The sequence below is a fragment of the Methylobacillus pratensis genome, assembly GCF_054072455.1.
This window is the reverse complement of the sequence record NZ_JBSUSR010000007.1, coordinates 1-56398: the sequence shown is the minus strand read 5'-3', so window position 1 is coordinate 56398 and position 56398 is coordinate 1. Positions and strand designations below refer to the sequence as shown.

Sequence of the window (56398 nt, the reverse complement as noted above, 5' to 3'; positions counted from 1 at the left end):
GAAAAAGTGCCGTGCAGCGCACTCCACTCAAGCATAGGGCCTCAACCAAGTAAACGCGGCAATGACCAATGCCTGAATACCTGGAATTGCCCCGCATTGAATTGCGTCTCGGATACCCTCTTGAAAAATAAATGGCCATCCCTATTTTCTGAAACAAGCAGATGCCCTTCACGGGGTCTGCCATGTTCAATCGCTTAAATCAGAAAGGATGACATCATGCGTACATTTGATTTTTCGCCACTGTATCGTTCTGCCATTGGTTTTGACCGGTTGGCCCAATTGATCGCTGAGGCCCAGCGTAGCGAGAACGACATCAGCTATCCGCCTTACAACATCGAACTGCTCAGCGACGACCAATACAAAATCGTAATGGCCGTGGCAGGGTTTCACGAATCTGAACTGCATATCGAGACCGAACAGCAGAAGCTCAAGGTCCAAGGCCGCCATGCCAGGGATGCTGAAGCAAAATCGCGCAACTACCTGCACCAGGGAATCGCCGCGCGCGATTTCGAGCATACCTTCCAGCTGGCCGACCATGTCAAGGTGACCAATGCCTCGCTGGACAAAGGCCTGTTGACGATCGAGCTGGTACGGGAGGTGCCCGAAGCGCTCAAGCCCCGCAAGATCGATATCCGGGTAGAGAAAAATCCTAAACTGCTGGAAGAGCGGCAAGCAGCTTGATTCTTTTGGCGAGACCATAAAGCACGGGGCTGGCATTGCTAGCCCTTTTTGTTTGGTGGGTTTTCAATTGGTCTTATGCGGAGCGTAACCTTTGCGGTTTGGCACGTCAGGGCAGGGCAGCCATATTCTGAACTTCCCGTTTTTGCCGCAGCCAAAACACCATGGCTGCTCATATCCGTATCGGCATATCAGGCTGGCGTTATGCGCCATGGCGCAACGTCTTCTACCCAAAAGGGCTGGTGCAAAAGCGCGAGCTTGAATTCGCCTCGCGCGCCTTGCCGACGATAGAACTGAACGGCTCCTTTTATGCATTGCAGCGCCCGAGCAGTTATTTGCATTGGTACGAGCAAACGCCGCCGGGCTTCATCTTCAGCATCAAGGCAACGCGGTTCATCACCCATGTCCTGCGGCTGAGGGATATTGAACGGCCAATGGCGAATTTCTTTGCTTCCGGGTTATTGCTGCTGAAGGAAAAACTGGGACCCATCCTATGGCAGTTCCCGCCCAGCTTCCGGTTCGACGCCATCCTGTTCGAAAGCTTCCTGAAACTGTTGCCGCACGATACCCATGCCGCCGCCAAACTGGCTGAACATCGCGATGCGTCCATGCATGGACGAGAATATATCAAGGCGGAAGAAAAACGCCCCTTGCGTCATGCCGTCGAAATCCGCAATAAAAGTTTTGAAACCCCGGAATTCATTGCGCTGCTGCGCAAATACAAAGTGGCGCTGGTGATAGCCGATACGGCCGGCAAATGGCCTGACAAGGAAGATATCACCGCCGACTTCACCTATTTACGCCTGCACGGCGTGGAAGAACTCTACGCTAGCGGCTATACGGACAAGGCGCTGGATGATTGGGCATTGCGGATTGAAGCCTGGAGCAAAGGTGCACAGCCAAAAGATGCCCGCCTGATTTCAGGACAGGCGCCTCCATCGCGAAAATCCCGCGATGTGTATTGCTATTTTGATAACGATATAAAGGTTAAAGCGCCTTTCGATGCACGTAAGCTCTTGAGACGGCTGGATCTGGAATCCGGCTTGGCTGAGTTGGATTGGTCTCATGCAGATGAGCCAGGGGAGCTGAATCTGACTAAAGCACGCAGCAATAAACTATGAGCTAATCAGGAATTGAACTAAGAGTGATACAAAGAAAAGTCAGTTAGCTATGAGGCATCGTCGGCTTTTACTTAATTAATTGTGGTTCGCCCGAGGAGACAAAGTTGAGCACTGGAGGCAATGTTTTTGTTTGGGGTGTTAAGATCAGTTGTTAATATTAATTCTAGCTGGCGGTAATTGCTTTCCGCTGTCATTTAGTAGAAGTGGTCGATAGGATAGAGGTTGATGGGAGTTTATATTTACTTATAAATTTACCAAAAGCCCACAAAGCTTTGTCTAAATCTCTGCAATTATTGTGCTTAAAGCTATTGTAAAAATCTAAATAATAATTGATGTATGATGAAATTTTATCTGAATCTTTTGTTGGGATTTCACTGATTATGCCTTGTGTAAGATATAGCATGGCGCGGTACACATGCTGATCGAAAATTGGATACTTGTTAGGTTTCCAGCAATGTAGAAAAAAAATTCTCCAAATAGCCCCGCCATGTGGGTATGTGTTAAAAAAATCCGATAGCCCATTATCATCGCTTAGATTTGATAAGTAAGAAAGTCTGTTAACAAAATTTTTATTGACGGATTGAAGTTTTTCCTCTGATAAAGGTAAACCATTTTTCCATGTGTAGAGATCTATAATTCGATCTTTATTGAGGGAAATTCCAATGTTATCTGAATATAAATTATCATTTTTGTAAAAATAAATATTACTCCAAAATTGTATGAATTCATCGTTCGTTGAGAGGATGGTTCTATAAATTGGAAGTTTTTTAGACATTATTTCAAACATATATAAGAATTATTTTTACAAAATTTATAAAACTAACAAATTTTTTCTAGCATTTCAGAAAGTATTGCTTGTCTTTTTAAACGGTCAGAAGACACTTCACCTAAAGATTGGCATACGGTGACCAAGTTATTAAATAGTGATGTTGCTTCGGGACCATGTTGTGCCATTATGCTAATTATTTTCTGTGCCCCTTGAACTGTTTGCTTAGAATTCAGCTGTGCTGGGCTTTTTCCACATACTGTCGCACGCACTAAAGATAACATGTGCCATTTAAATCTTTTCATATTTTGCGGTATTGAGCTGTTGGATACCAGTAAAGAGAATCGATATAAAGTCAAACATGCGGCGTAAAAAACTTCCTCTTTAGTTGATTCAGAAAAGATAGTTTCTGTCAGTTCAGCATACATTGTTTTAGGATACCGAGCTGCGAGTTCAGGGCGATTACAATACATTGCGGCTACGCATTTTGCTGCTAAATGTAAAGGAAAGATTCTGGTTGCTGGTATATCCATACCAACATATTGTCTGTCGCGGCGTTCCAAATATAATCTACCTTCGCTGCCGTCATAAGTATTAAAATATTGTTCAACGCGCTTGATAATCGGTCTTAATGAAAGGAATTGTGTATCCTCAACTTTACTTTGGCTGTTTGTTGCACGAACTAATTCTGAAAATACATCTTCGTGCTGTGTCTCAACAACTTTAATGTTCACCATTACCTCACCAAGTTTATCTCTATTCTCAAATAGAACATTTGATGTTTGGCAACCATTAACGATTTGGAAATTTGTTAAATGTAGCGTATTGCCTTGCAGTTTTACGTCTGGGCTAACTATGGTTATGCCGTTGTTTAATACTGGGAACCTACTGGCCGTATCTGAGGTGATTGTTTCGGCGATAGACTGATTTACTGGGTTATCGTGACCAAGGAATGAGCGAACATTCTCTTCAAATACCTGAGTTCGTAAATTTCCGTCTTCTGTTAATAAAAGATTTGTAACGAGATCACCAGCACGAACTACAGCCAAATATGCCTCGTCTATTCCCGTGATATTAGGTAATGCTGCTGTACTAAAGGTCTGCAGGCTGGCATTGATTCCAGAGTATGTGCCAACCCAGAGTCTAGTTAATTCATCCCGGTCAATAAAACGAATGTCTGTTTCGTGGAATAGACCTAGTTCATTAAGTTGACTGCGAAAGTCATTGAGTGCTGTTTCAAGTGCTTGTGGTGATTGGTATAGGCCAGTTGATATAAATCTTGCTGTTAATGATGGCTTACCTTGGCGTACCTTTGGGACTTCATTTAGTACTTTATCGAAAATTTTTCTAGAATCTTGTAAGACATCATCGGTTGAAATATAAGGAGTTTGAGTAGCAAAACGAAGAATTCCTTCTTTGAATTTTAAAAAATCTCCGAGATCAAAACTTTCAGACCGTTTTGCTTGGATAAATAAAATATCAACATCATGATTTCGGCGAGGTGTATCAAAAATTGAAATAGTTTCTTCTAATGAAGTGACTATCGATTCATCAATGACAATACCAACTCCATCTATACCTTCATCACCTGTGCCTGTTACAACCTCATCTAAATCAAAGCTAGAACTAAATCTATTTGAAATAACACAATAAGTGGCGAACTTTTCAAATTGAGTGGCTTCGTCTTCAGCTTGCAATGCAAAGCTATTCACAAAGCTTTCCAAATGTGATTTAACAATTCTGTGCATATCACCACTCCTAACAAAATCATAGTCCCCGTGCATGTAACACGGGAGGTATAAATACATAAATTGAAATAATAATCTTGAAACTGAAAAAAGTGGTAATTAATTGATGAGTTTGAGTATGGAGGTACTTTTTAAGTGAAGTCTTTTAACTTACTGAATGGGATACTGAGGCGTTGCGTATAGCTGCTACAGCCAAGATGCTCTATCTAGGGTGTAGTAATAATGAGTGTTTAAAGCGAGAGGGAATAAAAAAGTGGACACTCATGACAAGTGCCCACTTCTTTAATTATTTGGCGCGCCCGAAGAGATTCGAACTCCTGACCCCTTGGTTCGTAGCCAAGTACTCTATCCAGCTGAGCTACGGGCGCGTATGTGAGGCGTGCATTATACGCGAAGATGAGATTAATACCAGTATAATTTCATTCTTTGCTACACGCCATTATCGTGTGGCGGAGAGCGAGGGATTCGAACCCTCGATACAGGTTTAAGCCCGTATGCTTCCTTAGCAGGGAAGTGCCTTCGACCACTCGGCCAGCTCTCCGCACGAGGGCGTAACAATACTTGATTACGCCGCAAAAATCAACGCCAAAACGGCGTAATTCTTAAACTTCTTCTAGTCCGAAAGCCTTATGCAGGACGCGTACCGCCAATTCCATGTATTTCTCGTCGATGACGACGGAAATCTTGATCTCGGAGGTGGAGATCATCTGGATGTTGATGCCTTCTTCCGCCAGGGTGCGGAACATCTGGCTGGCGATGCCGACGTGCGAGCGCATGCCGACGCCGACCACGGAGACCTTGGCGGTCTTGTCGTCGCCGATGATCTCGCGTGCGCCGATGTGGCCTTGCACCTTGTCGCGCAGGATGTCCAGGGCCTTCTGCAGGTCGTTCTTGTGCACGGTGAAGGTGAAGTCGGTGGTGCCGTCTGCGGCGACGTTCTGGATGATGATGTCGACGTCGATGTTGGCGTCCGCCACGGGGCCCAGGATCTGGTAGGCGATGCCTGGGCGGTCGGGCACGCCCAGGACGGTGATTTTGGCTTCGTCGCGGTTGAAGGCGATGCCGGAGATGATCGGTTGTTCCATGTTGTTGTCGTCCTCGAATGTAATCAGCGTGCCTTCGCCTTCTTCCTCGAAGCTGGAAAGCACGCGCAGTTTGACCTTGTATTTGCCCGCAAACTCGACCGAGCGGATTTGCAGCACCTTGGAGCCCAGGCTGGCCATTTCCAGCATTTCCTCGAAGGTGACCGATTTGAGGCGGCGCGCTTCGGGCACGACGCGCGGGTCGGTGGTGTAGACGCCGTCCACATCGGTGTAAATCTGGCATTCGTCAGCCTTGAGCGCGGCTGCAAGCGCGACGCCGGTGGTGTCGGAGCCACCGCGGCCCAGCGTGGTGATGTTGCCATGCTCGTCCACGCCCTGGAAGCCGGCCACGACGACGACGTAGCCGTCATCGAGGTCCTTGCGGATGCGTTCTTCGTCGATCTTGAGGATGCGCGCCTTGGTGTGCGCGTTGTCGGTGACGATGCTGACCTGGCTGCCGGTGTAGCTCTTGGCTTTGACGCCGAGCTCCATGAGCGCCATGGAGAGCAGGGCGATGGTGACTTGCTCGCCGGTGGAGACCAGCACGTCCAGCTCGCGCGGGTGGGGGTTGGGCATCACTTCCTTGGCGAGCCCGATCAGGCGGTTGGTCTCGCCTGACATGGCGGAGACCACGACCACGACCTGCTGCCCCAGCGCCTTGTGGCGCGCCACGCGGCGGGCGACGTTGCCGATGCGTTCTGGATTGGCGACCGAGGTGCCGCCGTATTTCTGTACGATAAGTGCCATATCTATGTCGGTATCAAAGGTGCATCAATAAAACACCGGCGCTTGCGGTGCAGGCGCCGGCGGCTGTTAATTCAGTTTTTCTCCCACCCAGCCGGCAACGCTGGCGAGCGCCTGCGGCAACTTGCCGGCATCGGTGCCGCCCGCCATCGCCATATCCGGCTTGCCGCCGCCCTTGCCGCCGACTTGCCCGGCGACGAAGTTGACCAGTTCGCCGGCCTTGACCTTGGCGAGGGTGTCTGCGGTCACGCCCGCGGCGACGCTGACCTTGTCGCCGTTGACGCTGGCGAGCACGATGGCGGCGGTCTTGAGCTTGTCCTTAAGCTTGTCCATGGTTTCGCGCAGGGTGTTGGCGTCAGCGCCTTCCAGCGTGGCGGCCAGCACCTTGACACCGTTGACGTCCACGGCCTGGCTGGCGAGCTCGTCGCCTTGCGAGGAGGCCAGCTTGGATTTGAGGCGGGCGAGTTCCTTCTCCAGCGCTTTGACCTGGTCCAGGGTCTGGCTGATCTTGCCAGCCAGCTCGGCAGCAGGCGCCTTGAAGGAGGCTGCAGCGTCTATAAGCAGTTGCTGCTGCTGTTGGATGTGGTGCAACGCCACATCGCCGGTCGCGGCCTCGATGCGGCGCACGCCAGCGGCGACGCCGGATTCGGAGACGACCTTGAACAGGCCGATGTCGCCGGTGCGGCTCACATGGGTGCCGCCGCAGAGTTCGCGCGAGCTGCCGATGTCGATCACGCGCACTTCGTCACCGTACTTCTCGCCGAACAGCATCATGGCGCCGGTCTTCTGCGCCTCGTCGATCGGCATCACGCGTGCCTGGGTCGGCGCATTGGCAAGGATCTCGGTATTGACGATCTCCTCGATGCGGCGGATTTCCTCGGCGGTGACCGGGGTGTTGTGCGAGAAGTCGAAACGGGTTTTATCAGAATCTACTAGCGAGCCCTTTTGCTGCACATGGCTGCCTAGTACTTCGCGCAATGCCTTGTGCATGAGGTGGGTAGCGGAGTGGTGGCGCATGGTGCGGTGGCGCGAGGCGAGGTCCACGCGCGCGCTGACTTCGTCGCCCACGCGCAGGGTGCCGGTGCTCAATACGCCGTGGTGGCCGAACACGCTGGCCTGGATTTTCAGGGTGTCTTCCACTTGGAAGATGCCTTCCGCGCCCTTCAAGATGCCCTGGTCGCCGACCTGGCCGCCGGATTCGGCATAGAACGGGGTGTTGTCGAGCACGACCACGCCCAGCTCGCCTTCGTTGAGGGCGTCGACTGCGCTACCGTCCTTGTACAGCGCCAATACCTTGCCTTGCGCTTCGAGCGTGTCGTAGCCGTGGAAAGTGGTCGAGGCGCCCGTGTATTCCAGGTTGGCCGCCATCTTGAACTTGCCTGCGGCGCGGGCCTGTTCCTTCTGCCGCGCCATGGCGGCGTCGAATGCGGCGGAATCCACGCTCACCTCGCGCTCGCGACAGACGTCTGCGGTCAAGTCGAGCGGGAAGCCGAAAGTGTCGTGCAGCTTGAAGGCGGTCTCGCCATTGAATACCTTGTTGCCGGTTTTGGCCATTTCCTCGAGCTCGGCTTCGAGGATCGCCATGCCGTGCTCGATGGTCTCGAAGAAGCGGTCTTCTTCTAGGCGCAGGATATCGGTGATGCGCTGCTCGCCGCTCTTGAGTTCGGGATAGGCATCGCCCATCTCGGCCACCAGGTCCGCCACCAGCTTGTAGAAGAACGCGGCGCGCGCGCCTAGCTTGTAGCCGTGGCGGATCGCGCGGCGGATGATGCGGCGCAATACGTAGCCGCGGCCTTCGTTGCCCGGGATGACGCCGTCGGCGATCAGGAAGCTGCAGGCGCGGATATGGTCGGCCAGCACCTTGAGCGACGGGCTGTCGAGGTCTGCGGTGCTGGTAACGCGCGCGGCGGCCTTGATCAGGTGCTGGAACAGGTCGATCTCATAGTTGCTGTGCACGCCTTGCAACACAGCGGCAATCCGCTCCAAGCCCATGCCGGTATCGACGGAGGGCTTGGGCAGCGGGTGCATCACGCCTTGCTCGTCGCGGTTGAACTGCATGAAGACGTTGTTCCAGATTTCGATGAAGCGGTCGCCATCTTCTTCCGCGCTGCCGGGAGGGCCGCCCCAGATGTGCTCGCCGTGGTCGTAGAAAATCTCGGTACAGGGGCCGCAGGGGCCGGTGTCGCCCATCATCCAGAAATTGTCGGAGGCGTAGCGTGCGCCCTTGTTGTCGCCGATGCGGATCACGCGCTCGGCGGGCACGCCGATTTCCTTGGTCCAGATGTCGTAGGCTTCGTCATCCTCGGCATAGACGGTGACGGTGAGCTTGTCCTTGGGCAGCTTGAAGACTTCGGTGAGTAGTTCCCAGGCATAGCTGATGGCGTCGCGCTTGAAGTAGTCGCCGAAGCTGAAATTGCCGAGCATCTCGAAGAAGGTGTGGTGGCGCGCGGTGTAGCCGACATTCTCGAGGTCGTTGTGCTTGCCGCCCGCCCGCACACACTTCTGCGACGAGGTTGCGCGGGTGTAGGGGCGCTTGTCGAAACCGAGGAACACGTCCTTGAACTGGTTCATCCCGGCGTTGGTGAAGAGCAGGGTGGGGTCGCCTGCCGGCACCAGCGAGCTGGAACTGACGATCTGGTGGCCCTTGGAGGCGAAATAGTCCAGGAAGGCCTGGCGAATCTGGTTGCTCTTCATTGATGTGTGTTCTTGCTCAAAACGTTAATGTCAAAAATCCAATTGCGCGGCATGCTGCCCGCCGCATCACTCGATATCTTCCGGGCTGCCGCGCAGCACCTTGCGTATCACTTCAAAACCGAAGCCGCGCCCTTGCAGGAAGCGCGCTTGCTTCGCCCATTCCTCCCGCGATTGCGGCGGCTGGGAAAACTTCTTGCGGTAAACCGCCGTGGCGGCTTCCAGTTCGTCCGGGGCCATCTCGGCCACGGCCTTGCCGATCAGTTCGTCGCTGACACCGTGCTGCCTGAGCTCATGCGCCACGCGCATGCTGCCGTAGCGGCCCTTGCGGGCATGCACGATCTGCTCGGTATAACGTGTATCGGATAGCCAGCCGCGTTTCTTGAAGTCCTCCAGCAGGGCGGGGAGGTCGTCCTCCTCTCCCGCATGTGGACTCAGCTTGTGCAGCAACTCCTGATAGGAATATTCTCGCCGTGCCAGATATGCCAAAGCCCGCTCTCGCAGGCTGGTGGCAGGTTTATTCGTCGTCTTCTTCATCCGGCGCCGTCGTCATCGCGGCATTGGCCAGATTGGAGTGTTCGCGAATCTTGGCGTCGATCTCGTTGGCGATTTCCGGGTGCTCCCGGAGGAATTCGCGCGCATTGTCCTTGCCCTGGCCGATCTTCTCACCCTTGTAGCTGTACCATGCGCCGGCCTTCTCGACCAGCTTGAGGTTGACGCCGAGCTCGATGATTTCGCCTTCGCGCGAGATGCCTTCGCCGTAGAGGATGTCGAACTCCGCCTGCTTGAACGGCGGGGAAACCTTGTTCTTCACCACCTTAACGCGGGTTTCGGAACCGGTGATTTCGTCGCCCTTCTTGATCGCGCCGGTACGGCGGATATCCAGGCGCACGGAAGCGTAGAACTTGAGCGCGTTGCCGCCGGTCGTGGTTTCAGGGTTGCCGAACATCACGCCGATCTTCATGCGGATCTGGTTGATGAAAATGACCAATGTGTTGGTGCGCTTGATGTTGGCGGTGAGCTTGCGCAGCGCTTGGGACATCAGGCGGGCTTGCAGGCCCATGTGCGAGTCGCCCATTTCGCCTTCGATTTCGGCTTTTGGCGTCAGCGCGGCAACGGAGTCGACCACGACGATGTCGACGGAGCCCGAGCGCACCAGCATGTCGGCGATTTCCAGCGCCTGTTCGCCGGTATCGGGCTGGGAGATCAGCAACTCGGAGACATTGACGCCGAGCTTCTGCGCATATTGCGGGTCGAGCGCGTGTTCGGCGTCGATGAAGGCTGCGGTGCCGCCCAGCTTCTGCATTTGCGCGATCACGGACAAGGTCAGCGTGGTTTTGCCGGAGGATTCAGGACCGTAGATTTCGACAATGCGGCCGCGCGGCAAGCCGCCGATGCCCAGGGCGATGTCTAGGCCCAGGGAGCCGGTAGAGACTGCCTGGATGTCAGCGGCGACATCGGTGTCGCCCATGCGCATGATGGAGCCCTTGCCGAATTGTTTCTCGATTTGCGAGAGGGCGGCGGCCAGCGCTTTGCTTCTATTTTCATCCATCAGTGAATACCTTTTCGAGTTGCCTGCTAAAGCCTGCAATTATTTCATAAATCAGTGGCTAAGGTAAGTTGCAACAAGCCTGTTAATGCGGTTTTGACAGACTGCCTGCGCACGGCTTCCCTGTCGCCGGAAAAGTGGTGGGTGCGGGTGACGATGCGGCCGTCGCGGTGGGCCCAGCCGAAGCATACGGTGCCCACCGGTTTTTGCTCGCTTCCGCCGTCCGGCCCGGCGATCCCGGTGATGGATGCGCTGATGTCGGCTGTGCTGTAGGCGAGCGCGCCCAAGGCCATTTCTTTGGCGGTCTCCTCGCTGACCGCGCCGTGTTGTCTCAAGGTTTCGCCGCCCACCCCAAGCATTTCCTGCTTGGCTTCATTGCTGTAGGTGACGAAGCCGCGGTCGAAACCGGCCGAGCTGCCTGGGACCGCCGTCACGCATTGCGCGACCCAGCCGCCGGTGCAGGATTCGGCCAGGGCAAGCCTGAAGCCCTGCTTGATCAGGGTGTCGCCCAGCGTATGCGAAAGGCTTAGAAGCTCTGCATCATCCACCATTGTGTTCCTTTCAGTACGGCAATTGCATAGATCGCAGCCAGCAGGTCGTCCAGCATCACGCCGAAGCCGCCGAGCACTTGGCGGTCCAGAGTGCGGATCGGGAATGGTTTCCAAATGTCGAACAGGCGGAACAACAAGAAGGCGTACAGCCACCACTCCCATGCCTTGGGCGTGAATTCCAGGACCAGCATGAAAGCCACGATCTCGTCCCAGACGATGCTGCCATGGTCGTCGACGCCCAGATTGCGCCCGGTGATGCCGCACAGCGGGATGCCAACCAGGAACAGGAGCGCCAGGATGGGAAGGTGGCTCGCCTCGGGCAGCAGCATCAACAAGCCGAACAAGGGCAGGGCGGCCAATGTGCCGCAGGTGCCAGGGCCTTTGCGCGCCAGGCCGCTGCCAAAACCCAGGGCGAGAAAATGCGCGGGATGGCGCAGCAGGAAATGTCGGTCAGGCAAAATGGTCAAAACCGTGCTCCTTGAGGGTAAGCGGTTTGCCGTCCAGCCCTTGAACGATGAGCCGCTGGGTGTCGGTGATATGACCGATCACGGCCATGTCCAGGCTCAATTGCCGGCCGATGTCGGCAATCTTCTGCCTGTTCTCAGTTGGGGCGGTAAAACATAACTCATAGTCATCTCCGCCGGCCAAAATCATTTTCTGTATTGCTTCTTCTCGAGAGTATGCGCTTACGATTTCTGATGTGGGAATCGCCTTTAGCCAGACCTCGGCCCCCACTTGCGAGTTTTCCAGGATATGCCCGAGGTCTGCCAGCAGCCCGTCGGAAATATCCAGCGCGCTATTTGCCAGCCCTCTCAATGCCAACCCCAATGCAACCCTGGGCTGGGGCTGGTGCAAGGCTTTGCTGCAGGCGGCGAGCTCTGCATCGTTGAGTGGGTAACGGCCCTGGATGGCGGCCAAGGCCAGTGCGGCGTCGCCTAAGGGCCCCGAGACCCAGATGTCGTCACCCGGCCGTGCCTGGCTGCGCAACAGGGCAGCCCCCGGCGGCGCTTCGCCCATGATTTGCACGTTGATGGTCAATGGGCCGCGCGTGGTGTCGCCGCCGACCAAGGCGATGTCGAACTGCCCGGCACAGGCAAAGAAGCCTTCGGCAAACCCGGCGACCCAGCTTTCGTCCGCCTCGGGCAAGGCAAGCGACAATGTCGCCCAGCGCGGCTGCGCACCCATGGCAGCCATGTCGGAGACATTCACTGCCAACGATTTCCATCCGATTAGCCATGGGTCGATATCGGGGTAAAAGTGAGTGTTCGCTACCAGCATGTCGGTCGATATGGCGAGTTCCATGCCGGGAGATACCTTGATCAATGCAGCATCGTCGCCTACGCCCAGCACGGCCGACGGATGGGGACGCTGGAAATAGCGCTGTATCAGGTCGAATTCTGACGCCATGGCTCAGGCCGGCTTTTGGGCCGACTTTGGACGGAAGGCTTGTACGATATCGGGATTGGTTTCGATATAGGGTGCCTCGATCAGGTCCAGGCAGTAGGGCACGGCGGCGAAAATACCGTGCACCACGGTGTTGCCGCTTTCGTCCTTCAATCCCTCCAGCGTCTGGGCAATGGCCTTGGGCTGGCCCGGAAGATTGATGATCAGGCAGCGCTTGCGGATTACCGCGACCTGGCGCGAAAGGATCGCGGTCGGCACGAATTGCAGGCTGATCTGGCGCATTTGCTCGCCAAAGCCGGGCATGACCTTGTCCGCCACCGCCAGTGTGGCTTCCGGCGTGACATCGCGTACGGCAGGGCCGGTGCCGCCCGTGGTCAGCACCAGGTTGCAGCCTTCGAAGTCGACCAGGTCGCACAGGGTGGATTCAATTTCCTCCTGTTCGTCAGGAATCACGCGCAACGCGCTTTCCCAAGGGGTGGTGAGCGCGCGGCCAAGCCATTCCTGCAAGGAGGGGATGCCCTTGTCTTCGTATACGCCGGTGAAGGCACGGTCGCTGATGGAAACCAGCCCGATGCGGATAGTGTCTGTTGCCATGATTATGCTTCTGGGGTTTTAAAAGCTTGTTCAATATCTTTTCATTGGGCAATAAGCCCGGTGAGGATTTGCATGTGGCGTGCGCCTTGCATCGGCCACCTTGCCGGGGCAACGCGCCCATGAAAAGATATTGAACAGGCTCTACATCATAATGATCTCGGCACAATTGCGCGCCGGGAATGAAAAAAACGTGGTTTCATCATACCATTGTCACCAGGAAAAACGAGTGGAGGGGATATGCGCCCATATTTACGACCATATTTGATAGTGCTGTTGCTTGCCATGCTGGCAGCCTGTAGCAAGCCGGTGGTCAAGGAGACCGTGCCGGAAAAGCCGGTGGCGCCTGAGCCTGTGGTGGAGGTGCCGCAAGAGGAAAACCTGTACACCCAGCACTATGTCGCGCGCCAGCTGCACGGCGTCAAGCTCAGCCCGGGCTCGGCCGAACCCACAATCTACAAGGGCGTGAGGGAGACCGACGATTACCAGCGCATGCTGAATGATGGTTACGAGATGCTCGGCTACTCGAGCTTCGAGGCCGGCGACGTACCACCTTCGCGCGCGGTGGCCCATGCCTCCAAGGTGCAGGCGGATGTCGTGGTCGTGTATACGAAACTGATTGCGGCGCCGACGGCCGCCATGAGGATGCAGAAAATCAAGGAGCAGGCGAAGACCCAGGCAAGTGCAGGCGGCAGCGGGGAGTTCTACAGTTATTTTGCAACCTACTGGGCCAAGCTGGCGCCGCCTGCGCTGGGCGTGCACGTGATGCAGCGCAGCAAGGATGATCCCGGGCCTGGCGTGACCGTCCTGGCGGTGATTACCGGCTCTCCCGCGGCACAGGCGGGGGTGGCGGTCGGCGACGTATTGCTCAGCCTGGGGGGAGAAGCGCTTTCTTCCGCCCAGGTGCTGCAGCAAGCGACGCACCGCCATGCCGGGCAGGAGGTGGAGCTGGTATTGCGCCGGGTCAACGCCGAGAAGCGATTGCGCGTGACGCTGGGCGCGGCGTTATAGTAGACAATATCTCAAGCGGAACGCTTTACGATAAGAAAAGCATCTTCAACCAGACCATAAAAACATTGCCGATAGAAATATGCTGATGGAACATATCCTGCGCGATTACGCACGACACAATACCAATGCCGCCCGCTTGCTTGCCGACCTGGTGGCGGAAATCCGCCCGCGCCAGAACAGCGATAGCGGCCATGCGGCCCACGCAGTGCAGGCGCTTTGCCATGTATTGAACAGCGATCCTGGGAAGGCGCAGGTGCTGAGGGATGCCATCGTGAGCCTGCTGGTGGGGCGGAAGCCCATATCGCTGTACGTGGATTCCGGCATCCAGCCGAACAGCGGTTTCTTTACCGAATTGTCGCGGCGCATCGGGCACAAGATACTCCCGGACGCCATCAACCCGGCCTATCTCAAGGACTTGTTCGGGCAGATATTCCCGAAGGGCGGCGACGAGACATGGGTGGCCGCGGTGCCGGATGAGGTCTGGCTGCAGCTCGTGCATGCCTTGCGTTTCCATGAGGTGCCTGCCGACAAGGTGGCGGAATGCCAAAAGAGCCTGCTGGATGCGGCGCAGGTATTGTCCTATCGCCTGGCGGCTTCCGGCCTGGAGCCGGAGCTGATCCGCAACCATCCCGAGATCGAATATCACGATTCGCCCTTCATCACCCAGAGCGTCGAGTTGCAGGCCTTGCTCGCCATGCCCCTGGAACAGCAGCACGATGTCGGGCATATCCTTGTGATGCTGGACCAGTGCCGGGAGGTGATCGCCAAGATCCGGCGCAACAGCTCGCAAACCGGGACCAGCGTACACCTCACCTTTCTGCTGCAGCGCATGAGCCAGCAGGTCCGGCGCCTCGAGAGCCTGCTGGGCATCATCAAGCTGGTGCGCAGCGATGCGGATGCCGGGACGGCGATGGTGCAATTGTTCAAGACGCTGGTTTCCGCGGAGCGGCACAAGAACGATGTGCGGCAGCATTTCCGCGAGAACGTCGAGCTGATGGCCTTGCGCGTCACGGAGAATGCCAGCCGCACCGGCGAGCATTACATCACTGAAACGCGCAGCGAGTATTTCGGCTTGATGCGGTCCGCCATGGGCGCAGGCGTGATCATTGCGCTCATGACCATGCTCAAGATCGTCGCGGCCAAGCACCATTACGCGCCGCTGACCGAGGCGATCCTGTTCAGCCTCAATTACGGCCTGGGTTTCGCGCTGATCCATATCCTGCATTTCACGGTGGCGACCAAGCAGCCGGCAATGACGGCGGCCGCGATTGCCGCGAGCATCGACGCGAGCGACCGCAAGAACAAGAACCTCGACAAGCTGGTCACCATCATCGCGCAGACTTTCCGCAGCCAGACCATTGCCATTCTCGGCAACGTCATGATGGCGGTGCCCGTGGCGATGCTGGTGGGCTGGCTGATCCTGAGCGTGACGGGGCAGCATTTCATCACGCCGGAAAAAGCCCATGCGTTATTGGATGCCAACGACCCGTTCCACAGCGGCGCCGTGTTCTATGCCGCGATTGCCGGGGTGTGCCTGTTCCTGTCAGGCCTGATTGCGGGCTACCACGACAACCTGGCGGTCTATAACAAGATTCCGCAGCGCCTGCGGGCGCTGGGCTGGCTGGAATGGTTGCTGGGCCCGTCGCGCCTGGACCGCGTGGCGCGCTATGTCGAGAATAACCTCGGGGCGCTGGCCGGCAATTTCTATTTCGGCTGCCTGCTGGGCGGGATGTCGGGCCTGGGCGTGCTGCTTGGCCTGCCCATCGATATCCGCCACATTGCGTTTGCGTCGGCGTTTACCGGCTACTCCTTCGTCGCGCTGGATTTCCTGTTTTCCTGGCAGGTGTTGGTGACGGCCATCCTGGGCATCTGGCTGATCGGCACCACCAACCTGGTGGTGAGTTTCAGCTTGGCACTGTATGTGGCAATGAAGTCGCGCAAGGTGACGTTTGCCCAGTGGCGCCTGCTACTGAAGACCCTGGCCAAGCGCTTCATCCAGAACCCGGCCTTGTTCCTGTTGCCTCCCAAGCGCGACACCGGGGTCGAGGTGGAAGATCTTGAGCGTGCTGCGGACGAGCATGCTCATGTTCAAGCCCATGCTGGCGACAAGCCGCCGGCGCATTGAGCCGGGTTAATCCAACGTCTGATAGGGCTTATGCTGGCTGTTCTTGCGCGCAATGGCCTCGTCCGGCAAGGGCACCAGCGATTCCACCTTGAGGTGCAGCGCCGATTTTGCCAGCAAGTGCGCGCTGATCGGCGCAGTGATGAACAGGAACAGGGTGATCAGCACTTCGTGCAGGCTGACGCCGTCGCCCTGCACGCTGAAGAAAATGGACGAAGCGATCAACAGGCTGCCGACGCCTAGCGTCGTGCCCTTGGTCGGCCCGTGCAGCCGCGTGTAGAAGTCACGCAGTCGCGCCAGGCCGAGCGAGCCGATGAAGGTGAGCAATGCGCCGGTGACGATCAGCAGCGAAAGCAGGATTTCCAGCACGATGTTCATTCGATGATGTCCCCCCGCAGCAGGTATTTGCACATGGCGATGGTGCCGATGAAGCCCATGAGGGCGATGAGCAATGCCGCCTCGAAGTACACCATGCTCTTGATGTGGATGCCGAACACCACCAGCAGGGCAATGGTGTTGATATAGAGCGTGTCCAGCGCCAGGATGCGGTCGGGCGCGCTGGGCCCCTTGAGCAGGCGCCAGGCGTTCAGCGCCAGCGCGGCCGAGACCAGCACGAATGCGATGTGGATGGCGATTTCTATCATTCCTCGAAAATCTCCTTCAGTGGCAGTTCGTAACGTGTTTTGATGGTGTGGATGAAGGCGTCGATGTCATCGACGTCTATCGTGTGCACCAGGATGCTTTTGCGGTCGGGCGCAAGCAGTGCCGAGAGCGAGCCCGGAGTGAGGCAGGTGGTGTTCGCCAGGATGCTCATCGCGAAATCGGAATCGAGGTCGATCGGCACGACGATGAACGCCGGCCGCAGTTTCTCGGGCTTGCCCAGGATGCGCATGGCGACGATGAAGTTGGCCTCGATGATGTCGTATAGCAGGATGCCGCTGAATTTCAATAGCGTGAGCGGCTTGTGCACCTTGAGCTTGTCGGGCCAGAACTGCAGGGCAAAGAACGGGATGGCCCAGCCCAGCAACAGGCCCAAGGCGATCTGCCCGGGGTCTATGCTGTTGGTGAGCAGCAGCCAGATGACGCCCAGGATGACGGTCAGCAGCGGGTGGGGCAGGAAGCGTTGCATTACTGTTCTCCCTTTCCGAGGACGGCGTGGATGTAGGACGGCGTATCCAGCAGCTGGCTGGCCGTGTCCAGGCAGTAGCTGTTGATGGGGCCGGCCCAGAAGGTCATGAGCACGCATAGTGACAACAGCGACAGGATGGGGAGCAGCTCGCGCACGCGCAGCGGCTCGGGCTCGCCCTGCTTGATGTAGGTGTTGGTCGAGGTATCGACCGCATGGGCTTCAAAGAAGAACAAGGTGCCGGTGCGCGCCATGGCGATCACGGTCAATAGGCCGTTGGCCAGTATGATCGCCATGATGTAGGGCAATGCGGGGTGTTCCAACGCCGCGCGCAGCAGCATGAACTTGCCGATGAAGCCCGAAAGCGGCGGCAGGCCGGAGGCAATGATGGCCAGGATGAAGAAGGTGGCGCCGAGGAATTTTTGCCTGGTGATCACCAGCCCGGCTTCCAGCCGGTCTTCCATCTGGTCGCGGCGCTGCACGATCAGGTCGGCAAGCAGGAACAGCGCGGCGGCGGCAAACGTGGTGTGCGGCAGGTAGTACAGCCCGGCTGCGATGCCGACTTGGGATTCCAGGCTGAAGCCAGTCAATAGGGTGCCTGCGGAAATCACGACCAGATAGGCGATTTGCTGGCGCAGGCGCTTGCTGCCGAGCAGGCCGAAGCTGCCGATGACGATGGTGGCGAGCGCCATGCCCAGCAGCCAGCCGTCCAGCAGGTTGGCGAGCGGGCCGGCTTCATTGCCGAACACCAGGGTGTAGACGCGAAGGATGCTGTAGGCGCCCACCTTGGTCATGATGGCGAACAGGGCGGCAGCGGGAGCGCTGGTCTGCGAGTAAGCCGAAGGCAGCCAGAGATAGAGCGGCAACAATGCCGCCTTGAGGGCGAACACCACAAACAGGAGCAGGGCCGCAGCCTTGACCAGGCCGACATTGTCCGCGCTGACATGGGTGACTTTGACCGCCATGTCTGCCATGTTGAGCGTGCCGAGAATGCCGTAGAGGACGCCGACGGCAAACAGGAACAGCGAGGAGCCGACCACATTGATGACGACGAAGTGCAGGCCGGAGCGGATGCGCTTGCGGCCGCCCCCGTGCAGCAACAGGCTGTATGAGGCCAGCAGCAGCACCTCGAAGAACACGAACAGGTTGAACAGGTCGGCCGTGAGGAACGCGCCGTTGAGCCCGAACAATTGCAGCTGGAACAGGATATGGAACTGGCGGCCCTGCCTGTCGGTGCCGCGCATGCCGTACACCAGCGCGAACAGCGAGAGCAGGGAGGTGGTGAGTACTAGCAATGCGGCGAGCCTGTCGGCCATGAGGACGATGCCGAACGGGGCTGGCCAGTTGCTCAACGAATAGACCAGGATGCTGCCGTCGCTGACCGTGCATAGCAGCTTGGCGGCGACCGCAATCAACGCGATGCTGCTGATGCCGGAAATGGCGCGCTTGACGTAGATGCGCTGCTCGCGCAGCAACAGCAGGAAAATGCCGGTAAACAGCGGCAATAGCAAGGGAACGATGGCAAGGTGGCTCAACGGACTTCCTTTCCGTCAACGTGGTCGTTCCCCATTTCGGTACGCGCCTTGAGCGCCAGCACGATGATGTAGGCGGTCATCGCGAAGCTGATGACGATGGCGGTCAGCACCAGCGCTTGCGGCAAGGGGTCGGCGTAATTGCTGGCCTGCTCGCTGATGATGGGCGGCTTGCCGATGACCAGCCGCCCCATCATGAACAGGAACAGGTTGACGGCATAGGACAGCAGGGTCAGGCCGAGCACGACGGGAAAGGTGTGGCTGCGCAGGCAGAGATAGACGCCCCCCGCGGTGAGTATGCCGATCAGGATGGAGATCAACGCTTCCATGGCATGTCTTCCTGTTTTTTCGTTGTGGTCTTTTCAGCCTTGTCGATGGCTGCGGCTCGCGCCGGTTTGGGCTCTTTGCCGCCCGTGTTCTTGCCGATGCGGGGCAGGTAGCTGACCTGGTGGATCATGCCCAGGTTGATCAGGATCAGCAGCGAAGTGCCGACCACCACCAGGAACACGCCGATGTCGAACGCCATGGCCGAGGCCAGCTCGAACTCGCCGAGCAACGGCAGGTGCACGTGCTCGAAGGTCGAGGTGAGGAAGGGATAGCCGAAATACCAGCTGGCGACACCGGTGCTTGCCGCGGTCAGCAGGCCGTAGCCGATGAGCGGATGGGTGTTGGCCGGCAGCTTGCTGCGCGTCCATTCCACCCCGTTGGCAAGGTATTGCACGATCAGCGCCGCGGAGGTGATGAGGCCTGCAATGAAGCCGCCGCCGGGCAGGTTGTGCCCACGCAGCAGGATGAATACCGCCACCAGCATGGCAAGCGGCAGCAGGATGCGGCTGAAGGTGGCGAGGATCAAGGGGTGGGTATCGGGATTCCACGGGCGACCTTCGGCATCCTGCTTGGGGCTGAGCAGCTTGAGCTGGTCGAGCATGGCGTAAATGCCCAGGCCGGCCAATGCCAGCACCGTGATCTCGCCCATGGTGTCGAAGCCGCGGAAGTCCACCAGCAATACGTTGACGACATTGGCGCCCCCGCCGCCGCTGACGCTGTTCGCAATGAAGTACTCGGCAATGGTTTCATATTCGCGGGTCAGCACCGCATAGCTCAGCGCGGCTATCCCTAAGCCGGAAAAAACCGCGATCACGATATCACGGGCCTGGCGCAGGCGGTCCTGCTCATCCGGCGTTGCCTGCGGCAGGAAGAACAAGGCCAACAACAGCAGCACGGCCGTGATGAATTCCACGGCGAGCTGGGTCAGCGCCAGATCGGGGGCGGAGAACTTGACGAAGGTCAGCGCCACGCCCAGGCCCACTGCGCTCACCAGGATCAGCGCGGTGAAGCGCTGCTGGTGCATGACGACAGTGGCGATGGCCGCCGCCATCATGATGATGGCGACCATGGCGCTCATGGGGTCTACCGGCAGCATGGCGCGGTTGCCCGCCAGCGGGCCGCCGCCGCTTAGGAAGCCGTATCCGCCCAGCACGATCGCCGTGACGAACAATATCCACAGCATGCGCTTTTGCGAGAGGTTGTCGGCATTCATGGTGATGGCGCTCGACCAGGCGAATAGCCTGCGCATGACGCCGTTGTAGATGATCTTGGCGTCTATCCTGCCGTCGACGAGGCTTTGCAGCGAGAAGAAGGCCTCGCGCTGGCGGTATACCAGGATGCCTCCCGCCAATGCGATTGCGCTCATCCACAAGGCGGGCGTCAAGCCGTGCCAAATCGCGAGATGGAAGGCAGGCGGCGCGCTCTGCAGGGTGCTGCCTGCCACCAGTGTGACCAGGGGCTGCGCAATTGCCGGGAACAAGCCGACCACGACGCAGGCGGCTACCAGGATGGCGACCGGAATCTGCATGCCGCTTGACGGGTCGTGAGGCGCCTTGGGCAGGTCGGCAGGCTCGCCGCCAAAGAATACGTTATGGGCGATGCGGATGGAGTAGGCGGCGGAGAACACCGCGCCTGCCGTCACGATCGCTGGCAGCAGCCAGGAAGGGGCGAAGGTATCGCCATACACGACGACCTGCTCGAGGAACATTTCCTTGGAAACGAAGCCGTTGAGGCCGGGGATGCCGGCCATGGCGGCTGCGGCGATGACCATCAGCACTGCCGTGTAAGGCATGTAGCGCCTGAGGCCGCGCAGCTGGCGCATGTCGCGGGTGCCGGTTTCGTGGTCGACGATCCCGGCCAGCATGAACAGCGAAGCCTTGAAAGCCGCATGGTTGATGATGTGGAATACGCCGGCGACCACGGCCAGCGGCGTGCCGATGCCGAACAGCGCGACGATCAGGCCGAGATGGCTGATGGTGGAGTAGGCCAGCAGCGCCTTCATGTCGTGCTTGAACAGGGCGATGTAGCTGCCTGTGAGGAAGGTGACAATGCCGATGCCGGAGACGATCCAGGTCCACTCCGGCGTGCCGGCGAGCGCTGGAAACAGGCGCGCCAGCAGGAATATACCGGCCTTGACCATGGTGGCGGAGTGCAGGTAGGCGGACACCGGGGTGGGCGCGGCCATGGCATTGGGCAGCCAGAAGTGGAACGGGAACTGCGCCGACTTGGTGAACACGCCAAGCAGGATCAACAGCAGCATGGATGAATAATGCTCGTGGCTGCGGATCGCATCGCCTGCCAGCAGGATGTCGCTGAGGTCGTAGCTGCCCGCCATATTGCCAAGGAGCAGGAAGCCGCCGAGCATCGCGAGCCCGCCGCCGCCCGTGATCGTGAGCGCCATGCGCGCGCCGCGGCTGGCTTCCTCGCGTTGCTGCCAATAGCTGATCAGCAGGAACGAGGACAGGCTGGTGAGCTCCCAGAACATCAGCAGCTGGATGATGTTCTCTGAGAGCACGACGCCCAGCATCGAGCCCATGAACAGCAGCAGATAGGCATAGAAGCGTCCCATGCTGTCGCGCGGGGAGAGGTAGTAGCGGGCATAGATCACCACGATCAGGCCGACCAGCAGGATCATCAGGCTGAACAACAGTGATAGGCCGTCCAGCCGGAACGCGAGGTCGATGCCCAGCTCTGGCAGCCAGGGACCGATGCGCTGGACCACGGTCTCGCCTTGCCAGACCTGTGCCGCCAGCGGCCATAGCAGGAATAGCGATAGTGTTGCGGAAAGGATGGCGACCCAGGCGGACGAGTAGCGTCCCAGCCTGGTGCTGAGTTTGGTGAGGATCGCCCCGATGAAAGGTATCAGTGTTAAATAAGCTAAGCCCATGTGGTCTTAAGAATGCGTCGTTAAAGTTTGCGGTAACCTTGCCAGTCTTGGTGCGGCATCTGTCCGCGCTCGGCTCGTGCCGGCATGGCCGGAAACTGCCGGAGGGCTTTACCTGCCTGCTATGGCACTGATTGCATTAATCAGTGTCGAGTTCAGCGTCGGTCGTCAAATTTTCCGTAATGCTGCGCAATATCTTGAACAGCTCGCGGCTGCTCTTGGGCGGCTTGCCTGCCGATTGCTCGCGCCGCGCATTGCGGATCAGGTTGCGTACCTGTTGTGCTTCCGTGTTGGGGTATTCGTTGATGAACTCCGCGAGCGCAGACTCATCTTCAAGCAAGCGGCTGCGCCATTGCTCGAGCCGGTGGAAGCGCGCGTTTTCTTCATTGTGCGAGCCTTCCCAGCGCTGCAGCTGCTCAACGATGGGCGCGGTGTCGATGTCGCGCATCAGGCGGCCGATATACTGCATTTGACGGCGCAGCGCGCCGTTCGAGGTAATGCGCTTGGCTTCGTTGACGGCGTCCAGCAGGGCTTCCGGCAGGTCCAGCTTGGCCAGTTTCTCCTTCGGCAATTCGACCAGGGTCACGCCTATGGCTTGCAGGGCATCCGCCTCTGCCTTGCGCTTGGTCTTGCTGACAGGCTCAATGCTATGTTCGGTGTTTTCTGTCTTGTTAGGTTTCATGCTGATGTATGATAACAGTTTTTTGCAAAGAGACTTCTGTGAACGACCAGACAGAGCGTGGTTCGCGCTTTTCATACACGCTGGATGAGCTGAGGGGCTTGAGCGATGAAGTCCTGCGCCTGGCAAAGGCGGCGGGCGCAAGCTCGGCCGAGGCTGAAGTCAGCCTGGGAATAGGCCAGAACGTCTCGGTACGCATGGGCGAGACCGAGACCATCGAGTACAACCGCGACAAGGGCATGTCGGTGACCGTCTATTTCGGTCAGCAGAAGGGCCATGCCAGCACGTCCGATCTCAGTGCCGACGCGCTCAGGGACACTGTCGCAGCCGCATGCAATATTGCGCGCTACACGGCCCAGGATGAATTCTGCGGCCTGGCCGACCCCGCCCTGTTGGCGAGGGAGATTCCCGACCTGGATTTGCACCATCCGTGGGATATCAGCGTGGACCAGGCATTGGCCTTGGCGGTGGAATGCGAGCAGGCGGCACGTGCCGCAGACGCCCGCATCAGCAATTCGGAAGGCGCCTCGGTCTCGACCTACGAAGGCCTGTTCTCTTATGCCAACAGCAACGGCTTCAATGCCGGCTATCCCAGTTCCCGCCACGGCTTGAGCTGCTCGGTGATCGCCGAGGCGGGCGATAGCATGCAGCGCGACTACTGGTATACCAGCGCACGCCATCCCGGCGACCTGGATTCGGCCCGTGCCGTCGGCTTGCGCGCGGGCGAGCGGGCGGCGCGCCGGCTCGGCGCGGGCAAGGTCAAGACCTGCCAAGTGCCGGTATTGTTCGAGGCGCCGCTGGCATCAGGATTGATTTCGCACCTGGTTTCCGCCATCTCGGGCGGCAGCTTGTACCGCAAGTCGTCGTTCCTGTTGGATAGCCTGGGCAAGCAGGTGATGTCCTCCCTCGTGAACATAGAAGAGCTGCCGCATATCCCGCGCGGCCTCGCCAGCTCGCCGTTCGACAATGAAGGCGTCGCCACTCGCGGCAGGACGTTGATCAACAACGGCGTGCTGGAAGGCTATATGCTCGGCAGTTATTCCGCCCGCAAGCTTGGCATGCAGAGCACGGGCAATGCGGGCGGCAACCACAACCTGATCATCCGGCACGGCGACCTTGACCTCGCCGGCTTGCTCAATGCGATGGGTACAGGATTATTGGTGACGGAATTGCTGGGCCACGGCATCAACATGGTGACTGGCGACTATTCCCGCGGCGCGGCGGGTTTCTGGGTGGAGAACGGCGTCATCGCCTATCCGGTCGAGGAAATCACGATCGCGGGCAACCTGGCCGAGATGTTCATGAATATTGTGGCGGTGGGCAATGATGTGCTGGTGCAGGGATCGAAGCAGACCGGTTCCATCTTGATCGAGCGCATGACGGTGGCAAGCGGCGAATAGTCTTTGCCTTTGACTTGATTTGCACCAAATGAAAAAGCCACGCATTGCGTGGCTTTTTTGCTGGATGGCTATTATTTTATTTATTGTGCTGCCGGCGTTTCTTCTTCGTCGTCATCGTCGAAGTCATCATACTCCGAGGATGCCTGGCCAGTGACGAATTGCTCGCGGCGCTGCAAGTAAGCCTCGCGCATGAAGATGTATGGGTCCAGCGCCGCATCGTCGATCAGGTCGCTTGCGGGCAGATACTGCGAGCGCAGGTCGATGAAGTTCACCATGCGCAACTGGTTACGCACGCGGACATGGTTGGTGTACTGGATCGGGTCGAAGTAGAGCGTGTCGACGGTCAGGCCGGCCGTATCACGGAATGTGCTCGGGCCGATAAACGGCAGCACAAGGTAGGCGCCGCTGCCTACGCCCCATTTGCCCAGGGTCTGGCCGAAATCGGCTTTGTGCCTCGGCACGTCATCCATGGAGGCGACGTCGATCAGGCCGCCGATACCGATGGTGGAGTTGATCACCAGGCGGCCGGCATTGTCCATCGCCTTGCCCAGTTCCAGTTGCAGGATGTTGTTGATCAGCGAGGTGAAGGTACCCAGGTTGCTGAAGAAGTTGTTGACCCCTGTGCGGATCGGGCTAGGCAGGACAGCCTTGTATGCGCCTGCGATTGGTTTGAGTACGGCCTTGTCGGCAGTATCATTGAACTTGTAAATACCACGGTTCATGCTTTCCAGCGGGTCTTTATTGGCTTGGGTCGCACAGCCTGCCATGCTGAGCGCAACGGCGACGCTGATCGCAATCCCTGAAATTTTAACGCGCATACATCTGTCCTAATTATTATTGAGTGTCTCTAATTTGACACAAACGGAACCCACTTTAACCGAGCGGTTTTTAGTTGTCTATCGAATTTAATACAACTCGAACCCATGCACGCACACTAGTTGTAAAAATGAAACAATTTGTTAGCAAGGTGGCGCTTCGTGCCGCCGCTGGCTATATTGTTCTGGCATCATGGAAAGGACGTGAATCATCATGCTGAAACTTTCAGATTTTCTGGCTGAGCAGGGCAGGCAATATGCCCATGCGGATAGCCTTCTATCGCTGATACGGGATATTTCAGGCGCCTGCCAGGCGGTTGCGCGCGAAATCAGCCATGGCGCGTTGCGCGGCAACATGGGGAATGCCGGCCGCGAGAACGTGCAGGGGGAAGAGCAAAAGACGCTGGACCTGATCAGCAACGACATTTTTGTCGAAATGGCGGCCCGGCAGCCGCAGGTCTGCGCCATCGCCTCCGAGGAAATGGAGCATGCGCAAGTGTTTGCCGGGAAACAGGGCGAATACCTGCTGGTGTTCGACCCCCTGGATGGCTCTTCCAACGTCAACCTCAACCTCTCCGTCGGCAGCATTTTTTCCGTATTGCCCGCGCCGGAAGGGCAAGTAGACGAGTCGTCGTTCATACAGGCCGGGACCCGGCAGCTAGCGGCCGGCTATGCGCTGTACGGCACCTCCACCATGCTGGTGCTGACTTTGGGGCATGGCGTGCATGGTTTCACCCTGGACCCCGAGCAGGGCGAGTTCTACCTGACGCATCCCGACCTGACTGTTGCCGCTGGCACCCAGGAGTTCGCGATCAATATGTCCAACCAGCGCTTCTGGCAGCCGCCGGTGCAGCGCTATATCGAGGAGTGCATTGCCGGCAGCAGCGGCCCGCGCGGCAAGGATTTCAATATGCGCTGGGTTGCCACCATGGTGGCGGAAGTGCACCGCTTGCTGGTGCGGGGCGGCGTGTTCCTCTATCCACTGGATAGCCGCGGCGTGGGGCGCGGCGGGCGCCTGAGGCTGTTGTACGAGGCCAGCCCTATGGGGTGGCTGGTGGAGCAGGCAGGCGGCCTTGCCAGCACCGGGCACAGGCGTATTTTGGAGGTCGAGCCAGGCAGCCTGCATCAGCGCGTGGCGGTCATCCTCGGAGCGAGGGAAGAGGTGGAGCGCTTGCAGGAGTACCATTCCTTCACCGACCCGACGGCATAGCCTGCCGATATCGGAGCTTCATGACCGGCTACTCCTGAGTTTCTTTGCTGCCAGCCCGTTTGTATAGCGCCAGCGCCTGCTCCCGGCGCATGGCGTGGTCTACCACGGGAGCGGGGTAGTCCTTGCCGATCACCAATCCTAGCGCCTGCCGCCGCAACGGCGGGATCAGCCACGGCGCGTGGATCTCCTTGTTGTCGCATGGCTGGAGCTTGGGCACGTATTTGCGGATGAATCTGCCCTCCGGGTCGAATTTTTCCGATTGCGTCACCGGGTTGAAGATGCGGAACCACGGCTGCGCGTCGCAGCCGGTCGAGGCCGCCCATTGCCAGCCGCCGTTGTTCGCGGCGAGGTCGAAGTCGATCAGTTTCTCCGCGAAGTAGCGTTCGCCCCAGCGCCAGTCGATCAGCAAGTCCTTGACCAGGAAGCTCGCCGCGACCATGCGCAAGCGGTTGTGCATGTAGCCGGTCTGGTTGATCTGGCGCATAGCGGCGTCGACCAGCGGATAGCCAGTACGCCCTTCGCACCAAGCCTGGAACAGGCGTTCATCATTGGGAAACGGGATATGCTCGAATTCCTGCCTGAAGCTATGCCCTGCGGCTATCTGCGGGTGATGGTACAGGACCTGGAAATAGAAATCGCGCCACAGCAGTTCGTTGAGCCAGGTTTCCGCGCCCGCGCCGCCTTGCTGCCACGCCGTCCTTGCCAAATGGCGGATGGAGACGGTGCCGAAGCGCAGGTGCACCGAAAGGTAGGAAGGGCCTTTCAATGCGGGGAAGTCGCGCGCATCGCGGTAGCGCGGCATGCGCTCGCTGAAATCCTCGAACAAGGCCATGCCGCCCGACATGCCGGTAGGCAGCTTAAGCTGCTTGAGGTTGCTGCGCGCAAAGCCTAGCGACTCCAGGGACGGCATCGGCTGCGGTGCGGATGGCGCCAGCTGGCGCATGTAGCGGTCCACCGGGTAGGCCTTGAGGTAGAAATCGTCCAATTTCCTCAGGCAGGCGTTCTTGTAAGGCGTGAAGACGCTGAACGGGGTGCCCGACTTGGTCATGATTTCGTCGCGCTCGAAGACCACCTGGTCCTTGAAGCTCTTGAACGCGATGCCTTGCGCCACCAGCCGCTGCCTGACGGTGTCGTCCCTTTTCACCGCTGCCGGTTCGTAATCGCGGTTGCAGTAGACGCATTCCGCGCCCAATGCGCTTGCGAGCGCGGGGATTTCGTCAATCGCCTTGCCGTGGCGCACCAGCAGGTCGCCGCCGCGTTCCTGCAGGGCAAGCTTGAGTTCATGCACGCTTTCCCAGATGAATTCCACCCGGCGGTCTTCCTCGGGTAGGCCATCGAGGATATCGGTGTCGAAGACGAAGGCGCACACGACCTGGTCGGAATCCTTCAGGGCATGGTAGAGCGCGGCATGGTCGTAGTCGCGCAGGTCGCGGCGGAACCACACCAGGGATTTGGTCATGGGTTATTCGCGGTGGTAAGGATGATTGTTGATGACACTTAATCCGCGATAGAGTTGCTCACTCAGCATCACGCGTACCATGCCGTGCGGCATGGTGAGTTTGGACAGGCTCCACAGCCAGTCGGCTTTGCGCTTCAGGCTCTCATGTAAACCGTCGGCCCCGCCGATCACCAGGCTCACATCGCGGCCGCTTTCCATCCACAGACGCATCTTGTCTGCCAATTGCAGGGTAGTGACTTCCTGGCCTCGCTCGTCCAGAGCGACGAGGTAATCGCGGCCTGCAGCTTCGAGGATACGCTTGGCCTCGGCTTCCTGCACGGTTTCGGAGTTCTTGCCCGAGGCGCGCTTGTCGGGCTTGATTTCGACGATTTCCACGCTCATCTCGCGCGGCATGCGCTTGGTGTATTCGGTGCATGCGGATTGCACCCAGTCAGGCATTTTATGGCCGACAGAAATGATCCGCAGCTTCAAGGCGGGAGGTTACTCTGCGGCTTTGATGTGGCCGCGGCGGTTTTCGGCCTCGCCCCAGAGTTGCTCGAGGTTGTAGTAGGCGCGGGTGGCCGGCACCATGACATGCACGACGATGTCGCCCAGGTCGACCAGCACCCATTCGCCTTCCTTCTCGCCCTCGGTGCCCTGGATGTTGGCGCCTTTTTCCTTGAGCTTCTCGCGGACGTTGTCGGCAATGGCCTTGGCCTGGCGCGTGGAGTTCGCGCTGGCGACGATCATGTAGCTTGTCAGGGAGGTGAGCTTGCTCACGTCCATCACTGTGATGTCAAAGGCTTTGATGTCTTCCAGCGCGTCGACGACGGCCAGCTTCATTTGTTCTAGATCTAGCATTAGGCAGCTTGTACGGGGATATGCTGGCGTTGGTTCTTGATGCGGTTCTCGGCATCGACATACACCAGCTGGGGTTTGAATTGGGCCAGTTCTGCTTCAGTATAGCTGGCGTAGGTGGCAATGATCAGCAGGTCGCCAGGGCTGGCCTTGCGTGCGGCAGCACCGTTCACCGAGATGATGCCGGAGTTGCGCTCGGCACGGATCGCGTAGGTGGTGAAGCGCTCGCCGTTGTTGACATTATAGATGTCGATCTGCTGATATTCCCTGATGTCGGCTGCTTCGAGCAACGTTTCATCGATGGCGCAGGAGCCCTCATAGTCCAGCTCCGAGTGCGTCACGCGCACGCGGTGCAGCTTGGATTTGAGCATAGTTCTTTGCATGGCCAACCAATGTGAAAAAACAAGACCGGCTATTATAGTGTAAACAACACGCTGAATAAATGAAGATTTATTGCTGAGGGAGAGATTGTCGTCATGAATAGACAGGAACGTAGCTGGATCATCGCCTGGGCGACCTTGCAGGGGGTAGGCCTGTGGCTGCTGCACGAGTGGCTGATCAGGCTGGCTGACAAGGGCCAGCATTTGAGCGTGATCTGGCCATTGTATGCATTCATCTTGACGCTGCCGTTGAGCCAGATGATGCTCTCCGCGCACCGCCATAAGCCGGCATTGTGGTGGATGTCCGCGGGCTTTTCCCTGGTGATGTCCGCTGCTGCGGCCTACATGGGCTACCAGGCATGGGTGGTCGGCCTGTCGGTTGGCAGCGTCGAACTGAGCGGCTTCTCGCTTGGCGCCATGGCGTTGACCAGTTGGTTTGTCCTGTTGCCGTTCGCCGAGCACAAGCTGGTCACTCATCGCTGGTTCAGCGATTATTCGCTGCTGTTTTCCGCCGCTTGGCGCAACCTGGTGAAGCTGGTGCTGGCGGCATTGTTCACCGGGCTGCTGTGGATATTGCTGTTCCTGCTGGCCGGGTTGTTCAAGGTCCTCAACATCGGTTTCCTCACGGACCTCTTCACCAGCCGCATATTCGCCTATCCCGTCACGGCGATCGCCTTCGGCATCGGCATCTCCCTCTATGCCGCGAAAGAGGAGGCATTGGTGGGCATCTACCGCGCCAGCCTGAACATCCTGGGCTGGCTGCTGCCCGTGGTGAGCCTCATCCTCATCCTGTTCCTGCTGGCATTGCCGTTCCAGGGCCTGGCCCTGCTCTGGAAGACTGGCTACGCCACCAGCCTGATGCTGTGCCTGCTGGCATGGACCGTGTTCCTGTTCAACGCCGCCTGGCAGGACGCCTCGGGCGAGCAGCGCTTTCCCCGCTGGCTGCTGCGCTTCATCAGCCTCGGCCTGCTGGCGATGCCGGTTTATATCGCCCTCTGCGCCTATTCGCTCGGCCTGCGCGTCGCGCAATATGGCTGGAGTGTGGACAGGATATGGGCGGTACTGGCCATCGTCACCATGGCGATCTACGCCTTGGGCTATGCGTTCGCGGTGCTCAGGCGCAACGCCGTCTGGATGCTGGAAGCAAGGCAGGTCAATATTGCCGCGGCGCTGTTCACGGTGGCATTGCTGATACTGACCATGACGCCGGTGCTCGACCCGGCCAGGGTGGCGGTGAGCAGCCAGGTTGCCAGGCTGCTGGACGGCCGCACGCCGGTCAATGACTTTGATTTCGAGTATCTGCGGCTGCAAGGCGGGCGCTACGGCAACCAGCGCCTGCAGGATCTCGCCCGCAATACCGCGCATGAACATGCGGAATTGATCCGGCAGAAGGCCGCGGATGCGCTGAAGGTGACGCATCGCACGTTCAAGCCCAAGGGCCCGGAACCGCTGACGCGCGAGCAATTGCGCGAGCGCTTGACGCCTTATCCGCACGATGCCGGGCTTGATCCGGCATTCCTGGATTTCCTGCTCGCGCGATACAATGCCGGCGATATTTACCTCAATTGCCGTGCCGACAAGCCTTGCCCGGTATTGACGCTGGACCTGAACGGCGATGGCGGGCGGGAGCTGGTGCTGCTGGACGGCTACGGCAGCCGCATCTTTTCCCAGGAGCAGGGCGTATGGAAAGTGGCCGGCCGGCTGGCAGGCAAGGACATGGGTGCGCTGGGCTCCGCCAAGATGCAGCGCGAACTGGATGCGCTGGATTTCTCCGCCAAGCCCAACGCCTGGCGCGAGCTGTGGATAGGGAACATGAAATACCAGGTGGAGGAGCAGTAGGCAGCAGCATGCGCTGCTGCACTTTGATTTCTGGCGCAGAAGGTAGGGGATTGGCTTCCCGGATGTGAGTGTCCGGGAAGTCCATCGTTACCAACGCGCTACCAGCGATAGGTGGCGCTCAGCGTGACGCGGCGGGGCTCGCCGTAATAGCAACTGCCGAAATTGCAATTGGGGACATATTCCTTGTCCGTTAGGTTGCGCAGGTTGAGCGCCAGGTTCCAGTGCTGCAGGTCGTAGCCGAGCAAGGCGTCGAACAGGGTGTAAGACGGCACTTTTTCCGAGGCGCTGTCGTAGTTGCCGCGTGTGGAGCCGTTGTAACGCGCACCCAACCCGACCTTGATGCCGTTGCTGAAGCGGTAATCGCTCCAGAGCGACAAGGCATGCTCGGGCGTGGCGATGGCAGGCGTGCCGATCTGGCTCGCATCGCTGCTGGCGGTGACCTCGACTTTCGGCGTATAGGTATAGGCGGCGGTCAGGTTCATGCCGGGGATGGGCTGGGTGAGTGCTTCCAGTTCCAGGCCGCGCACGTTGATTTCCCCGGTTTGCCTGGGTTGCGACGTTGCAGGGTCGTAGCTGATGAAGTTCCTGCGTTTCAGGTCAAACACCGCGGCGCTGTAGCTGTCCTTCCTTCCGGGCGGTTGGTAACGCAGGCCGACTTCGTATTGCCGCCCGGTTTCTGGCTCGAAGCTCTTGAGGGTCCGCGGGTCAATGGTGGCGGTCGGCACAAAGGATTCCGAATAGCTGAAATAAGGAGCCAGGCCGTTGTCGGCGACGTATATCAACCCGGCACGGCCGCTGAACTTGTGGTCGGTGAATTGCTGTGAGCCTCCGCTGATGTGCTCCTCCTGCTTGATGCTGGCACGGTCATAGCGGCCTCCCAGCGTGGCGATCCAGCGATCATTCCATTTGACCTGGTCCTGGAGGTAGAAGCCGGTCTGAGCCAGCTTGACGCGGACGTCCTGGGCGGCAGTCCCCACGCTGATCGCTTGCGCATGGTTCGGTGCCCACAGGTCCAGTTCCGGCGCGTCGTCCCAATAGGACTGGTAGCTGTCGCGTATGTGCTGGTAATCCAGGCCGAATAACACCGTATGGTGCGCATTGCCCAACTGGAAGCGTGATTCCGCCTGGTTGTCGATAGTGAAGGACTTCACCTTTTCCGGGCTACCCGTCATGCTGCGCGTGAGGTAGCGGTAGTTTTCCGGATCGGCCGGATTGGTCGCGTTGACGGTGCGATAGCTATTGGCATAGATCTGCCAGTAGTCCAGGTCGATCTCGCTATAGCGGGCATTCTGGCGCAGAGTCCAGGTGTCGTTGAAACGGTGCTCCAGCAAGTAGCCGACATACCATTGTTTCTGCTCGAAGCGGTTGAATTTCTTGTCGCCCGCAAAGGTGTCGTAGGCAAGACGGCCTCCTGCCGGCGTCCGCAGCAGGGTGCCTAGTTCAGGCAGGCCGCCGGTAAATACCCCGGAATCGGTACGCATATATTGCGACATCAGGGTGAGCGTGGTGTTGTCCGACGGCTTGATGGTCAGCGATGGCGCGATGAAAATACGGTCGTCCTCCATGTGCTGGCGCGGGAGCTCCGCATCGCGCACTAGGCCTGTGACGCGGTAAAGGACAGACCCGTCCTCGTTCAATGCGCCTGAGAAATCCCCCGCGACCTGCCGGCGGGCATAGTTGCCCAGCTGTACCTGGATTTCCTTGACCGGTGTCGCGGTCGGTCGCTTGCTGACGACATTGACCATGCCGCCTGCCGAGTTCTGTCCATAGAGGACGGATGCCGGGCCGCGCAGGATTTCCAGGCGCTCGTTGCCGTAGTTTTCTATTTGCCAGAGCGCGAAATTGCCCGCATTGCGCCATTGCAGGCCATCCTGGTAGAACCCGGGCGAATAGGCATCCACGCCCCGAAGCGCGATCCAGTCGTAGCGCGAGTCCGGGCCGTACGGGGCAATGTTGACGCCAGGCGTGTAGCCCATGCCTTCGCGCAGGGTTTGCGCGCCTATCGCCTGGATGAAATCCTTGGTGACGACGGAAATCGATTGCGGCGTTTCAATCAGTGCGGTATCGGTCTTGGTGCCGGTGCCGCTGCGCTTGGCAATATAGCCGTCTACCTCTCCCCAGGCGTTTTCATGCTGTGTCGCGGTGGAGACTTTCACTTCCGGCAGCACGTCGCCCTTGGCGGGAGTGGCCGTGACGGAATAGCGCTTTTCCCCGAGACGCTGCAGGTGCAGGCCCGAGCCTTTTAATAAAGCCTCCAGCCCGGCTTCTACACTGTACCGCCCGTTCAGCCCGGCGCTGGCCTTGCCGTCGGCCAGCGCGGCGTCCGCCGAGAGCAGGATGCCTGCCTCGGCCGCAAAGCGGCTTAGCGCCTGGCTCAACGGGCCGGCCGGGATATGGTATTCGTGTAGCGCCGCATTGGGCTCTGCCGCGAAGGCCGGCATGGCTGGAACGCCGCCGATGGAAACGGCGAGGATGGCTGCGCGCAGGTGTTGCCTGAGCGGTTTGATCGAGATCTGATGATGCATTGAGGTTCCCTGATGAAGAAGTTGGAATTAAAGCGCTTCATCCCTAAACCGAAGCAAACGTGGAAAAGGGAACCTCGGGGATGAAATTTTTTCCTAGCGTGCGGACACCAGCGCCATCTCGCCCGGTGCGGTGCGCTCAAGCCTCACCGGCAGGGTGTCGGTGATCGCGTGGAGCACTTGCGGCACGTCATTGAATGGATAGGCGCCCATCAGCCGCAGGTGAGCCACTTCGGCTGCGACGCTGAGCTTGCCGGGGTAATAGTCGCCGAGTTCGGCGATGAAGTCGTCCAGCCTGCGGTTGTCGGCGATGAGGATGCCGCGCGTCCAGGCTTCGCGCGCAGGCGAGGCCGGTTCGGGATGGGCGATGCGCCGTGCGTCGAAGCGCGTCTGCCAGCCAGCCTCAATGACGACGGGCTTGCCGTGCTGGCGGGTGATCGCCACGGCACCCTGGTAGACGGCGAGCAAGGTATCGTCCGCCTGCTGTTGTACCGTAAAGCGGGTGCCCAGCGCGGTGAGGCGGCCGTGCCGGCTGTCCACGACGAGCGGGCGGGCCGGTTCCTGGCTGTCCGGCGCGGATTGCACGAGGACTTCCCCCGCGAGCAGGGTGATGCGGCGCAGGCTGAAGCCGTATTCCACCTTGGCCTGGGTGCGGGTGTTGAGCCAGAGCTTGCCGCCGTCGGCAAGCGCCACCATGCCGGTCTTGCCTGCGATCGTGCGGTGGGTTTCGGCACGCGCGGTCAGGGTGGTGGCCCAATCCTGCCATGGGGCGTAGCGCTTGATCAGCATGCCCCCGACAAACGCCATGCCGCCGATGCCGAGCAGCTTGAGCGCTTGTCGCCTTGTCCGCGGCTGGTTCAGCGCGTTGTGCGAAGCCTGCTTGTCCGCAATATTGGACAATTGCTCGAAAGGCGTATGGATCGCCTCGACTTCCTGCCAGGCCTGCCGGTGCAAGGGGCTGGCATCCAGCCAGGCTTGCCACGCGGTGCGGTCTTGCGCGTGCGCATGTTCGTCGCGCAACACGGCAAACCATTCCGCCGCCTGCTGCAGGGCGACGAGGTCGCCTTCGTTATTGCCGGGCTTGCTCATGCGCGTGCTTCGTTGAGTTCGCGCCGCAGCAGCAGGCAATGCATCATGGCGGCGGCCATGTATTTTTTCACCATGCGTTCCGAGACGTCTAGCTGTGTCGCGATTTCACGGTAAGTCAGCCCGTCGATCTGGGCAAGTAGGAACGCCTGCCTGGCCTTGGGGTTGAGGCGGTTCAGCATGGCGTCGATCTCCAGCAGGGTCTCGACGATCATGTGCTGCAGCTCCTGCGAGCCTGCTGTGTGCGGTTCATGGTGTTGCAGGGCTTGCAGGTAGTGCCGCTCCAGCTCCTGGCGGCGCCATTGGTCGACCAGCAGCCCCTTGGCGATGCGCACCAGGTAAGCGCGCGGCGTAGCCAGTCCTTGCAGCGCTTCATGCTTCAACAGCAGCCGTAGGAATGCATCCTGGGCGATATCCGCAGCATTGTGCGGGCAGCCGAGTTTCTTGTGCAGCCAGTTGGACAACCAGCCGTGATGGGCGGAATACAAATCGGTGATGGATGAGTCTGGAATAACGGACATGGGCGTCAGGCCGGAATGATGTGATAACGATTCTCATTTTAGTGGGATTCAGGGGCATTCCACAATGACAATATGATTTGCTGCCGACAGGCCGGCCAAGTGCTACTCTATCGTTGTAAAAATGCTAGATTGCGGCAATGCCAGTCGCAGGCATTCAACGGGAGATCGGACATGAAGTGGGATGGATTAAGGCGTTCAGGCAATGTGGAAGACAGGCGCGGGCGCAGCGGCAGGGGTGGCCTTGGCCTGGGCGCCGTGGCCGTGGCGCTGGTGGCGGGCTGGATATTCGGCGTGAACCCGCTGACCATCCTCGGCCTGCTCGATGGCGCCAATGCGCCGGCAACACAACAACAAGGCGCGGCGCCGCCCGCGAACGACAAGCAGGCCATGTTCGTTTCCGCGGTGCTGGCGAACACCGAGGACGTATGGGGCAAGCTTTTCAGCGAGGCGGGCCGCACCTACCAGGAACCCAGGCTGGTGCTGTTCGGCGGCAGCACCAACACTACGCAGACCGGTTGCGGCGTGGGGCAGAGCGCCATGGGGCCGTTCTATTGCTCCCTCGACCGCACCGTCTATATCGACCTCGGCTTCTATGACACGCTGGAAAGGCAGCTCGGCGCGCCGGGCGAGTTCGCGCGTGCTTACGTGATCGCCCACGAGGTCGGGCACCACGTGCAGAACCTGCTTGGCGTGCTGCCGAAGGTGGATCAACTGCGCTCCCGCGCGAGCGAGGCGGAAGCCAACCAGCTTTCCGTGCTGCAGGAACTGCAGGCCGATTGCCTGGCAGGGGTGTGGGCGTACCATGCCGATGCGCAGTACCGCATCGTGGAAGCCGGGGATATCGAATCCGCGTTGAATGCGGCTTCGCAGATCGGCGACGACAACCTGCAAAAGCGCGGGCAGGGCTACGTGGTGCCGGAAAGCTTCACCCACGGCAGCAGCGCCCAGCGCATGCAATGGTTTAATACCGGCTACAAGAGCGGCAAGGTGGAAGCCTGCGATACTTTCAGCAAGGGATGATATAAAAAGCCGGCAGATGCCGACTTTTTCTTTTTGACAAGTCGCTCAACGTCCAGGCGCGGGCCTGTCGCCGCCCTGTCCTCATTCAGAGTTGCCAGGGCCTCCGCCATGGCCGCCATGCGGGCCGAAACCACAGCAGCCGCCCAGCAGCAAGACGGAAATGACGATCAACAGAAAGCTTTTGCGTAACATGCTCGTTCCTTTAATGCGATTGCGGTACACCAAATTGTAGAGGCTTGGATGAGTCTTGGTTGTTAATCCAGGTAAATTGCTCTAGAAGGTTCCGCGCAGTGTCAGCATCATGCTGCGTGGCGCACCATAAAAATTATTGCCATTCGTGTCATACACTGTTTGGTGGTAGCGTTTGTCGAAGGCATTGTTAATATTTAATGCCGCATTCCAATGATTATTGAGCTTATATTCAGCAAATGCATTCCAGATGGCTCTGCCTGATGCCATGAAGTCATAGGGGACTGTTGGCCCATCAAAGGCGCCTGTGCCTGATAGTCCGCCTGTAGGATTCCAGGTATTCACTGAACCACTACGATATGAACTAGATTGCGCTTGAACGCCACCTCCCACGCGAAGTGCGGATAGAGAGCCACTTAACTGATAGCTACTCCACAATTTCAACATGTGTTTCGGTGTGTAGCTGGCATATCGATTACCAGCATCAGTTCCATATTCTGTTGTATTGTCATCGTAAGTATACCCAGCATTGATCTGCCAGTTAGGAGTCAATACACCACTCAACTCAAGCTCTAGGCCTTGAGATAAAAACTTGCCATCTCCGGCGTAGCAGCAGTTGCGACCTGGAAGAGAAAAGCTGGGATCGCCATTAAGATAGACTGCGTAATTCCTTCTAAGACTGCGATAGATAGCAACACTGGAATTCAGGCGTCCATTAAAGTGCTCTCCCTTGAGTCCAATTTCCCAACTGCGTCCAGTGGTAGGATCCAGCGCCTGTTGTGAGGCATTAAAGTATCGACTTTGATCTTCATAGCTTTCTGTCATTGAAATATAACTGGTCCACTCCGTTGTTAAATTCCACATTAGTGCGTAATAAGGTGTGAAAATCCCGCTCGTGTCCTGAACCTTGTTATAAGCAGCTCGATGAGTTAAGTCATAATTGAAGCCATTACTCCAAGCTTTAAAGCTTGCATAGCGGCCACCCAATATAAGTTTGATATCTTTGATTAGTTCAAATTGTCCGTATGCATACAATCCAGATTGCTGGTATTTGCTTGCGTTTTCCCAGAAAGGTACATAGTTGTAAGACACTATATTGTCTTCATCAAAATCTGAATAACTTATATCCTGTGTGACAGTAATCCCTGTAGGCGCTGTATAAACCAAGCTGTGTTGTTTCGCTTTGCTTTGATCAAAACCAACGGCAAGCTTATGTTGACGTTCGAAGAGTGAGAATGTGCCAGTCAGGTTAATATCAAACGCTTGAACCTTACTTTTCCAGGAAACATGACCTGATGAGGCTTTGCTTAACAGTGTGCTGGGGTCGACTGCGCCATTGTAATAAGGAACCCAGCTTTCCCCATCGTTCTTAGTATCAGAAATGCCTGCTTTAAATTTCCAGTCATCTCCTAATTTTTGTTCTATCGTTGCGAAATAGTTTTCAGTGTCTAGGTCGCGTTTTGCCCAGCTGGGATAGCCTGTGCTACGGCTTATTTTCAATGCATCACCGTTGGTGTAGCGTGGAAATCCAGGAGGTAAATCTGGGGCGCCATGCGAGGTATCCTTGCTAGCGCCAATGCTGAGCAAAGTGTTGGGGGTTAAATCGGCATCAATAATGCCGTAGACCATAGTTTTGCGACTATTGGCGCTCTCATAGAAATGATCACTTGTATTGCGTGCTGCTACGAGGCGCCCACGAATATTTCCTGTCTCGGTCAATGGGCTACTCAAGTCGAATTCCCCCGCATAGTTATTCCAGGAGCCGCCTGATAGCGCGGTCTTGATCTGCAGCTCCTGTGTGGGGTGTTTACGAATCAGATTGATGCTGCCGGAAGGCTGTCCATTGCCGGAAAACAAGGCATCGGGACCTCTCAGTAATTGCACGCTGTCATACTTAGCCATCCCTGTATTGGTGCCACCTCCACGCGCATCACTGTCCGTCATGCTGCGAGTAGAGATGCTCAGCCCATCAGCCATTATGTTATCCAAGCGGTTGCCGCGCGAGAAGAACTGGTTTTCCTCTCGATTTAATGTGCCGACTGAGCTGGTGACACCGGGTAATTGGGATATAGCATCATAGAAATTCAGCATACGCTGGTCATCCAATTGCTGCCGAGTGATCACTGAAATTGATCGCGGAGTTTCCCTGAGAGACTCTCCCATTTTGCCACCTACTGTGGCCTGCTGTACGGTGTATAAGCCAGTATTTTCTGTCAGGTTATTATTAGTATTATCTCTGCTTGCTGTTACATTGACCTCGGGTAAGCGAGAGTCTTTCTGTGGTTCGGCTGTGATGATGAAGCTGTTGCCGCCCTTGTCCTGAATGGTCAAGCCGGAGCCGGCCAGCAGTTTTTCCAGCGCTTCGCGCGCTGTGTATTGGCCCTTGAGGGCCGGGCTGCTCTTGCCGCTGGCCAGGCTGCTGGCGAGCAGCACCTGCACGTCGGCTTGCTTGGCGATGCGGTTGACGGCCTGTTCCAGCGGCTCTGCCGGGATATCGAACGTCAGCTTGCCGGTGTCGGCATGGATGGATGCGGCAAATAACAAGCTGATGGCAATGGCGGCCTGCTTGAGTGCGTAGTGATGTGACACGGTAAAACTCCCCTTCTGTAAACGATTCTAATGACCTACAGGGAGTTAGCCGTTTGGCAGGAGGTTTGCCCCAACCTGGGAATGAGAATTTTTTTGATTATTTTTTCTTTGAGTGATTTGACTGCTTATTTTTTGCTAATCAGCAGGCTGCCGTCTTCCTGTTCTTCTACGTTGACCGGCAAGATATCCGGCAGCAATTGCAACAGCTTGTCTGTATTGTCGATGGCGAACACGCCGGAGAACCTCAAATTGCCTAGCGCCGGCGCTTGAAGATGGATGGGCCCACGGCGGTAGCGCTGGATTTCGGCGATGGCCTGGCTGAGCGGTGTCTGCTCGAATACCAGCTTGCCTTCGCGCCAGGCGAGGCTGCTGGCGGGGTTGACGTCGCGCGCCGGCTGCAATGTGCCGTCCGCCGATATGGTGGCCTGCTGGTTGGCGGTGAGCATGGTGCGCATATGGCCGCTGGCCGCCTTGCTGGTGACCTGCACCTTGCCTTCTTCCACCGTCACCGTCACATGGTCTTGCTGACGGTAGACGTCGAACACGGTGCCGACCACCCTGATGTCCGCCTTGCCCGCCGCCACGGTGAATGGACGGTAGGCGGCCTTTGTGACGGAGAACAGCGCCTGGCCTTGGTGCAATGCCACGCGGCGCGAGCGCAGGTGCCAGGAAACCTCAAGTTGCGTATCGGTATTGAGCGTGAGCTTGCTGCCGTCCGCCAGTGTAATGTCGGCGCGCTGCCCGATGACAGTGGCGTGCTGTTCGCTCCTGTAGGCCGGGTCCAGCCAGAGTAGGCCTGCCGCGATCATCGCGAGCAGCAGCTTTGCGTTCGCGGCGGTTTTCTTCTTGCGCGGCTTCTTGATTTCCGGCAGCGGGAAAAGCTCTTTCAATGTGTCGCGGTGCTGCGCCAGTGCGTCTTCTGCACTGTGTTGTTCTTTGCCGGGCAGTGGATTTTGCTGCGACATAGCTGCTCAATCGCGTCCGAGTTGTTTTTTGCAGGCAGCCAGCCCCAGGCGGGTATGGCGCTCCACCATCTTGACGGAAATGCCGAGTTGCGCGGCCACCTCGGATTGGGGCAAGCCATGAACCTTGTGCATGATGAACACTTGCTTGCAGCGCGGCGGCAGTTGTTCGATGGCTTGCGCCAGCAGCTGCACCTCGCGCTGGGCATCCAGCGCGGCAGCATGGTCGGGAACGCTGGCCGTATCCGGCAGCTCGGCCATGGATTCGATCAAGCGGGTGCGCACGCTTTCGGAACGGCATTCATTCACCGCCATGTTGTGAGAGATGCGCTTGAGCAGGGCAATCGGCTGCCTGGCCTCGATTGCGGGCTTTTCCATGATATGTACGCAGACATCGTGCACGATTTCGCGCGCAAACCCGCGGTCGCCGAAGCGGCGGCGGATATAGTCCACCAGCTCGTCGTAATGTCGGGTGAGCGAGGCCAGCAGGGTTGGGCGGGGAGTATCTTGCAGCACGCTTGGCAGTTGCGGAAGGGTTCAAGTAAAGGCTAATTATAAATAATAATGCTTCTTAATTGTGACTTTCCGCGGAGTGTCAATGGAAAAGCTGTGGGCATTGATGATCCTGGATTTCCTCCATCGATGTATGAGGCAGCCAGCCGGATTGCTTGCTGGCCAGCAGCACGAGATTGCCGTTTTGCAGGGAGGCCAGCCCGAGGCCGAATTCGCCCATATGGTCGCGCGCTTGCGGCAGGCCGTTTGCAAGCAGCAGGAAGGGGCTGTAGTGCGCGAGTTCATCCAGGTTTAGGCTGCGTGCCCAGTACTGGTGGGCGTTCATCCCGTTCGATATGGGTTGCCATTCGGGCCCCAGCGTGGCGGCCAGTGAATCCAGCTGGTTTCTGACTACAGGTTTCAGGCAGGAGATGTGGATATGCAGCTGGTTTTGCGTGCGCGCTCGCTGGGCATTGACGGTGAGTGAAAGCATTTCGGCAGGAATGGTGTGCCCGTAAAGCGCTTCCAGCCAGCGGCGCTCCTGCCAGGCATGCGCAAAAAAGTTGCTGGTGGATGGATTGAGCAAATCAGTAGATTCCATGCCGCTGATCTTTTCAGTGGGAATCAGCAGGTATTGCAACGGGCCTACCCTGTCCTTGAATATCACGTATTGATCGTCCAGGTTGACCCTGGCGCATGGCGCGGGCGTGTTTTCTGCCAACTGGCGCGGCACGCATTGCTCGTGCGTGATGCGCCACAAGGCATCTGCCGAATGGATGCGGTGGGCCGCGGTCAAGGATGTCGCTGCTGTGCTGTGGCATCCTGCTATGTGGATGGCTAGCGCTATGAGGCCGGTGCAGTTGAGTAGACGGGTGCAAATTGACATGGTTAATTTCATGTTCATGGCCGCGGTATGGGTGAAGCCAATAGAACAAGATAGCCAACGATTAAGGCGGCAGCATGACGCTGTGGCCGTGCCCTATGAGCAGGATTTATTTCAAACGGAAAATTCGATGTTGTCGATCAGCCGGGTGTTGCCCTGCCGCGCCGCGGCAAGCGCCACGAGGTCGCGGTCGTCCGGGCTGGCCGGCATGAGCGTGGCGGCGGAGCGGATGGAGACGTAATCGACGATCCAGCCCAGCTGGGTGAGGTATTGGCTGCTTTGCGTCTCGATCGCGGCATAGTCGCGGTTGCCTTTTTGCACATTGTCGACGATCAGCTTCAAGGTGCGGTAAAGCCGCTGCGCTTCCAGTTTCTGCCCGTCGTTCAGGTAACCGTTGCGGGAGCTCAGGGCCAGGCCGTTGTGCTCCCGCTGGGTCTCGCCCGCGACGATCTCGATCGGCAGGTTGAACTGGCGCACCAGCTCGCGAATGATGAACAGTTGCTGGAAATCCTTTTTGCCGAACACGGCAATCTGCGGCTGCACGATGCTGAACAGTTTCATCACCACGGTGGCGACGCCGTCGAAGTGGCCGGGCCGTGCGGCGCCGCATAGTTCGTTCGCAATCGGCGGCGGGGTGATGCGCATGGTTTGCTCGGTGGGGTACATTTCCTCTACCGAGGGCGTGAACACGATGTCCGCGCCGGCCGCCTGCAGTTTTTCGCAATCTTCCGCCAATGTGCGTGGGTAACTCGCCAGGTCCTCGTTAGCGCCGAATTGCAATGGATTGACGAAAATGCTCGCCACCACGCATTCGGCGCGCTGCCGCGCAAGCTCCACCAGGTGGATATGCCCGGCATGCAGGTTGCCCATGGTCGGGACGAAGGCGATGCTGTGCTCCTGCGCCAGGCGGGCGCGCAGGTTTGCAATCTCGGGAATCACCTGTAGCGCCATGGTTTACTCGAAGCTGTGTTCCGCGTCGGGGAAGGTTTGCGCCTTCACGGCGGCGACATAGTCGCTGATCGCCTGTTCTATGCTGCCGGCGCCCTGCATGAAGTTACGCACGAAGCGTGGCGACTTGCCCGCGTAAATCCCCAGCATGTCCTGCAACACCAGCACCTGGCCGTCGCAGTATTTGCCGGCGCCAATGCCGATCACGGGAATCTGCACAGCCTGGCTCACCGCGGCTGCAAGCGCTGCGGGCACCATTTCCAGCACCAGCATGCCCGCCCCGGCGGCGGCCAGCGCCTTGGCATCCTCGAGCAGTTGGCGTGCAGCGGCTTCATCGCGAGCTTGTACGCGGTAGCCGCCAAACTGGTGCACTGACTGCGGGGTCAAGCCGAGATGGCCGCAGACGGGGATGCCGCGCTCTACCAGGAAGCGCACGGTTTCCAGCATGATGGCGCCGCCCTCGACCTTGACCATTTGCGCGCCCGCCGCCATCAGCAGGGCGGCATTCTCGAAGGCCTGTTCAGGGTTTTTCTGGAAGCTGCCGAACGGCATATCGGTGACGACGAAGGCGTTCTGCACGCCGTTGGCGACGCATCGCGTATGGTATTCCATGTCGCGCAACGAAACTGGCAAGGTGCTAGCATGGCCTTGAATGGTCATGCCCAGCGAGTCGCCGACCAGCAGCACTTCAACGCCTGCCTTGTCGCTGAGCGCCGCGAAGCTGACGTCGTAGCTGGTCAGCACGGCAATTTTCTCGCCGCGCGCTTTCATCTGTTGCAATGCCAGGAGGTTCATGCCGAACAGGCTCCTTATTCCAGGTTGGGATTGAAAAACTCGCGGCGGCCGCGCATCTGCATGATGCGGTCCAGCAGCATCTGGATGGCGCCTTCCTTTTCGGTGATGTCGAGTTTTTCGTTGTTGACGATGAGCACGGGGGCGCCGTCGTATTGGTGGAAGAAGTTGCTGTACGCATCCGACAGGCGGGCGAGGTATTCGCGCGGAATCTCCTGCTCGTAGGCGGTGCCGCGCTGGTTCACGCGCTCCTGCAGCGTTTCCACCGGGGATTGCAGGTAGATCACGAGGTCGGGCGTGGGCACCTGCACATGCAGGTGCTTGTACATCTGGCGGTAAAGCGCATATTCCTCGTCGTTGAGGTTCAAGCGTGCGAACAACGGGTCTTTTTCCAGGAAGAAATCCGCAATCGTCGCCTGGTTGAACATGTCGCGCTGGCTGAGGTCGCGAATCTGCTCCACGCGCTGAAACAGGAAGAACATCTGCGTCGGCAGGGCGTAGCGCGGCGCGTCCTGGTAGAACTTGGGCAGGAAAGGGTTGGCGCCCGCATTTTCCAGCAGCAGGTTGACCGGGAACATATCGGCCAGCTTGTGCGCGAGCGTGGTCTTGCCGCTACCGATGGGGCCTTCGACGACGATGTAGTGGAAGCGGTCGAAAATGCTCATGCATTGTCCTCCTGCCACAATGCCACTCCCTGGTCCGCGAATTGCGCTGCCAGGTCTGCCACTTTGCCCTGGCCGGCAATATGCAGTTCGGGCGCAATTTCCGCCAGCGGCAGCAACACAAAGCCGCGCTGGTGCATGCGTGGATGCGGCAGTGTCAGTTCGGCGCTATTCATGGTCACCTGATCATACAGCAACAGGTCCAGGTCCAGCACCCGGGGCGCGTTGGGAAAAGGGCGCTCCCTGCCATGCTGGTTTTCCAGGGCGAGGATGGCGTGCAACAGCGCGATAGGCTCCAGGCTGGTTTCTATTTCGGCGACGGCATTGATGAAGTCGGGCTGGTTGTCATAGCCGACAGGCGCTGTACGGTAGAGAGAAGAAGGCCGCACCAGGCGGGTTCCCGGCAAGGTGGCAAGCTCTGCCATGGCTTGCCTGACTTCTTGGGCGGGATCGCGCAGGTTGCTGCCCAAGGCGATATAGGCGCGCGCCATGATTACTCCTCTGTTGCGGCCGAGGCTGGCTTCTTGGTGCGGCGGCGCCTGCGTTTGCGCGGGGCGGTGTCGGGAAGCAGCATGGCCTGGCGCTTCTCGCCGTCGGCGTTGGCAAACTCAGTCCACCATTGGCCGATGTCGGCGGGCAGTTCGCCTGATTCGCAGCGCAACAGCAGGAAGTCGTAGCCGGCACGGTAGCGCGGGCTTTCCAGCAGGCTGTAGGGACGCTTGCCCGCACGCTGCTCGAAGCGGGGCTGCAAGCCCCAGATCTCGCGCATCGTCACGCTGTAGCGCTTGTGGATGGCCATTTTCTCGGCCTGGATGTCGCAGACTTCGTCCATCGCCATATGCAATGCCGGGATTGCCTTGTTGCCTTGCTGCTCGAACTTCTTCCAGGCCAGCAGCACTTCGTGCCACAACAGGGTGGCGAATAGGAAGCCGGGCGAAACCGGCTTGTCCGCCAATACGCGCTCATCGGTGTTCTTCAATGCCAGCCTGACGAAACGCTCGCCCATCGGCTGTTCGAGCACCACGTCCAGCAACGGCAGTAAGCCATGGTGCAGCCCGTGCTGGCGCAAGGCGTTGGCGCTCTCAATCGCATGGCCGGATAGGAACAGCTTGAGCATTTCATCGAACAGCCGCGAAGGCGGCACGTCATGCAGCAATTCTGCCAGTTCAGAGATCGGCCGTTCGGTTGCCGCATCCAGCTTCAGGCCGAGTTTTGCCGAAAGGCGCACAGCGCGCAGCATGCGTACCGGGTCCTCGCGGTAGCGCGTGACCGGGTCGCCGATCATGCGCAACACGCCGGCCTGGATATCGGCTACGCCGTGATGGAAATCCAGCACCTCTTCGGTCGACGGGTCGTAATAAAGCGCGTTGGCGGTAAAGTCGCGCCGCGCCGCGTCCTCTTCCTGGCTGCCGAACACATTGTCGCGCAGGATGCGGCCGCTGTCCGTCACCTTGGCGTCCCCTTGTTCCGCGAGATGGCTGCCGCGGAAGGTGGAAACCTCGATGGTCTCATCCCCGAACATCACGTGCACCAGGCGGAAGCGGCGTCCAATGATGCGCGAGCGGCGGAAAATGCGGTTGACCTGTTCAGGCGTGGCATTGGTTGCGACATCGAAATCTTTGGGCCGCTGCTTGAGCAGGAGATCGCGCACCGCGCCACCCACGATGAAGGCCTCGAAGCCCGCCTTTTGCAAGCCGTCAGTAGTCTTGATCGCTGCATTGCTGATGAGCTTGCGGTCTATGCGGTGCACCTTGGCAGGAATGCGCTCGGTGTTGCCCTGAGGACGGACCGTACTGGAGGAGGCAGGTTTTTTGGGGGATTTAAAAACGCGTTGCAGCAGTTTTTTGATCATTATAGGAGTTGTGCCTGAGTATCTGGTAAAGCTTCTTTGCCGGATTATAACGTATCGCGGAACAGCATGATATGCATGTGATTTTACGATCAATACCCAGGGGCCTGCGTTGCGGAATAGTAAATTGACAATGGGTGATATATATTGCTGAGGTAGAAATAATAAAGCCCGGCCAGAAGGCCGGGCTGGATACGAACAATTAAGTTCTTATTGTAGCAACGGCTCTCACCCCGGATGACTACAACGGGACAAATGATAGGGGACTTCGGCATGCAAAACAAGAAGAATCTTGGGCCTTTGGCATTCGGATTGGATATCGGGATTGCGTCGGTTGGCTGGGCTGTTCTGGGAGAAAACCGCATTATTGATCTCGGGGTGCGCTGCTTTGATAAGGCGGAAACCGCGGATAAAGGGGAGTCATTAAATCTTGCCCGGCGGATGGCCAGATTATTGCGTCGCCGCTTGCGGCGAAGGGCATGGCGATTGACTAAACTCGCGCGATTATTGAAACGTGAAGCATTGATTCATGACGTGAGCGTGCTCAAGCAGGCGCCAACTGCCGGATTCAAAACGCCTGATCTTTGGAGGCTTCGCGTAGCGGCATTGGACAGGAAGCTGGAGCCGGAAGAGTGGGCGCGCGTTATCTACCATATCTGCAAACATCGTGGTTTCCATTGGCTGAGCAAGGCGGAAGAAAAAGCGGCCGAGAGTGACAAGGAAGGCGGCGCGGTCAAGAAAGGCTTGGCGGGCACCAAACGGTTGATGCAGGAAAAGCAGTATCGAACTGCTGCTGAAATGGTGATCAGCGAATTCTCGGATGCCCAGCGCAATAAGCGCGGCGACTATAGCAAGGCATTATCCCGGCTGTTGTTGGATGATGAATTGCGCATCTTGTTCGACAGGCAGCGCAGCTTGGGAAATCCGCATACATCGGAAACCTTTGAACAGGCATTGCGGGACAGGAAAACCGGCTTGCTCTGGGCTCAGCATCCCGCCTTGTCTGGTGAGAAATTATTGGAAATGCTCGGTAAGTGCACGTTTGAAAAGGGAGAATACCGTGCACCGAAAGCGAGTTTCACCGTTGAGCGGCATGTCTGGCTGACACGATTGAACAACCTGCGGCTAATTGTGGATGGCGAAAGGCGTGCATTGAATGAGGCTGAGCGGCATCTGGTGCTGAATTTGCCGTATGAGCAGAGTAGCGATTTCAGTTACAAGCAATTGCGCAAGGCATTGGAAAAAGCCGGGTTGACGGCAAGTTTCCGCTTTGCTGGCTTGGTGTATCCCAATGCTAATCAAGAGCAGCAGAAAACCAAAGACCCGGAAGAAGAAAAGCTGGTCAGGATGCCCGCCTGGCAGACCTTGCGCAAAAGCATGAAAGAAGCAGGGCTGGAAGATGATTGGCGGCAAGTGACCGTGGCTGCGCTGGATGGCAAGCCGCAATTGTATGACGAGATTGCGCGCATATTGAGCGTTTACAAGGAGGATGAGGAGGTTGAGCGCGAACTGAACAGGCTGGACTTGCCAAACAAGGCCGATCTAATTCAGGTCTTGCTCACGGTGCGGTTTGATAAGTTCAGCAATTTATCCCTCAAAGCACTGTATCGAATCCTGCCCTATATGGAGAAAGGGCAGCGCTACGATGAGGCGTGTGTTGAAGCAGGTTATCACCATAGCCAGATGCATGAAGCCGGTGCTGGAGAACATCGGTATTTGCCGCCGTTTTATGTCGCTCGCGAAAAGGACGGCAGGCTTAAATTCAATGAAGACCTAGATATTCCGCGTAACCCTGTCGTGCTCCGCGCACTGAATCAGGCGCGCAAAGTGGTCAATGCCATGATTAAGCAATATGGCTCGCCTGATGAAGTGCATATTGAAGTGGCGAGAGACTTATCTCGGCCATTGGACGAACGGCGTGATATTGAACGGCAGCAAAAGGAATATCGGGATCGTAATGAAAAGGACAGATTAGCTTTTAATGCTGAATACAACAGTTCTGGCGAACTCAAAGGACGAGAGTTCGAGAAGTGGCAGTTGTATCGTGAGCAACATGGCAAGTGCGCTTATTCTCTGCAACCGCTGGACATGAATCGCTTGTTTGAAATGGGGTATGTGGAGGTGGACCATGCCCTGCCATATTCCCGCAGCTTTGATGACAGTAAGAATAACCGGGTTTTGGTGCTGACTTCGGAAAACCGCAACAAAGGCAATATGACGCCTTATGAGTATCTGGGCGGCAAGGAGGACAGCCCACGTTGGCGCGAGTTTGTGGCATTTGTTAACTCCACCAAAACTTATCGGCAGGCCAAACGCAACCGCCTGTTGCGCAAGGATTTTGGCAAGGAAGAGGCGAGTGAGTTCAGCGATCGCAACCTTAACGACACTCGCTATATTTGCCGTTTCTTCAAGAATTATGTCGAACGCTATCTCAAGCTCGCGGAAGGCAGTACCTCCAAACGTTGCGTAGTGGTGAACGGCCAATTGACCTCGTTCTTGCGCGCTCGCTGGGGATTGGTCAAAGTGCGGGCCGATTCAGACCGGCATCATGCCCTGGATGCTGTTGTAGTCGCTGCTTGTAGTCATGGCATGGTCAAAAGATTGGCTGATTACTCTAGACGAAAGGAATTGGCTGCTGCGCGTGAAGGTTTGGTGGATATGGAAACCGGGGAAATTGTGAATCCCGCGATGCTGGATCAACTGGAGCAACATTTTCCAACACCGTGGCCGCATTTCCGTCAGGAATTGACGGCCCGCTTGTATCAGGATGATCTACAAAGTTTGCGGGCCGAATTGCAGGGCATGGGCTATGACGATGATGCATTGCATGGTGTCAGGACACTGTTTGTCTCACGCGCACCGCAACGGCGAAATAGCGGGGCTGTGCATAAGGAAACCATTTATGCCCGGCCGGAACGCTTGAAAGCCAAAGGCAGCGTTACGCAGAAAGTGGCAGTCAGCGATTTGAAAATCACTGACATTGATAAATTGGTTGATCCAGAACGTAATGAAAAACTGTATTCGGCATTGCGTGCTTGGGTTGAAGGGCGCGAAGCTCGGGAGAGGCAGGCCAGAGACATCGAAAAGACAGCCAAGGAAGAAAAGCGGGCGCTGACAGCGGAGGAGAGCTCGGAGATCGAAAGGTTGCGGGCATTGCCGCGTAAACCGGATAAACAGGGGAATCCTACTGGCCCAATCGTGCGTGCTGTGACGATGGTCATAGACAAGCTCTCGGGAATTTCCATCCGTGGCGGAGTCGCCAAGAACGATACGATGCTGCGGGTGGATGTGTTTGCCAAGGCAGGGAAATATCACCTGGTACCTGTATATGTGCATCACAAAGTGACAGGGTTGCCGAATCGAGCAGTTGTGGCTTTTAAGGATGAGGATGAATGGACACTGATTGACGATAGTTTTGAGTTCTTGTTTTCCTTGTATCCAAATGATTTTGTCAGGGTTATCCTGAAAAAAGAGATTATGGCTGGATATTATGCTGGATGTGATCGCTCTACAGGAACTATCAGTCTATGGGTACATGATCGTAATCGTACTGTGGGCAAAGATGGTTTACTTCGAAGTATTGGAATAAAGACTGCTTTAGATATAGAAAAATTTAATGTAGACATTCTCGGCAACCTCTATCCCGCCCCGCCGGAGAAACGCCGTGACCTGGCGTAGCATCGTCATCTCCCAGCCTGCCAAATTGCGACGGGAGCATTTCTCCCTCGCGATTGAGCAGGTGCAAACGGCATTCGTGCCATTCGAGGACATTGCCGTCATTGTCCTCAATAACCGTGAGATCACGGTGACTCATCCTGTGTTGGCCGCTTGTGGTGAATATGGCATCAGCCTGTTTGCCACAGGCGACAATCATCAACCCAATGGCGTATTCCTGCCTTATCTGGCGCATTCCCGCGCCACGCGCTGGATGCGGCTGCAATTGGATTTGCCTAAGCCTACTGCGAAGCAGGCATGGGCAACAATCGTGCGCCGGAAAATTGCCAACCAGGCCGCTTGTTTGCGGTTATCAGCTTGCCATGGATGCGACAGGCTGGATTCCTACGTTGGGCGTGTGCGTTCTGGTGATGTGGAAAATATGGAAGGGCAGGCGGCAGCATTCTATTTCCCGCAATTGTTTGGTAAGGGCTTCAAGCGCATACAGGAGAGTTTTACCAATGCAGCGCTGGATTATGGCTATGCTGTATTGCGCGGCACCATTGCCAGAGGGTTGGTTGCCCACGGCATGATGCCTTCCCTGGGTATCTTTCATGCCAGTGAACAGAATGCCTTCAATCTGGCGGATGACTTGATTGAGCCATACCGTCCTTTGGTGGATTTGTGTGTCAAGCATATGCAGGCCCCACATGATGAACAGCTTGCTCCTATTCATAAAGCCACGCTGGTGAATCTGCTGAACGTGGATATCGCCATGCCCCGCGGCACCATGTCGGTGTTGTCTGCGATTGAGCATACAGTGGAAAGTCTGGCGCGTGTGCTGGATGGTGGAAGTGCGGAGTTGCTTGAGTTACCTGTTTTGATTGGACTGGAACAGCATCAATTGGAATTCTAGCAATGAGCGGGGAGAACAGACGATATATGCGATTGCTGGTATTTTTTGATCTCCCCGTTGTCACCAAGGCGGAACGGCGTGCCTATACAGTGTTTCGTCGGTTCCTGCTCAATGATGGCTATGACATGATCCAGTTTTCTGTGTACGGGCGGCTGTTGAATGGCAATGATGCCCTGGAAAAACATATGAAAAGGCTGGTGGACAACCTGCCAGCAGAAGGGTCAATCCGTTGCCTGAGCGTCACAGAGAAGCAATATGCCAGCATGAAACTGCTAGTGGGATTGCCGCTTTTTCAGGAAAAAAAGGTCAAATCTGACCAGCTTCTTCTGTTTTAGATAATTGATTTCAAAAAATAAACCCGCGCCAGAGCTTGTCTGGTGCGGGTTTGGTGAGAGCCTATTGTAAGTCATCCGGGGTGAGAGAGGGAGCTACAACGAGCGCCTTGCCTTTCATGGCATATAACCTATTGTAAGTCATCCGGGGTGAGAGAGGGAGCTACAACATACCGCGCAAAATATAACGAGTTCGGCGAATTGTAAGTCATCCGGGGTGAGAGAGGGAGCTACAACACCCTTAGTAACATAGCTGACAGTGTAGGCATTGTAAGTCATCCGGGGTGAGAGAGGGAGCTACAACTATTGGACTGTTGGCAGGCTGCGCAAATATATTGTAAGTCATCCGGGGTGAGAGAGGGAGCTACAACAGTGCAGCCCATGCCAACTCAGCGGCCTCAATTGTAAGTCATCCGGGGTGAGAGAGGGAGCTACAACCTTCAAGCGCCGCGTTCATTGCAGCAAGGGATTGTAAGTCATCCGGGGTGAGAGAGGGAGCTACAACTCGCAATGTTCATCACCCTTTCCGGCACTCATTGTAAGTCATCCGGGGTGAGAGAGGGAGCTACAACCCGTTAATAGCTTCAACAGTACGCCGCGCAATTGTAAGTCATCCGGGGTGAGAGAGGGAGCTACAACAGGGCCGCAAGATCTTCATGAACTTGTGCAATTGTAAGTCATCCGGGGTGAGAGAGGGAGCTACAACTGCGAACCGTCAGAAGTGCGACCGAGACCTATTGTAAGTCATCCGGGGTGAGAGAGGGAGCTACAACTGCTCCCTGAGCTATAGCCAAATTTTTCAAATTGTAAGTCATCCGGGGTGAGAGAGGGAGCTACAACGCCTAATCGCCTATTGAGGATGACAGGATGATTGTAAGTCATCCGGGGTGAGAGAGGGAGCTACAACCATCCAGTTGATGAAATAGTCGACGTCCCGATTGTAAGTCATCCGGGGTGAGAGAGGGAGCTACAACAACAACAGGGATGATCAATGATTATCTAAGATTGTAAGTCATCCGGGGTGAGAGAGGGAGCTACAACTTCGATCACCGCCGGAAACCAGCTTGACGTATTGTAAGTCATCCGGGGTGAGAGAGGGAGCTACAACATGCAACCGTGTTGGAAGACATGACACGATATGATAGGATCAGGTAGAAGCGGCGCCTGGACTCGAACCAGGATAATGCGCCACAGGTCCTGTCGGAAACAACCGCAATCTACCTGATTGGAATAATATCATGTGTAATAGTTCCGACTTGATCTGATAGTAGGGTGTTGCCACAGGGGGCTACCCGGTTTGATAGAGGTACGAATCTTTATCAAGTCAGCGTGCAAGCGCAAAGGAGTAACCCCATGAGCAGTGTTCAGCAGAATGTCATCAAACACAAGATTGGCTTGCTGAATCTGGCTGCCGAACTTGGCAACGTATCCCGCGCCTGCAAGGTGATGGGATTTTCCCGTGATACCTTTTATCGTTATCAGACAGCCATGGAAGAAGGAGGTATCGAAGCTCTGCTGGATGCCAAGACGATGTGTCTCACGGCGAGATCGAAACGGCACATCCTGGCTATCTTGGCAGTCAGAATGCCTTCTATGTCGGTACCATCAAGGGCGTGGGAAGGATTTACCAGCAGACCTTCGTCGATACCTACTCCAAGTGGGCTGCCGCCAAACTTTATACGAACAAGGCAGCAGATTTGCTCAATGATAGGGTACTACCCTTCTTCGAGGATCAAGGCATGGGCATTATCCGTATCCTGATGGATCGTGGCACCGAGTATTGCGGCAAACCAGAGCATCATGACTATCAGCTCTACCTGGCATTGAACGACATCGAGCATTCCAGAACCAAAACTAATCACCCGCAGACCAACGGTATCTGTGAGCGCTTCCACAAGACGATCTTGCAGGAGTTCTACCAGGTGGCGTTCCGCCGCAGGATTTATCTATACATTACGGAACTGCAAACCGATCTGGATGACTGGTTGGCGACCTACAACAACGACCGTACCCATCAGGGGAAAATGTGTTGTGGGCGCACCCCGATGCAAACACTGATTGACGGAAAGAAGGGATGGCACGATAAAATTACTTCATTGAACATCTGAAGTTAATCTGACAGTTTCTTCGTCAAATAGGGTATCGCTGGTCCAGTCGCTAAACGCGGACGGGCTCGAGCGCGCCGCGCGATGGATTGAGCAGGGCGTGCGCATCATGACCGTCGATACCAACTAAATGGTGCTGCTCTAAGCCTACAGGGCCGGCGAAGGCATGCAGCTGGCCGATGATCGCGTCGATCTCGAGCGGTCGTCCGGCCAGCACGTCCTGCAGCATCCCCGGCAGGCCTCGCCGTCGAGATCAGCGAGCAGAGCCCAGCCGAGCGCCGTCAGCACGTTGCCAAACGCGTTGTACACCAGCTTGTGCAGGATCTCGCGGCGCAGGTCGTCCGGCACCCGCGCGCCGACGGCGTCGCGTGAACCGTCCCGGCGGCCGCAAGCTTCGCGGCCAAGTGACCGCCGACGGCGCCGAACACGCAGAAGCTCGCCGGCCTCACCGGATTCTCGTCATGCTGCTCACGTCGCGGATCGTCCCGATCGTAGTGGAAGTCCGGCAGCCGGTACCTCGGGCCGTCGAAATGTTTCCCGATGTGTCGGTTCGTGGCAACATTATTACTTTCATGTCGCAGTGCGTGATACAGTGCAATGGTGAAATGGGGACTTCCAGAATAATGATGCCGGTCGAGCCAGACATGATCGGACCGACCGGCCGGGTCGCCGCGCGAACCGGCTCGGTCCGCGGGCTCGGCCGTACCTGCTTCGTGCCGCTGCGGGTGACGCCCTCGGGGACTGTGAACCTGCTCGACCTGCCGACCGACGACGTCGCGAGAAGCCTCGCCCGGATCGTCCTCGCGCCCGACGCGCGGCGCGGACCGGTCACCGTCGCGTTCATGAACATGCGCAACTACATGGCGGTGCGGCGCGACCCGTTGGCGTTGTCCGTCTTCGCGTGGATGGATCAGGTCTACCCGGACGGCGTCGGGCTGCAGATCGCCCGGCATCTGATGAGGCTGCCGTCGTTCCCGCGCGTGTCCGGCACCGATACAGTCCCGTTGATGATGAAGCATCTGCAGCCCGGCACGCGGGTCTTCCTGCTCGGCGGCACGCCGGCGCTGTCGGCCACGGTCGCCGAGCGCTTTGGCCGCTGTTTCCCGTCGCTGGTGCTCGCCGGCCGGCACCACGGCTACGTCGACCGCGACGACGACGACCGGGTCGCCGCCGCGATCTTGGCGGCGCGTGCGGACCTACTGCTGATCGGCATGGGCTCGCCGCTGCAGGAGACCTGGCTGCAGCGCAACCATGCCCGCCTCGACGTGCGGCTCGCGGTCTGTGTCGGCGGACTGTTCCACTACTGGGCCGACGACCTGCGGCGCGCACCTACCCTGTGGCGCAGCATCGGGCTGGAATGGCTGTGGATCCTCGCGCAGCAGCCGCACAAGTGGCGCACCTATTCGATCGACGCGGCCCGCTTCGGCGCGGCCGTCGTCCGGCTGCGCCGAAGCGGGCCGCGATGAGATGAAGCCGACGCCGTTCGTCCTGTCGCCGGCGCGGCTGCGCGTGAAGAAGCTTGCGCGCCGCTGCGCGGTGCGCCTGGGGCGCGCGCTCGGCCCGCCACGGGAAGCGCCCGGCGGGTCGGTGCGGGTCCTGACGTATCACCGGTTCGGCGACTCGGCGCTCGATCCCTGTTGCGTCCGGCCGGACACGTTCGCCGAGCAGCTCACCTGGCTGTCGGCCCACGCGACCGTGCTGACGCCGTCCGGCTTCGATGCGGTCATGTCGGGCGCTGCGGCGGCGCCGCCCGATGCAGTGCTGATCACGATCGACGACGGTCATGCGTCGGTCGACGAGCACGCGCTGCCGGCGCTGCGGCGCGTCGGTCTGAGCGCGGTGTTGTTCGTCTGCCCGCAGTTCGCCGAGACCGGGCGGGCGACGCCGGCCGACTCCGCCGGCGCGTTCATGGGCTGGGACCGGCTTGCCGCCGCCGCGTCGGCCGGCCACGCGATCGCGCCGCACGGCGACACGCACCGCTCGCTCGGACGCCTGCCGTTCGCCGAGGCGCTGGCCGACATCGACCGGGCCGGCGACGCGATTGCGCGCCGGTTCGACACGCACGGGCCGTTCTTCTCGTTCCCGTTCGGCACCCGCGCGGACTATTCGCCCGAGCTCGCCGCGGCACTCGCCGAGCGCGGCTACCGCTACTGCTTCACGTCGGCACACGGCCGCTGTTTGCCCGGCGCGAAGACGGTGCTGCTACCGCGCGTCAAGATCGAAGGCGGCAACGAGCAGGACCTGTTTCCCGACATCGTCCGCGGCTGCATCGACCACTGGCGCGTGGTCGACGCGACGCTGTCGTTCCTGCAGCAGCGCGGGCGGCTGTGAACGTCCCCGCATGAAGCGACCGCCGCTCCCGACCGAGGCGATCATCTCGGTGACCAACCGCTGCGACGCGCGCTGCACGATGTGCAACATCTGGCAGCTCGAGCGCAACGAGCTGATGACCGCAGAGGACTACCGGCGCAGCCTGCCGGCGACGCTGCGCAACGTGAACCTGACCGGCGGCGAGGCGCTGCTGCGGCCCGACATTGTCGAGGTGGCGCACGCGATCCACGAGGGCGCCGGCCGGCCGCGGATCATCCTCGCGACCAACGGGTTTCGGACCGAGCAGACGCTCGAGACGGTCGGCCGGATCCGCCGCTTCGTGCCGGACCTGGGCATCGCCGTCTCGCTCGACGGCGACGCGGCGACGCACGACCGGATGCGCGGCGTGCCGCATGCGCACCGCCGCGTCGTCGCGACGCTCGAGGCGCTGCGCGACGACGGCGTGAGCGACCTGCGGATCGGCTTCACCGCGACGCCGGAGAACGTCGACCAACTGATCGACGTTTACCGGCTGTCGCGCGAGCTCGGCGTTGAGTTCGCCGCGACGGTCGCGCAGAACTCGGACGTCTACTACGCGACCGACCGCAACGCCGGCGTCGACCCGAACGCGGTCGCAGCGCAGTTCGGCGCGCTGATCCGCGAGCGGCTCGGCTCGACGTCGCCGAAGGACTGGCTGCGCGCGTATTTCGATCACGGCGCGATCCACTTCGCGCGCACCGGCGCGCGGCTGACCGGCTGCGACGCCGCGTCCGGCTTCTTCTACCTGGCGCCGACCGGCGACCTGCACCCGTGCCTGACGCTGTCGCGCGCGATCGGCAACCTGCGCCGCACGCCGTTCGACACGCTCTGGTACGGCGACGCGGCGGCCCGGATCCGCGACGAGGTGAGCCGCTGCCGCCGCTGCTGGATGATGTGCACGGCGCGCACCGAGCTGAAGCGGCAACCGCTCGCGATCGCGTCGTGGGTCGTGCGCGGACAGGCCCGCATCGCCGTCGACGCGATCCGCCGGCGCTCCCGTGAGCCGGCGGCGGATGAGCCCGCGGCCGGGTGACGCCGCCCGGACGGACGCCCCGGTCGACGTCCTGCATCTGGTCAACGGGGAGCTCTACTCGGGGCTCGAGCGCGTTGTCGACCACCTAGCCGGCGGCGCGGCGGCGCACGGCTTTCGGCTGCGGCTCGCGTTCCTGAAGCCGGGCGCGATGCGCGCGCGGATGGTCAGCGCTGCCGCTGCGGTCGACCTGCCGATGCGCTCGCGCTTCGACCTCGGGTCGGCGCGCGCCGCCGCTCGGCTCGCGGTCGAGACCGGCTGCGCGCTGGTCCATTCCCATACGGTCCGCAGCGCGCTGATCGCGCGGCGCGTGCAGCGGCTGACCGGCCTGCCCTGGGTCCACCATGTGCACAGCCCCGCGCTGCACGAATCGGAGCGGCGCGGCATGAACCTGCTGAACTACGCCGCCGAGGCCGTCGTGATGCGGCACGCCGACGCCGTCGTCGCGGTGTCGGACGCGCTGGCTGCCTACGTCGCGCGGCACTATCGTGTGCGCGCCGACCGGCTCGCCGTCGTGCCGAACGGCGTCCTCGCCGGCCCGGATCCGGACTTCGAGCGGCCGGCCGGCGCGCCGGCGACGGTGCTGAGCGTCGGCTGGTTTCGTCCGCGCAAAGGCATCGAGCACCTGGTCGACGCGACCGCGCGGCTCGTCGCCGGCGGCCGCGACGTGCGGCTGCGGCTCGCCGGTGAATTCGCCGACGCGTCGTACGAGGCTGTGATCCGCGCGCGGATCGCCGGCCACGGCCTCGGCGGCCGGATCGACTGCACCGGCTTCGTCCGCGACGTCGCCGCGGCGCTCGACGCCTGCGACGTGTTCGTGCTGCCGAGCCTGTACGGTGAGGGCATGCCGATGGCGGTGCTCGAGGCGCTCGCGCGCGGCCGGCCGGTGGTCGCGTCCGACATCGACGGCATCCGCGAGCTGCTCGCCGGCGGCGCCGGCGTGCTGGTCGC

Annotated in this window: 50 protein-coding genes, 2 tRNA genes, 1 pseudogene and 1 CRISPR repeat array; of the genes and pseudogenes, 16 read left to right on the top strand and 37 right to left on the bottom strand. The window is 58.5% G+C overall.

All coding sequences use genetic code 11. The features are described from left to right. The first annotated feature begins 216 nt into the window (after positions 1-216). Both ACW4YW_RS13575 and ACW4YW_RS13570 read left to right on the top strand, forming a co-directional pair. Positions 217-681, top strand: coding sequence for an Hsp20 family protein (locus tag ACW4YW_RS13575; RefSeq protein ID WP_457138042.1), 465 nt, complete (start codon positions 217-219; stop codon positions 679-681). Positions 682-842: 161 nt separating this feature from the next. Then, positions 843-1799 (top strand): DUF72 domain-containing protein, encoded by a 957-nt coding sequence (locus ACW4YW_RS13570; RefSeq protein ID WP_457138041.1) that lies wholly within the window; start codon positions 843-845, stop codon positions 1797-1799. A 190-nt stretch (positions 1800-1989) separates the two neighbouring features. On the opposite strand, the gene ACW4YW_RS13565 is transcribed toward ACW4YW_RS13570, so the two are convergent. The 12 genes from ACW4YW_RS13565 to mog all read right to left on the bottom strand — a co-directional run bounded on the left by ACW4YW_RS13565 (position 1990) and on the right by mog (position 12928). Beyond that, on the bottom strand, positions 1990-2574 hold the full coding sequence (locus ACW4YW_RS13565) for a hypothetical protein (RefSeq protein ID WP_457138040.1): 585 nt from the start codon (positions 2572-2574) through the stop codon (positions 1990-1992). Positions 2575-2618: 44 nt separating this feature from the next. After that, on the bottom strand, positions 2619-4313 hold the full coding sequence (locus ACW4YW_RS13560) for an AIPR family protein (protein WP_457138039.1): 1695 nt from the start codon (positions 4311-4313) through the stop codon (positions 2619-2621). A 291-nt stretch (positions 4314-4604) separates the two neighbouring features. Next, positions 4605-4681 (bottom strand) — tRNA-Arg (locus ACW4YW_RS13555). Positions 4682-4760: 79 nt separating this feature from the next. Then, positions 4761-4854: transfer RNA gene (locus ACW4YW_RS13550), tRNA-Ser, on the bottom strand. A gap of 61 nt (positions 4855-4915) precedes the next feature. After that, positions 4916-6142 carry an aspartate kinase gene (locus tag ACW4YW_RS13545; protein WP_407995090.1) on the bottom strand — a complete coding sequence of 409 codons (1227 nt, stop codon included), beginning with the start codon at positions 6140-6142 and terminating at the stop codon, positions 4916-4918. A gap of 66 nt (positions 6143-6208) precedes the next feature. Continuing rightward, on the bottom strand, positions 6209-8833 hold the full coding sequence (gene alaS, locus ACW4YW_RS13540; protein WP_457138038.1) for an alanine--tRNA ligase: 2625 nt from the start codon (positions 8831-8833) through the stop codon (positions 6209-6211). A gap of 66 nt (positions 8834-8899) precedes the next feature. After that, positions 8900-9367 (bottom strand): recombination regulator RecX, encoded by a 468-nt coding sequence (gene recX, locus ACW4YW_RS13535; RefSeq protein ID WP_457138037.1) that lies wholly within the window; start codon positions 9365-9367, stop codon positions 8900-8902. After that, entirely contained in the window at positions 9348-10382 is a 1035-nt protein-coding gene (gene recA, locus ACW4YW_RS13530; RefSeq protein ID WP_309564458.1) for a recombinase RecA, read from the bottom strand. Before recA ends, recX begins: the two co-directional genes overlap by 20 nt. Before the next feature lie 44 nt (positions 10383-10426). After that, positions 10427-10930 carry a nicotinamide-nucleotide amidase gene (gene pncC / locus ACW4YW_RS13525; protein WP_457138036.1) on the bottom strand — a complete coding sequence of 168 codons (504 nt, stop codon included), beginning with the start codon at positions 10928-10930 and terminating at the stop codon, positions 10427-10429. Further along, entirely contained in the window at positions 10906-11397 is a 492-nt protein-coding gene (locus tag ACW4YW_RS13520; RefSeq protein ID WP_457138035.1) for a phosphatidylglycerophosphatase A family protein, read from the bottom strand. Before ACW4YW_RS13520 ends, pncC begins: the two co-directional genes overlap by 25 nt. Continuing rightward, a complete protein-coding gene (gene thiL / locus ACW4YW_RS13515; protein WP_457138034.1) occupies positions 11381-12337 on the bottom strand; it encodes a thiamine-phosphate kinase in 957 nt (318 codons plus the stop codon). The genes ACW4YW_RS13520 and thiL overlap by 17 nt, the downstream gene beginning before the upstream one ends. Positions 12338-12340: 3 nt before the next feature. After that, positions 12341-12928, bottom strand: a complete 588-nt coding sequence (gene mog, locus ACW4YW_RS13510; protein WP_407995095.1) for a molybdopterin adenylyltransferase — start codon at positions 12926-12928, stop codon at positions 12341-12343. 237 nt (positions 12929-13165) lie between these two features. Between mog and ACW4YW_RS13505 the strand changes: the two genes are divergently transcribed. After that, complete coding sequence (locus ACW4YW_RS13505) at positions 13166-13936, top strand: PDZ domain-containing protein (protein WP_407995711.1); 771 nt, start codon at positions 13166-13168, stop codon at positions 13934-13936. Between the two features lie 79 nt (positions 13937-14015). Further along, complete coding sequence (locus ACW4YW_RS13500; RefSeq protein ID WP_457138033.1) at positions 14016-16061, top strand: site-specific recombinase; 2046 nt, start codon at positions 14016-14018, stop codon at positions 16059-16061. A gap of 6 nt (positions 16062-16067) precedes the next feature. Here ACW4YW_RS13500 and ACW4YW_RS13495 read toward each other — a convergent pair whose 3' ends face one another. From ACW4YW_RS13495 to yjgA, 7 genes are all read right to left on the bottom strand, one after another. Beyond that, positions 16068-16436 carry a Na+/H+ antiporter subunit G gene (locus ACW4YW_RS13495; RefSeq protein WP_309564465.1) on the bottom strand — a complete coding sequence of 123 codons (369 nt, stop codon included), beginning with the start codon at positions 16434-16436 and terminating at the stop codon, positions 16068-16070. Then, positions 16433-16702, bottom strand: coding sequence for a K+/H+ antiporter subunit F (locus ACW4YW_RS13490; RefSeq protein ID WP_230347967.1), 270 nt, complete (start codon positions 16700-16702; stop codon positions 16433-16435). The genes ACW4YW_RS13495 and ACW4YW_RS13490 overlap by 4 nt, the downstream gene beginning before the upstream one ends. Beyond that, the gene (locus ACW4YW_RS13485; RefSeq protein WP_407995098.1) at positions 16699-17187 is read right to left on the bottom strand and encodes a Na+/H+ antiporter subunit E; all 489 of its coding nucleotides are present in this window, start codon (positions 17185-17187) and stop codon (positions 16699-16701) included. Before ACW4YW_RS13485 ends, ACW4YW_RS13490 begins: the two co-directional genes overlap by 4 nt. Next, positions 17187-18719 carry a monovalent cation/H+ antiporter subunit D gene (locus tag ACW4YW_RS13480; RefSeq protein WP_457138032.1) on the bottom strand — a complete coding sequence of 511 codons (1533 nt, stop codon included), beginning with the start codon at positions 18717-18719 and terminating at the stop codon, positions 17187-17189. Before ACW4YW_RS13480 ends, ACW4YW_RS13485 begins: the two co-directional genes overlap by 1 nt. Then, positions 18716-19045: a Na+/H+ antiporter subunit C gene (locus ACW4YW_RS13475; RefSeq protein ID WP_407995713.1), complete on the bottom strand. Its 330-nt coding sequence runs from the start codon at positions 19043-19045 to the stop codon at positions 18716-18718. Before ACW4YW_RS13475 ends, ACW4YW_RS13480 begins: the two co-directional genes overlap by 4 nt. Beyond that, positions 19033-21930: a monovalent cation/H+ antiporter subunit A gene (locus tag ACW4YW_RS13470; RefSeq protein WP_457138031.1), complete on the bottom strand. Its 2898-nt coding sequence runs from the start codon at positions 21928-21930 to the stop codon at positions 19033-19035. Before ACW4YW_RS13470 ends, ACW4YW_RS13475 begins: the two co-directional genes overlap by 13 nt. Before the next feature lie 136 nt (positions 21931-22066). Then, complete coding sequence (yjgA, locus tag ACW4YW_RS13465; RefSeq protein WP_457138030.1) at positions 22067-22609, bottom strand: ribosome biogenesis factor YjgA; 543 nt, start codon at positions 22607-22609, stop codon at positions 22067-22069. A gap of 38 nt (positions 22610-22647) precedes the next feature. Here yjgA and pmbA point away from each other — a divergent pair, with 38 nt between their 5' ends. Further along, positions 22648-24006 (top strand): metalloprotease PmbA, encoded by a 1359-nt coding sequence (pmbA, locus tag ACW4YW_RS13460; protein WP_457138029.1) that lies wholly within the window; start codon positions 22648-22650, stop codon positions 24004-24006. Positions 24007-24086: 80 nt separating this feature from the next. On the opposite strand, the gene ACW4YW_RS13455 is transcribed toward pmbA, so the two are convergent. Beyond that, positions 24087-24824: an MlaA family lipoprotein gene (locus ACW4YW_RS13455; RefSeq protein WP_457138028.1), complete on the bottom strand. Its 738-nt coding sequence runs from the start codon at positions 24822-24824 to the stop codon at positions 24087-24089. 211 nt (positions 24825-25035) lie between these two features. Between ACW4YW_RS13455 and ACW4YW_RS13450 the strand changes: the two genes are divergently transcribed. Then, a complete protein-coding gene (locus ACW4YW_RS13450) occupies positions 25036-26031 on the top strand; it encodes a class 1 fructose-bisphosphatase (RefSeq protein ID WP_457138027.1) in 996 nt (331 codons plus the stop codon). Positions 26032-26059: 28 nt separating this feature from the next. Here ACW4YW_RS13450 and ACW4YW_RS13445 read toward each other — a convergent pair whose 3' ends face one another. Genes ACW4YW_RS13445 through panD form a run of 4 tightly spaced genes read right to left on the bottom strand, consistent with a single transcriptional unit; the run spans position 26060 to position 28710 of the window. Beyond that, positions 26060-27490 carry a cryptochrome/photolyase family protein gene (locus tag ACW4YW_RS13445; protein ID WP_457138026.1) on the bottom strand — a complete coding sequence of 477 codons (1431 nt, stop codon included), beginning with the start codon at positions 27488-27490 and terminating at the stop codon, positions 26060-26062. A gap of 3 nt (positions 27491-27493) precedes the next feature. After that, the gene (gene rlmH / locus ACW4YW_RS13440) at positions 27494-27961 is read right to left on the bottom strand and encodes a 23S rRNA (pseudouridine(1915)-N(3))-methyltransferase RlmH (protein WP_457138025.1); all 468 of its coding nucleotides are present in this window, start codon (positions 27959-27961) and stop codon (positions 27494-27496) included. Between the two features lie 9 nt (positions 27962-27970). Then, complete coding sequence (gene rsfS / locus ACW4YW_RS13435; protein ID WP_407995719.1) at positions 27971-28330, bottom strand: ribosome silencing factor; 360 nt, start codon at positions 28328-28330, stop codon at positions 27971-27973. Then, positions 28330-28710: an aspartate 1-decarboxylase gene (panD, locus tag ACW4YW_RS13430; RefSeq protein WP_309564478.1), complete on the bottom strand. Its 381-nt coding sequence runs from the start codon at positions 28708-28710 to the stop codon at positions 28330-28332. The genes rsfS and panD overlap by 1 nt, the downstream gene beginning before the upstream one ends. Before the next feature lie 93 nt (positions 28711-28803). Between panD and ACW4YW_RS13425 the strand changes: the two genes are divergently transcribed. Then, entirely contained in the window at positions 28804-30546 is a 1743-nt protein-coding gene (locus ACW4YW_RS13425) for a DUF4153 domain-containing protein (RefSeq protein WP_457138024.1), read from the top strand. 98 nt (positions 30547-30644) lie between these two features. On the opposite strand, the gene ACW4YW_RS13420 is transcribed toward ACW4YW_RS13425, so the two are convergent. The 3 genes from ACW4YW_RS13420 to ACW4YW_RS13410 form a co-directional block, all read right to left on the bottom strand. Then, positions 30645-33071: a TonB-dependent siderophore receptor gene (locus ACW4YW_RS13420; RefSeq protein WP_457138023.1), complete on the bottom strand. Its 2427-nt coding sequence runs from the start codon at positions 33069-33071 to the stop codon at positions 30645-30647. A 93-nt stretch (positions 33072-33164) separates the two neighbouring features. Then, positions 33165-34157: a FecR domain-containing protein gene (locus tag ACW4YW_RS13415; RefSeq protein ID WP_457138022.1), complete on the bottom strand. Its 993-nt coding sequence runs from the start codon at positions 34155-34157 to the stop codon at positions 33165-33167. Next, on the bottom strand, positions 34154-34675 hold the full coding sequence (locus tag ACW4YW_RS13410; RefSeq protein WP_457138021.1) for a sigma-70 family RNA polymerase sigma factor: 522 nt from the start codon (positions 34673-34675) through the stop codon (positions 34154-34156). The genes ACW4YW_RS13415 and ACW4YW_RS13410 overlap by 4 nt, the downstream gene beginning before the upstream one ends. Before the next feature lie 171 nt (positions 34676-34846). Here ACW4YW_RS13410 and ypfJ point away from each other — a divergent pair, with 171 nt between their 5' ends. Next, positions 34847-35695 (top strand): KPN_02809 family neutral zinc metallopeptidase, encoded by an 849-nt coding sequence (gene ypfJ, locus ACW4YW_RS13405; RefSeq protein WP_457138020.1) that lies wholly within the window; start codon positions 34847-34849, stop codon positions 35693-35695. A 273-nt stretch (positions 35696-35968) separates the two neighbouring features. Here the strand turns inward: ypfJ and ACW4YW_RS13400 are convergent, their stop codons facing one another. The 9 genes from ACW4YW_RS13400 to pcnB all read right to left on the bottom strand — a co-directional run bounded on the left by ACW4YW_RS13400 (position 35969) and on the right by pcnB (position 45064). Continuing rightward, positions 35969-38473: a TonB-dependent siderophore receptor gene (locus ACW4YW_RS13400; RefSeq protein WP_457138019.1), complete on the bottom strand. Its 2505-nt coding sequence runs from the start codon at positions 38471-38473 to the stop codon at positions 35969-35971. Positions 38474-38598: 125 nt separating this feature from the next. Further along, entirely contained in the window at positions 38599-39438 is an 840-nt protein-coding gene (locus ACW4YW_RS13395; RefSeq protein ID WP_457138018.1) for a FecR family protein, read from the bottom strand. Between the two features lie 6 nt (positions 39439-39444). Next, positions 39445-39951 (bottom strand): sigma-70 family RNA polymerase sigma factor, encoded by a 507-nt coding sequence (locus ACW4YW_RS13390; protein WP_457138017.1) that lies wholly within the window; start codon positions 39949-39951, stop codon positions 39445-39447. A 79-nt stretch (positions 39952-40030) separates the two neighbouring features. Then, entirely contained in the window at positions 40031-40813 is a 783-nt protein-coding gene (locus tag ACW4YW_RS13385; RefSeq protein WP_457138016.1) for a CDP-diacylglycerol diphosphatase, read from the bottom strand. 111 nt (positions 40814-40924) lie between these two features. After that, entirely contained in the window at positions 40925-41761 is an 837-nt protein-coding gene (gene panC / locus ACW4YW_RS13380) for a pantoate--beta-alanine ligase (RefSeq protein WP_457138015.1), read from the bottom strand. Between the two features lie 3 nt (positions 41762-41764). Continuing rightward, positions 41765-42553, bottom strand: coding sequence for a 3-methyl-2-oxobutanoate hydroxymethyltransferase (gene panB / locus ACW4YW_RS13375; RefSeq protein WP_457138014.1), 789 nt, complete (start codon positions 42551-42553; stop codon positions 41765-41767). 14 nt (positions 42554-42567) lie between these two features. Continuing rightward, positions 42568-43215, bottom strand: coding sequence for a deoxynucleoside kinase (locus tag ACW4YW_RS13370; RefSeq protein WP_457138013.1), 648 nt, complete (start codon positions 43213-43215; stop codon positions 42568-42570). Then, positions 43212-43703 carry a 2-amino-4-hydroxy-6-hydroxymethyldihydropteridine diphosphokinase gene (gene folK, locus ACW4YW_RS13365; RefSeq protein WP_457138012.1) on the bottom strand — a complete coding sequence of 164 codons (492 nt, stop codon included), beginning with the start codon at positions 43701-43703 and terminating at the stop codon, positions 43212-43214. Before folK ends, ACW4YW_RS13370 begins: the two co-directional genes overlap by 4 nt. A 2-nt stretch (positions 43704-43705) precedes the next feature. Continuing rightward, the gene (gene pcnB, locus ACW4YW_RS13360) at positions 43706-45064 is read right to left on the bottom strand and encodes a polynucleotide adenylyltransferase PcnB (RefSeq protein ID WP_457138011.1); all 1359 of its coding nucleotides are present in this window, start codon (positions 45062-45064) and stop codon (positions 43706-43708) included. A gap of 270 nt (positions 45065-45334) precedes the next feature. On the opposite strand from pcnB, the gene cas9 reads away from it, so the two are divergent. The 4 genes and pseudogenes from cas9 to ACW4YW_RS13340 all read left to right on the top strand — a co-directional run bounded on the left by cas9 (position 45335) and on the right by ACW4YW_RS13340 (position 52071). Further along, the gene (cas9, locus tag ACW4YW_RS13355; protein WP_457138010.1) at positions 45335-48739 is read left to right on the top strand and encodes a type II CRISPR RNA-guided endonuclease Cas9; all 3405 of its coding nucleotides are present in this window, start codon (positions 45335-45337) and stop codon (positions 48737-48739) included. After that, entirely contained in the window at positions 48726-49631 is a 906-nt protein-coding gene (gene cas1, locus ACW4YW_RS13350; RefSeq protein ID WP_457138009.1) for a type II CRISPR-associated endonuclease Cas1, read from the top strand. Before cas9 ends, cas1 begins: the two co-directional genes overlap by 14 nt. A gap of 2 nt (positions 49632-49633) precedes the next feature. Beyond that, positions 49634-49966, top strand: coding sequence for a CRISPR-associated endonuclease Cas2 (gene cas2 / locus ACW4YW_RS13345; RefSeq protein ID WP_457138008.1), 333 nt, complete (start codon positions 49634-49636; stop codon positions 49964-49966). 63 nt (positions 49967-50029) lie between these two features. Next, positions 50030-51071: a CRISPR direct-repeat array (repeat unit 37 nt; unit sequence ATTGTAAGTCATCCGGGGTGAGAGAGGGAGCTACAAC). Between the two features lie 245 nt (positions 51072-51316). Beyond that, positions 51317-52071, top strand: a pseudogene (locus ACW4YW_RS13340) (helix-turn-helix domain-containing protein). A gap of 49 nt (positions 52072-52120) precedes the next feature. On the opposite strand, the gene ACW4YW_RS13335 reads toward ACW4YW_RS13340, so the two are convergent. Next, positions 52121-52297 (bottom strand): ketopantoate reductase C-terminal domain-containing protein, encoded by a 177-nt coding sequence (locus ACW4YW_RS13335; protein ID WP_457138007.1) that lies wholly within the window; start codon positions 52295-52297, stop codon positions 52121-52123. A 139-nt stretch (positions 52298-52436) separates the two neighbouring features. On the opposite strand from ACW4YW_RS13335, the gene ACW4YW_RS13330 reads away from it, so the two are divergent. From ACW4YW_RS13330 to ACW4YW_RS13315, 4 genes are all read left to right on the top strand, one after another. After that, positions 52437-53534, top strand: a complete 1098-nt coding sequence (locus ACW4YW_RS13330; RefSeq protein WP_457138006.1) for a WecB/TagA/CpsF family glycosyltransferase — start codon at positions 52437-52439, stop codon at positions 53532-53534. Position 53535: 1 nt separating this feature from the next. Beyond that, a complete protein-coding gene (locus ACW4YW_RS13325; RefSeq protein WP_457138005.1) occupies positions 53536-54399 on the top strand; it encodes a polysaccharide deacetylase family protein in 864 nt (287 codons plus the stop codon). Positions 54400-54409: 10 nt separating this feature from the next. Further along, entirely contained in the window at positions 54410-55450 is a 1041-nt protein-coding gene (locus tag ACW4YW_RS13320; protein WP_457138004.1) for a radical SAM protein, read from the top strand. Continuing rightward, positions 55431-56398, top strand: a 968-nt coding sequence (locus tag ACW4YW_RS13315; RefSeq protein WP_457138003.1) for a glycosyltransferase family 4 protein, incomplete at its 3' end; no start/stop codon positions are given. The genes ACW4YW_RS13320 and ACW4YW_RS13315, both read left to right, overlap by 20 nt.

What these genes read in the sequence shown, in the direction of transcription:
- ACW4YW_RS13575 (WP_457138042.1), top strand. Translation starts at nt 217, where the DNA reads ATGCGTACATTTGATTTTTCGCCACTGTATCGTTCTGCCATTGGTTTT.
- ACW4YW_RS13570 (WP_457138041.1), top strand. Translation starts at nt 843, where the DNA reads ATGGCTGCTCATATCCGTATCGGCATATCAGGCTGGCGTTATGCGCCA.
- ACW4YW_RS13565 (WP_457138040.1), bottom strand. Translation starts at nt 2,574, where the DNA reads ATGTCTAAAAAACTTCCAATTTATAGAACCATCCTCTCAACGAACGAT.
- ACW4YW_RS13560 (WP_457138039.1), bottom strand. Translation starts at nt 4,313, where the DNA reads ATGCACAGAATTGTTAAATCACATTTGGAAAGCTTTGTGAATAGCTTT.
- ACW4YW_RS13545 (WP_407995090.1), bottom strand. Translation starts at nt 6,142, where the DNA reads ATGGCACTTATCGTACAGAAATACGGCGGCACCTCGGTCGCCAATCCA.
- alaS (WP_457138038.1), bottom strand. Translation starts at nt 8,833, where the DNA reads ATGAAGAGCAACCAGATTCGCCAGGCCTTCCTGGACTATTTCGCCTCC.
- recX (WP_457138037.1), bottom strand. Translation starts at nt 9,367, where the DNA reads ATGAAGAAGACGACGAATAAACCTGCCACCAGCCTGCGAGAGCGGGCT.
- recA (WP_309564458.1), bottom strand. Translation starts at nt 10,382, where the DNA reads ATGGATGAAAATAGAAGCAAAGCGCTGGCCGCCGCCCTCTCGCAAATC.
- pncC (WP_457138036.1), bottom strand. Translation starts at nt 10,930, where the DNA reads ATGGTGGATGATGCAGAGCTTCTAAGCCTTTCGCATACGCTGGGCGAC.
- thiL (WP_457138034.1), bottom strand. Translation starts at nt 12,337, where the DNA reads ATGGCGTCAGAATTCGACCTGATACAGCGCTATTTCCAGCGTCCCCAT.
- mog (WP_407995095.1), bottom strand. Translation starts at nt 12,928, where the DNA reads ATGGCAACAGACACTATCCGCATCGGGCTGGTTTCCATCAGCGACCGT.
- ACW4YW_RS13505 (WP_407995711.1), top strand. Translation starts at nt 13,166, where the DNA reads ATGCGCCCATATTTACGACCATATTTGATAGTGCTGTTGCTTGCCATG.
- ACW4YW_RS13500 (WP_457138033.1), top strand. Translation starts at nt 14,016, where the DNA reads ATGCTGATGGAACATATCCTGCGCGATTACGCACGACACAATACCAAT.
- ACW4YW_RS13495 (WP_309564465.1), bottom strand. Translation starts at nt 16,436, where the DNA reads ATGAACATCGTGCTGGAAATCCTGCTTTCGCTGCTGATCGTCACCGGC.
- ACW4YW_RS13490 (WP_230347967.1), bottom strand. Translation starts at nt 16,702, where the DNA reads ATGATAGAAATCGCCATCCACATCGCATTCGTGCTGGTCTCGGCCGCG.
- ACW4YW_RS13485 (WP_407995098.1), bottom strand. Translation starts at nt 17,187, where the DNA reads ATGCAACGCTTCCTGCCCCACCCGCTGCTGACCGTCATCCTGGGCGTC.
- ACW4YW_RS13475 (WP_407995713.1), bottom strand. Translation starts at nt 19,045, where the DNA reads ATGGAAGCGTTGATCTCCATCCTGATCGGCATACTCACCGCGGGGGGC.
- ACW4YW_RS13470 (WP_457138031.1), bottom strand. Translation starts at nt 21,930, where the DNA reads ATGGGCTTAGCTTATTTAACACTGATACCTTTCATCGGGGCGATCCTC.
- yjgA (WP_457138030.1), bottom strand. Translation starts at nt 22,609, where the DNA reads ATGAAACCTAACAAGACAGAAAACACCGAACATAGCATTGAGCCTGTC.
- ACW4YW_RS13455 (WP_457138028.1), bottom strand. Translation starts at nt 24,824, where the DNA reads ATGCGCGTTAAAATTTCAGGGATTGCGATCAGCGTCGCCGTTGCGCTC.
- ACW4YW_RS13450 (WP_457138027.1), top strand. Translation starts at nt 25,036, where the DNA reads ATGCTGAAACTTTCAGATTTTCTGGCTGAGCAGGGCAGGCAATATGCC.
- ACW4YW_RS13445 (WP_457138026.1), bottom strand. Translation starts at nt 27,490, where the DNA reads ATGACCAAATCCCTGGTGTGGTTCCGCCGCGACCTGCGCGACTACGAC.
- rsfS (WP_407995719.1), bottom strand. Translation starts at nt 28,330, where the DNA reads ATGCTAGATCTAGAACAAATGAAGCTGGCCGTCGTCGACGCGCTGGAA.
- panD (WP_309564478.1), bottom strand. Translation starts at nt 28,710, where the DNA reads ATGCAAAGAACTATGCTCAAATCCAAGCTGCACCGCGTGCGCGTGACG.
- ACW4YW_RS13425 (WP_457138024.1), top strand. Translation starts at nt 28,804, where the DNA reads ATGAATAGACAGGAACGTAGCTGGATCATCGCCTGGGCGACCTTGCAG.
- ACW4YW_RS13420 (WP_457138023.1), bottom strand. Translation starts at nt 33,071, where the DNA reads ATGCATCATCAGATCTCGATCAAACCGCTCAGGCAACACCTGCGCGCA.
- ACW4YW_RS13415 (WP_457138022.1), bottom strand. Translation starts at nt 34,157, where the DNA reads ATGAGCAAGCCCGGCAATAACGAAGGCGACCTCGTCGCCCTGCAGCAG.
- ACW4YW_RS13410 (WP_457138021.1), bottom strand. Translation starts at nt 34,675, where the DNA reads ATGTCCGTTATTCCAGACTCATCCATCACCGATTTGTATTCCGCCCAT.
- ypfJ (WP_457138020.1), top strand. Translation starts at nt 34,847, where the DNA reads ATGAAGTGGGATGGATTAAGGCGTTCAGGCAATGTGGAAGACAGGCGC.
- ACW4YW_RS13395 (WP_457138018.1), bottom strand. Translation starts at nt 39,438, where the DNA reads ATGTCGCAGCAAAATCCACTGCCCGGCAAAGAACAACACAGTGCAGAA.
- ACW4YW_RS13385 (WP_457138016.1), bottom strand. Translation starts at nt 40,813, where the DNA reads ATGTCAATTTGCACCCGTCTACTCAACTGCACCGGCCTCATAGCGCTA.
- panC (WP_457138015.1), bottom strand. Translation starts at nt 41,761, where the DNA reads ATGGCGCTACAGGTGATTCCCGAGATTGCAAACCTGCGCGCCCGCCTG.
- panB (WP_457138014.1), bottom strand. Translation starts at nt 42,553, where the DNA reads ATGAACCTCCTGGCATTGCAACAGATGAAAGCGCGCGGCGAGAAAATT.
- ACW4YW_RS13370 (WP_457138013.1), bottom strand. Translation starts at nt 43,215, where the DNA reads ATGAGCATTTTCGACCGCTTCCACTACATCGTCGTCGAAGGCCCCATC.
- folK (WP_457138012.1), bottom strand. Translation starts at nt 43,703, where the DNA reads ATGGCGCGCGCCTATATCGCCTTGGGCAGCAACCTGCGCGATCCCGCC.
- pcnB (WP_457138011.1), bottom strand. Translation starts at nt 45,064, where the DNA reads ATGATCAAAAAACTGCTGCAACGCGTTTTTAAATCCCCCAAAAAACCT.
- cas9 (WP_457138010.1), top strand. Translation starts at nt 45,335, where the DNA reads ATGCAAAACAAGAAGAATCTTGGGCCTTTGGCATTCGGATTGGATATC.
- cas2 (WP_457138008.1), top strand. Translation starts at nt 49,634, where the DNA reads ATGAGCGGGGAGAACAGACGATATATGCGATTGCTGGTATTTTTTGAT.
- ACW4YW_RS13335 (WP_457138007.1), bottom strand. Translation starts at nt 52,297, where the DNA reads ATGCTGCAGGACGTGCTGGCCGGACGACCGCTCGAGATCGACGCGATC.
- ACW4YW_RS13325 (WP_457138005.1), top strand. Translation starts at nt 53,536, where the DNA reads ATGAAGCCGACGCCGTTCGTCCTGTCGCCGGCGCGGCTGCGCGTGAAG.
- ACW4YW_RS13320 (WP_457138004.1), top strand. Translation starts at nt 54,410, where the DNA reads ATGAAGCGACCGCCGCTCCCGACCGAGGCGATCATCTCGGTGACCAAC.